At 68.3% G+C, this 57,671-nt stretch carries 50 protein-coding genes, 2 tRNA genes and 2 pseudogenes (2 of these 54 only partly in view); 27 read left to right on the forward strand and 27 right to left on the reverse strand.

Features of this window, described 5'->3' with window-relative positions; genetic code table 11:
- Nucleotides 1-86, forward strand: partial view of a serine/threonine-protein kinase gene (locus QE410_RS16345; protein WP_307333951.1) — the final stretch only. 1,687 nt of this gene lie to the left of the window's left edge; only the last 86 of its 1,773 coding nucleotides appear in the window; the start codon falls outside the window, past its left edge; its stop codon occupies nucleotides 84-86.
- A gap of 31 nt (nucleotides 87-117) precedes the next feature.
- A complete protein-coding gene (gene pknB, locus QE410_RS16350) occupies nucleotides 118-1,818 on the forward strand; it encodes a Stk1 family PASTA domain-containing Ser/Thr kinase (RefSeq protein ID WP_307333953.1) in 1,701 nt (566 codons plus the stop codon).
- Here the strand turns inward: pknB and QE410_RS16355 are convergent.
- The 3 genes from QE410_RS16355 to QE410_RS16365 are packed head-to-tail and all read right to left on the reverse strand — an operon-like array spanning nucleotide 1,790 to nucleotide 3,416.
- Nucleotides 1,790-2,446: an aminodeoxychorismate/anthranilate synthase component II gene (locus QE410_RS16355; RefSeq protein ID WP_307333955.1), complete on the reverse strand. Its 657-nt coding sequence runs from the start codon at nucleotides 2,444-2,446 to the stop codon at nucleotides 1,790-1,792. The two genes, pknB and QE410_RS16355, sit on opposite strands and share 29 nt — an antisense overlap.
- Entirely contained in the window at nucleotides 2,443-2,598 is a 156-nt protein-coding gene (locus QE410_RS16360; RefSeq protein WP_307333957.1) for a hypothetical protein, read from the reverse strand. Before QE410_RS16360 ends, QE410_RS16355 begins: the two co-directional genes overlap by 4 nt.
- Nucleotides 2,598-3,416 (reverse strand): class E sortase, encoded by an 819-nt coding sequence (locus QE410_RS16365; RefSeq protein WP_307333959.1) that lies wholly within the window; start codon nucleotides 3,414-3,416, stop codon nucleotides 2,598-2,600. The genes QE410_RS16360 and QE410_RS16365 overlap by 1 nt, the downstream gene beginning before the upstream one ends.
- Before the next feature lie 54 nt (nucleotides 3,417-3,470).
- Here QE410_RS16365 and QE410_RS16370 point away from each other — a divergent pair, with 54 nt between their 5' ends.
- Nucleotides 3,471-3,710 (forward strand): cell division protein CrgA, encoded by a 240-nt coding sequence (locus QE410_RS16370; RefSeq protein ID WP_307333961.1) that lies wholly within the window; start codon nucleotides 3,471-3,473, stop codon nucleotides 3,708-3,710.
- Nucleotides 3,711-3,761: 51 nt separating this feature from the next.
- Here the strand turns inward: QE410_RS16370 and QE410_RS16375 are convergent, their stop codons facing one another.
- Together QE410_RS16375 and QE410_RS16380 are read right to left on the reverse strand one after the other, a co-directional pair.
- Nucleotides 3,762-4,688, reverse strand: coding sequence for a rhomboid family intramembrane serine protease (locus QE410_RS16375; RefSeq protein WP_307333963.1), 927 nt, complete (start codon nucleotides 4,686-4,688; stop codon nucleotides 3,762-3,764).
- Between the two features lie 18 nt (nucleotides 4,689-4,706).
- On the reverse strand, nucleotides 4,707-5,264 hold the full coding sequence (locus QE410_RS16380) for a peptidylprolyl isomerase (RefSeq protein WP_307333965.1): 558 nt from the start codon (nucleotides 5,262-5,264) through the stop codon (nucleotides 4,707-4,709).
- 100 nt (nucleotides 5,265-5,364) lie between these two features.
- Here QE410_RS16380 and QE410_RS16385 point away from each other — a divergent pair, with 100 nt between their 5' ends.
- Complete coding sequence (locus QE410_RS16385; protein ID WP_307333967.1) at nucleotides 5,365-5,937, forward strand: DNA helicase; 573 nt, start codon at nucleotides 5,365-5,367, stop codon at nucleotides 5,935-5,937.
- Nucleotides 5,934-6,407, forward strand: coding sequence for an aminoacyl-tRNA deacylase (locus QE410_RS16390; RefSeq protein ID WP_307333969.1), 474 nt, complete (start codon nucleotides 5,934-5,936; stop codon nucleotides 6,405-6,407). Before QE410_RS16385 ends, QE410_RS16390 begins: the two co-directional genes overlap by 4 nt.
- A gap of 6 nt (nucleotides 6,408-6,413) precedes the next feature.
- On the opposite strand, the gene QE410_RS16395 is transcribed toward QE410_RS16390, so the two are convergent.
- The 10 genes from QE410_RS16395 to dnaA form a co-directional block, all read right to left on the reverse strand.
- On the reverse strand, nucleotides 6,414-6,842 hold the full coding sequence (locus QE410_RS16395) for an NUDIX hydrolase (protein ID WP_307333971.1): 429 nt from the start codon (nucleotides 6,840-6,842) through the stop codon (nucleotides 6,414-6,416).
- Between the two features lie 93 nt (nucleotides 6,843-6,935).
- Nucleotides 6,936-7,008: transfer RNA gene (locus QE410_RS16400), tRNA-Ala, on the reverse strand.
- Nucleotides 7,009-7,021: 13 nt separating this feature from the next.
- Nucleotides 7,022-7,095, reverse strand: a tRNA-Ile gene (locus tag QE410_RS16405).
- A 65-nt stretch (nucleotides 7,096-7,160) separates the two neighbouring features.
- Nucleotides 7,161-7,562 (reverse strand): DUF3566 domain-containing protein, encoded by a 402-nt coding sequence (locus tag QE410_RS16410; protein ID WP_307333972.1) that lies wholly within the window; start codon nucleotides 7,560-7,562, stop codon nucleotides 7,161-7,163.
- Nucleotides 7,559-10,189: a DNA gyrase subunit A gene (gyrA, locus tag QE410_RS16415; RefSeq protein ID WP_307333974.1), complete on the reverse strand. Its 2,631-nt coding sequence runs from the start codon at nucleotides 10,187-10,189 to the stop codon at nucleotides 7,559-7,561. Before gyrA ends, QE410_RS16410 begins: the two co-directional genes overlap by 4 nt.
- A gap of 54 nt (nucleotides 10,190-10,243) precedes the next feature.
- The gene (gene gyrB, locus QE410_RS16420; protein ID WP_307333976.1) at nucleotides 10,244-12,280 is read right to left on the reverse strand and encodes a DNA topoisomerase (ATP-hydrolyzing) subunit B; all 2,037 of its coding nucleotides are present in this window, start codon (nucleotides 12,278-12,280) and stop codon (nucleotides 10,244-10,246) included.
- Nucleotides 12,281-12,400: 120 nt separating this feature from the next.
- The gene (locus tag QE410_RS16425; protein ID WP_307333978.1) at nucleotides 12,401-12,889 is read right to left on the reverse strand and encodes a DUF721 domain-containing protein; all 489 of its coding nucleotides are present in this window, start codon (nucleotides 12,887-12,889) and stop codon (nucleotides 12,401-12,403) included.
- Complete coding sequence (gene recF / locus QE410_RS16430) at nucleotides 12,882-14,036, reverse strand: DNA replication/repair protein RecF (RefSeq protein ID WP_307333980.1); 1,155 nt, start codon at nucleotides 14,034-14,036, stop codon at nucleotides 12,882-12,884. Before recF ends, QE410_RS16425 begins: the two co-directional genes overlap by 8 nt.
- 46 nt (nucleotides 14,037-14,082) lie before the next feature.
- Nucleotides 14,083-15,234 (reverse strand): DNA polymerase III subunit beta, encoded by a 1,152-nt coding sequence (gene dnaN, locus QE410_RS16435; protein WP_154923817.1) that lies wholly within the window; start codon nucleotides 15,232-15,234, stop codon nucleotides 14,083-14,085.
- Between the two features lie 450 nt (nucleotides 15,235-15,684).
- Nucleotides 15,685-17,112 (reverse strand): chromosomal replication initiator protein DnaA, encoded by a 1,428-nt coding sequence (gene dnaA, locus QE410_RS16440; protein WP_307333983.1) that lies wholly within the window; start codon nucleotides 17,110-17,112, stop codon nucleotides 15,685-15,687.
- Nucleotides 17,113-17,406: 294 nt separating this feature from the next.
- Between dnaA and rpmH the strand changes: the two genes are divergently transcribed.
- The 10 genes from rpmH (at nucleotide 17,407) to QE410_RS16490 (ending at nucleotide 28,857) form a co-directional block, all read left to right on the forward strand.
- Entirely contained in the window at nucleotides 17,407-17,544 is a 138-nt protein-coding gene (gene rpmH, locus QE410_RS16445) for a 50S ribosomal protein L34 (RefSeq protein ID WP_055952712.1), read from the forward strand.
- Between the two features lie 8 nt (nucleotides 17,545-17,552).
- Complete coding sequence (gene rnpA / locus QE410_RS16450) at nucleotides 17,553-17,891, forward strand: ribonuclease P protein component (protein ID WP_307333987.1); 339 nt, start codon at nucleotides 17,553-17,555, stop codon at nucleotides 17,889-17,891.
- The gene (yidD, locus tag QE410_RS16455) at nucleotides 17,888-18,244 is read left to right on the forward strand and encodes a membrane protein insertion efficiency factor YidD (protein ID WP_373459356.1); all 357 of its coding nucleotides are present in this window, start codon (nucleotides 17,888-17,890) and stop codon (nucleotides 18,242-18,244) included. The genes rnpA and yidD overlap by 4 nt, the downstream gene beginning before the upstream one ends.
- Entirely contained in the window at nucleotides 18,244-19,317 is a 1,074-nt protein-coding gene (gene yidC / locus QE410_RS16460; RefSeq protein WP_373459384.1) for a membrane protein insertase YidC, read from the forward strand. The genes yidD and yidC overlap by 1 nt, the downstream gene beginning before the upstream one ends.
- Before the next feature lie 15 nt (nucleotides 19,318-19,332).
- Complete coding sequence (locus tag QE410_RS16465; RefSeq protein ID WP_307333991.1) at nucleotides 19,333-19,836, forward strand: R3H domain-containing nucleic acid-binding protein; 504 nt, start codon at nucleotides 19,333-19,335, stop codon at nucleotides 19,834-19,836.
- 7 nt (nucleotides 19,837-19,843) lie between these two features.
- A complete protein-coding gene (gene rsmG, locus QE410_RS16470) occupies nucleotides 19,844-20,473 on the forward strand; it encodes a 16S rRNA (guanine(527)-N(7))-methyltransferase RsmG (protein WP_307333993.1) in 630 nt (209 codons plus the stop codon).
- A gap of 3,219 nt (nucleotides 20,474-23,692) precedes the next feature.
- Nucleotides 23,693-24,587, forward strand: a protein-coding gene (locus QE410_RS16475) for an IS5 family transposase (protein WP_307327282.1) whose coding sequence is annotated in 2 segments (ribosomal slippage) — nucleotides 23,693-24,043 and nucleotides 24,045-24,587 — 894 coding nt in all. Because the reading frame shifts where the segments join, the coding sequence is not laid out codon by codon here.
- 1,936 nt (nucleotides 24,588-26,523) lie between these two features.
- Nucleotides 26,524-27,450, forward strand: coding sequence for a ParA family protein (locus tag QE410_RS16480; protein ID WP_307333995.1), 927 nt, complete (start codon nucleotides 26,524-26,526; stop codon nucleotides 27,448-27,450).
- On the forward strand, nucleotides 27,450-28,427 hold the full coding sequence (locus QE410_RS16485) for a ParB/RepB/Spo0J family partition protein (RefSeq protein ID WP_307333998.1): 978 nt from the start codon (nucleotides 27,450-27,452) through the stop codon (nucleotides 28,425-28,427). The genes QE410_RS16480 and QE410_RS16485 overlap by 1 nt, the downstream gene beginning before the upstream one ends.
- A gap of 82 nt (nucleotides 28,428-28,509) precedes the next feature.
- Nucleotides 28,510-28,857, forward strand: coding sequence for a tryptophan synthase subunit alpha (locus QE410_RS16490; protein ID WP_307334000.1), 348 nt, complete (start codon nucleotides 28,510-28,512; stop codon nucleotides 28,855-28,857).
- Nucleotides 28,858-29,403: 546 nt separating this feature from the next.
- On the opposite strand, the gene trxA is transcribed toward QE410_RS16490, so the two are convergent.
- The 4 genes from trxA to QE410_RS16510 form a co-directional block, all read right to left on the reverse strand.
- On the reverse strand, nucleotides 29,404-29,727 hold the full coding sequence (gene trxA, locus QE410_RS16495; protein ID WP_058231949.1) for a thioredoxin: 324 nt from the start codon (nucleotides 29,725-29,727) through the stop codon (nucleotides 29,404-29,406).
- A 62-nt stretch (nucleotides 29,728-29,789) separates the two neighbouring features.
- A complete protein-coding gene (gene trxB, locus QE410_RS16500) occupies nucleotides 29,790-30,776 on the reverse strand; it encodes a thioredoxin-disulfide reductase (protein WP_307334003.1) in 987 nt (328 codons plus the stop codon).
- A 73-nt stretch (nucleotides 30,777-30,849) separates the two neighbouring features.
- A complete protein-coding gene (gene murJ / locus QE410_RS16505) occupies nucleotides 30,850-32,445 on the reverse strand; it encodes a murein biosynthesis integral membrane protein MurJ (RefSeq protein WP_307334005.1) in 1,596 nt (531 codons plus the stop codon).
- On the reverse strand, nucleotides 32,442-34,643 hold the full coding sequence (locus QE410_RS16510) for a DUF6049 family protein (protein ID WP_307334007.1): 2,202 nt from the start codon (nucleotides 34,641-34,643) through the stop codon (nucleotides 32,442-32,444). Before QE410_RS16510 ends, murJ begins: the two co-directional genes overlap by 4 nt.
- Before the next feature lie 106 nt (nucleotides 34,644-34,749).
- On the opposite strand from QE410_RS16510, the gene QE410_RS16515 reads away from it, so the two are divergent.
- Nucleotides 34,750-36,261, forward strand: coding sequence for a methyltransferase (locus tag QE410_RS16515; RefSeq protein WP_307334009.1), 1,512 nt, complete (start codon nucleotides 34,750-34,752; stop codon nucleotides 36,259-36,261).
- 164 nt (nucleotides 36,262-36,425) lie between these two features.
- Nucleotides 36,426-37,853 (forward strand): CCA tRNA nucleotidyltransferase, encoded by a 1,428-nt coding sequence (locus tag QE410_RS16520; RefSeq protein WP_307334011.1) that lies wholly within the window; start codon nucleotides 36,426-36,428, stop codon nucleotides 37,851-37,853.
- Nucleotides 37,854-38,019: 166 nt separating this feature from the next.
- On the opposite strand, the gene QE410_RS16525 is transcribed toward QE410_RS16520, so the two are convergent.
- Both QE410_RS16525 and QE410_RS16530 read right to left on the reverse strand, forming a co-directional pair.
- Complete coding sequence (locus QE410_RS16525; protein WP_307334013.1) at nucleotides 38,020-39,141, reverse strand: hypothetical protein; 1,122 nt, start codon at nucleotides 39,139-39,141, stop codon at nucleotides 38,020-38,022.
- A 5-nt stretch (nucleotides 39,142-39,146) separates the two neighbouring features.
- Nucleotides 39,147-39,506, reverse strand: coding sequence for a PadR family transcriptional regulator (locus tag QE410_RS16530; RefSeq protein ID WP_307334015.1), 360 nt, complete (start codon nucleotides 39,504-39,506; stop codon nucleotides 39,147-39,149).
- 148 nt (nucleotides 39,507-39,654) lie between these two features.
- Between QE410_RS16530 and QE410_RS16535 the strand changes: the two genes are divergently transcribed.
- From QE410_RS16535 to QE410_RS16550, 4 genes are all read left to right on the forward strand, one after another.
- Nucleotides 39,655-40,941: a GAF domain-containing protein gene (locus QE410_RS16535; RefSeq protein WP_307334018.1), complete on the forward strand. Its 1,287-nt coding sequence runs from the start codon at nucleotides 39,655-39,657 to the stop codon at nucleotides 40,939-40,941.
- Between the two features lie 183 nt (nucleotides 40,942-41,124).
- Nucleotides 41,125-41,649, forward strand: coding sequence for a hypothetical protein (locus QE410_RS16540; RefSeq protein ID WP_307334020.1), 525 nt, complete (start codon nucleotides 41,125-41,127; stop codon nucleotides 41,647-41,649).
- 553 nt (nucleotides 41,650-42,202) lie between these two features.
- A complete protein-coding gene (locus tag QE410_RS16545) occupies nucleotides 42,203-43,753 on the forward strand; it encodes an aldehyde dehydrogenase family protein (RefSeq protein WP_307334022.1) in 1,551 nt (516 codons plus the stop codon).
- 205 nt (nucleotides 43,754-43,958) lie between these two features.
- On the forward strand, nucleotides 43,959-44,351 hold the full coding sequence (locus QE410_RS16550; protein WP_307334024.1) for a DUF779 domain-containing protein: 393 nt from the start codon (nucleotides 43,959-43,961) through the stop codon (nucleotides 44,349-44,351).
- Between the two features lie 323 nt (nucleotides 44,352-44,674).
- Here the strand turns inward: QE410_RS16550 and QE410_RS16555 are convergent, their stop codons facing one another.
- The 4 genes and pseudogenes from QE410_RS16555 to QE410_RS16570 form a co-directional block, all read right to left on the reverse strand.
- Entirely contained in the window at nucleotides 44,675-45,622 is a 948-nt protein-coding gene (locus QE410_RS16555; RefSeq protein WP_307334026.1) for a hypothetical protein, read from the reverse strand.
- Nucleotides 45,623-45,986: 364 nt separating this feature from the next.
- Nucleotides 45,987-46,198, reverse strand: a pseudogene (locus tag QE410_RS16560) (response regulator transcription factor); the annotation flags it as partial.
- Between the two features lie 3 nt (nucleotides 46,199-46,201).
- Nucleotides 46,202-46,351 (reverse strand): annotated as a pseudogene (locus QE410_RS16565) (ATP-binding cassette domain-containing protein); the annotation flags it as partial.
- A gap of 220 nt (nucleotides 46,352-46,571) precedes the next feature.
- A complete protein-coding gene (locus QE410_RS16570) occupies nucleotides 46,572-47,402 on the reverse strand; it encodes a bifunctional 2-polyprenyl-6-hydroxyphenol methylase/3-demethylubiquinol 3-O-methyltransferase UbiG (protein WP_307334028.1) in 831 nt (276 codons plus the stop codon).
- A gap of 144 nt (nucleotides 47,403-47,546) precedes the next feature.
- On the opposite strand from QE410_RS16570, the gene QE410_RS16575 reads away from it, so the two are divergent.
- Nucleotides 47,547-48,488 carry a RimK family alpha-L-glutamate ligase gene (locus tag QE410_RS16575; RefSeq protein WP_307334030.1) on the forward strand — a complete coding sequence of 314 codons (942 nt, stop codon included), beginning with the start codon at nucleotides 47,547-47,549 and terminating at the stop codon, nucleotides 48,486-48,488.
- Nucleotides 48,481-49,794 (forward strand): O-acetylhomoserine aminocarboxypropyltransferase/cysteine synthase family protein, encoded by a 1,314-nt coding sequence (locus QE410_RS16580; protein ID WP_307334032.1) that lies wholly within the window; start codon nucleotides 48,481-48,483, stop codon nucleotides 49,792-49,794. Before QE410_RS16575 ends, QE410_RS16580 begins: the two co-directional genes overlap by 8 nt.
- Nucleotides 49,795-50,134: 340 nt before the next feature.
- On the opposite strand, the gene QE410_RS16585 is transcribed toward QE410_RS16580, so the two are convergent.
- Nucleotides 50,135-51,196 (reverse strand): LLM class flavin-dependent oxidoreductase, encoded by a 1,062-nt coding sequence (locus tag QE410_RS16585; protein WP_307334034.1) that lies wholly within the window; start codon nucleotides 51,194-51,196, stop codon nucleotides 50,135-50,137.
- Nucleotides 51,197-51,595: 399 nt separating this feature from the next.
- On the opposite strand from QE410_RS16585, the gene QE410_RS16590 reads away from it, so the two are divergent.
- Both QE410_RS16590 and QE410_RS16595 read left to right on the forward strand, forming a co-directional pair.
- Nucleotides 51,596-54,496: a M14 family zinc carboxypeptidase gene (locus QE410_RS16590; RefSeq protein ID WP_307334036.1), complete on the forward strand. Its 2,901-nt coding sequence runs from the start codon at nucleotides 51,596-51,598 to the stop codon at nucleotides 54,494-54,496.
- 59 nt (nucleotides 54,497-54,555) lie between these two features.
- Complete coding sequence (locus QE410_RS16595; RefSeq protein ID WP_307334038.1) at nucleotides 54,556-55,158, forward strand: hypothetical protein; 603 nt, start codon at nucleotides 54,556-54,558, stop codon at nucleotides 55,156-55,158.
- 126 nt (nucleotides 55,159-55,284) lie between these two features.
- Here the strand turns inward: QE410_RS16595 and QE410_RS16600 are convergent, their stop codons facing one another.
- Nucleotides 55,285-56,391, reverse strand: a complete 1,107-nt coding sequence (locus tag QE410_RS16600) for a hypothetical protein (RefSeq protein WP_307334040.1) — start codon at nucleotides 56,389-56,391, stop codon at nucleotides 55,285-55,287.
- Nucleotides 56,392-56,809: 418 nt separating this feature from the next.
- Here QE410_RS16600 and rpsF point away from each other — a divergent pair, with 418 nt between their 5' ends.
- Nucleotides 56,810-57,202 (forward strand): 30S ribosomal protein S6, encoded by a 393-nt coding sequence (gene rpsF, locus QE410_RS16605; protein WP_013584644.1) that lies wholly within the window; start codon nucleotides 56,810-56,812, stop codon nucleotides 57,200-57,202.
- 5 nt (nucleotides 57,203-57,207) lie between these two features.
- On the forward strand, nucleotides 57,208-57,671 hold the 5' portion of the coding sequence (locus tag QE410_RS16610) for a single-stranded DNA-binding protein (protein WP_307334042.1). Its footprint extends 55 nt past the window's final position; only the first 464 of its 519 coding nucleotides appear in the window; it begins with the start codon at nucleotides 57,208-57,210; its stop codon lies beyond the right edge, outside the window.

Consider the following 57,671-nt stretch of genomic DNA (forward strand, 5'->3'; position numbering starts at 1 on the left):
CGGGCGAGGCGTCGGCGTCGATCACGGGCGGCAATCCCACGCCTTCGCCCTCGCCCTCGCCGACGGCCACGCCCGCGTCCAACTAACCGACTTATCCTCACGCCAGGAGCTTCATTCGTGACCACTGAGACGCGCGTCCTCTCCGGGCGCTACCGCGTCGACGACCTCATCGGTCGCGGCGGGATGGCGAGCGTCTACCGCGGCTACGACCAGACGCTCGGTCGCACGGTGGCCATCAAGATCCTCCGGGCCGATCTCGCCGGAGACGCGGCGTTCCGCACGCGCTTCCGGCTCGAGGCGCAGGCGGCCTCGCGCATGGCGCATCCCACCATCGTGCGCGTGTTCGACGCGGGCGAAGACGCCGAGGCCGGCGTCGACGGCGTCGAGCGTCCCGTCCCCTACATCGTGATGGAGCTCGTTCACGGGCGCCTGCTGAAAGACGTCATCGCGCAGGGCAACGTGCCCACCGACGACGCTCTGCGCTACGTCGACGGCATCCTCGAAGCCCTCGAGTACTCGCACCGCGCGGGAGTGGTGCACCGCGACATCAAGCCCGGCAATGTCATGATCACCGACTCCGGCCGTGTGAAGGTCATGGATTTCGGCATCGCCCGTGCGGTGTCCGATTCGTCGTCGACGGTCGCCGAGACCACCGCGATCGTCGGCACCGCGGCGTACTTCTCGCCCGAGCAGGCCAAGGGTGAGTCGGTCGACGCCCGCGCCGACCTGTATTCCACCGGTGTCGTGTTGTACGAGCTCCTCACCGGGCGCCCGCCTTTCCGGGGAGACACCCCCGTCGCCGTCGCCTACCAGCACGTCAGCGAGGCACCGCTCCCGCCGAGTGAGATCAACGAGTCCATTCCGCGCGCACTGGATGCCATCGTGCTCCGCGCGCTGGCGAAAGATCCTTTCCAGCGCCCGCAGGATGCCGCCGGCTTCCGTGAGGCGCTCGATGAGACGATCGACGGAAAGGCGCCCACCAAACGTCAGATGTCGGCGCTGTCGAACGAGCTCTACGGGCCCAACCCTCGCCAAGCGGCCGAGACGGCCCGCTCCCTGCGCCAGCTCAGCACCGACACGACGATGCGCCGTACGCAGGCGGGTCCTCCGGTGGCCTGGATCTGGGCGGGCGTCAGCGTTCTAGCGGTCCTGCTGGTCGCCGTTCTCATCTGGGTGATGCAGATCCAACCGGCTGCCGAGGTCCCGTCCACGGCGCTTTCGGTCCCCAACGTCGTCGACATGTCGTACGACCGCGCCGTCGAGACGCTGACCGAACAGCAGCTGGTCACGGCACGCGTGAACGAGTCCGACGAGACCATCGCCGCCGGCAACGTGGTGAGCACCGTCCCCGAGGCGGGCACGAGCGTGGCGGCCGGCCAGAAGGTCACCCTCTACGTCTCGACGGGCCCCGACACCGCCACCGTGCCCACCCTCGAGGGGATCAACGAGAACGAGGCGCGCTCCGCCATCGAGGGAGCCGGCCTGTCGGTCGGATCACTGCGCCGGCAGAACGATCCCGCCCTGGCCGAGGGGACGGTGATCTCGGCCAACCTCGAGTCCGGGACCGCGGTCGCGAAGGGAACGACGGTCAATCTCGTCATCGCGAGCGGCAAGGTCGTGATCGTCGACTACACCGGGTACACGCTCCAAGCCGCGCAGCGCGAGCTGACGTCGGACGAGAAGCAGCTGACGGTCAAGACCGAAGAAGATCCCGGATGCCGCGCGGCTACGCCGCCCACAGTCGCCACCCAATCGCTGGCCCCGGGCGAGGTGCCCGTGCACAGCGAGATCACCCTGAAGGTGTGCTCGGGTTCTTGACCCCGCGTGGGTGAAGGCTGCGGCCGCGCTCGGCGGCACCGGCGAGGCCGGCGTCCTCGAGCCACCGACCGAGCAAGAGGTGTCCCCCTTCGGTGAGCACACTCTCGGGATGGAACTGCACGCCCTCGATCGGTGCGCTGCGATGCCGCAGCCCCATGACCACGCCGCCCTCGGTGTGCGCCGTGACCTCGAGCGCGTCGGGAAGGGATTCCGGCTCCACGGCGAGCGAGTGATATCGCGTCGCCACGAAGCCGTCGGGCAGATCGCAGAACACTCCCGCACCCTCATGGCGGATGACGCTGGTGATGCCGTGCAGCAGCTCCGGCGCGTGTCCGACCCTCGCTCCGAAGGCGGTGGCGATGGCCTGATGTCCGAGGCACACGCCGAGGACGGGCACGCCCTCCGTGTGCGCGGAGAGCACCACCTCGACGGAATGCCCGGCGTCGTCGGGGTGCCCGGGGCCCGGCGAGATGAGGATCGCATCGGCATCCCGAACGATCCGGTCCGGCAGCCCGGGTTCGTCAGCCCGTGTGAGAACGGTCTCGGCACCCAGATCGCGCAGGTATCCGGCGAGGGTGTGCACGAAGCTGTCGCGGTTGTCGACGACCGCGACGCGCCACGCCCTCACTCGACCGTGACCTCCTGGGGATAGACCATGTCGCTCACCCAGGGGAAGACGTAGAAGAAGAGTCCGTACAGCACCGCTGCGAGCAGCACGAGGACGATGAACAGGCGCACCCACCACGGACCGGGCAGGACTCGCCAGAGGGCTCCGTACATCAGGCGGCTCCGGTGGTGAGAGACAACGGGGGACCGGCGTCGGTGCGCGGCGTGAACGACTCGAAGACCCCGTAGGCGATCGCGCGCTCCGAGAATCCGTAACGGGGACTGCACGTGGTCATGGTGATGACACGGTCGGTCGCGTCGACCTGGGGCTGCTGCGGGAGCGGCAGCAGGACGTTCACGCCGTCGGGGCGCACGTACTCGAGGTTGCGGAAGCGGTAGGTGAACCAGCCCTCCTGCATCTCGATGACGACGGCGTCACCGACGCGCAGCGACGGAAGATCGGCGAACGGCGCGCCGTGGCTTCCACGGTGGCCGGCGATCGCGAAGTTGCCGACCGCGCCCGGCATCGCGGTGTCGGGGTAGTGCCCGAGACCGATCGGGTCGAGCGTACGTGAAGCGCTCACGCCGCCCGCGACGGTGAAGTGGTAATCGGGTCCGAGACGTGGGATGTAGACCACCCCGAACCGCTCCGCGTCCGCGGGCTGCGCGAGGGACGGGGGGTCGGCCGTGGGCGGCGCGGCAGGCTGACTGGGCGTGCCTTGGGTGGCCGACGCGCTGGGGACCGGCGGCACCGGGTCGGCCGCCCACTGCTCGCTCAGCTCTTTTCCCTGGTCTTTGAACTGCGCCCCGATGATCGCGTCGCCGATCCAGAGCTGCCAGACGACGAACAGCAGCACGAGCACACCGGCCGTGACGAGCAGGTCGCCGAAGACACCGATGATCGACACGCGTCGGCGCGGCGCGCGCGCCGGCACGGGTGTCGACGCGGCGCGCCGGTCACGACGAGTCTGCGGCTGCGTGTCGGTCTGCACGGGAGGAGTCTAGTTCCGAGGGTTCGGCGACACCTGAGCATTAGACTGTGGCGCATGGCTCGAACTGGCAAAGGCGACGACCCCGTCGCTGAACGCAACGACGGTAACTCGGCTCCGAACCCCGTGTGGTTCCTGCCCATCATGATCGGCCTCATGCTGATCGGCTTGGTCTGGGTGCTGGTCTTCTACCTCAGCAATTCCACGTTCCCGATTCCCGGCATCGGCGCCTGGAACCTGGTGATCGGCTTCGGCATCGCCTTCGTCGGCTTCCTCATGACGACCCGGTGGCGCTGACTTACACCCGTGTAATTCATCCCCACCTGTGGACGGGCTTGTGGATAACTCTCACGGAAAAGTGAGGGCAGGGATCGCGAGCAGTGCCATGAGCACCGCGCTCAGCGCGACCAACAGGCCGATCTGCAGCCCCCGCTGCGACGCCAGTCTGGTACGGGCGGAGATCAGACCGACCACGGCCCCGGTGACGAGGCCACCCAGGTGGGCCTGCCACGAGATCCCCACCGCGGTGAGGGATGCCACGAAGTCGCCCGACCCGATGGCGTTGATCGCGGCCAGCACGAACGGCCACGCGAAGTTGATGGCGATGAGGATGCCGATCACGCGGATGTCGGCCCCGATGTGCCGCCCGATGACGAGCAGCGCCCCGAACAGCGCGAAAATCGCACCGGATGCACCGACTGTCCAGACGCCGGGGGCGAGCAGGGTGACGGCGACGGAACCGCCGAGCGCACCCAGCAGATACAACGCGAGGAAGCGGCCCCGGCCGAGCATCGGCTCCAGGCTGCGTCCGATGAACCAGAGGGCGACCATGTTGAGGGCGACATGGAAGAACCCGTCGTGCACGAGCGCCACGGTCAGCAGACGCCACGGCTGAAAGGCTCCGGCCTGGGGGAGCAGGAAGTAGCTGTTGTAGGCCAGGAGGTTCGAGACGATGCGTCCGACCCCGGGGATCAGACCGATGATGTAGACGAGTCCGGTCACCGCGACGATGGTCAACGTGACCCGGGGACGGCCCGAGGCGACCACGGTCATGGAGCGGCCGGCCCAGCGTCGCTCCGCCTTCTTCTGTGCCGGTGTCTGCGCAGCCTGCTGCTGCGCCATGCACTCCGGGCAGATGACGCCGACGGCGGCGGGAGTGCGGCATTCCGAGCACACGGTACGCATGCACCGTTGGCACAGCACGAAGCTCTGCCGGTCGGGATGCCGGTAGCAGAAGTTGTCGCTGTTGCGACGGAACTCCTCAGTGGGGGACACCCGCCGCCGCCCGTGGGGTCAGACCGAGACGACGTCGACCGACTGGAGCACGACGGGCTCGATCGGGCGGTCGCCGGCAGCGGTGGGAACCGACGCGATCGCGTCGACGACGGCCTTGGACGCGTCGTCTGCGACCTCACCGAAGATCGTGTGCTTGCCCTGCAGCCACGGGGTGGGGTCGGTGGTGATGAAGAACTGCGAGCCGTTCGTTCCCTCGGCCTGACCGGTGATGGCGTTGCGACGGAGCCCGGCGTTGGCCATGGCCAGCTTGTAGGGCGCGGTGAAGTCGAGCTCAGGGCTGATCTCGTCGTTGAAGTTGTAACCGGGACCGCCGATGCCCTGACCGAGGGGGTCGCCTCCCTGAATCATGAAGTTCGGGATGATGCGGTGGAAGATGACGTCTTTGTACAGCGGACCCTCACCCTTGGCGCCAGTAGCCGGGTTCGTCCACTCCTGCGATCCATCGGAGAGCCCGATGAAATTGCGGACCGTCCGGGGAGCGTGGTCTCCGAACAGGTTGACGACGATGTCGCCGTGGTTGGTGTGCAGGGTCGCGACGGCAGTGTGGTTGGCCATGGGTACATTCTCTCAGAGTTATCTGCAAGGGTCGGCGGCGCCGGCGGGCCGTTCTGGCAAGATGAACGGACGTACATCCCATCGACAGGGAGGATGAGCCGTGGGCCTCAGCCGCAAGAGCAAGAAGGAACTGCGCAAGCTCCAGAAGCACGCCGCGAAGGTGTGGGAGTCGCAGCAGGTGCTGCTGGGCGAGAGCGGGAAGGTCGCTCGCGAAGCCGGCCACCAGCTCGGTCGCTTCAGCCGCGAAGATCTCGTCCCCGCCGTGCACGACGGCTACAGCAAGTACGCCGCGCCGTACGTCGACAAGGGCGTGAAGTACAGCAACCACTTCCTCAGCCACAAGGTCGTCCCGGCCGCCGGTGCGGTCGTCGGCGGCGCGCTGTCGGTGTGGGACGCCGCGGGCGACACCCGTGACCGCCTCGCCAAGGGCAAGGGCTTCGAGCTCGACACCCAGAAGTACGCCAAGCGCGCCGAGAAGTACGGCAAGCAGGCGTCGAAGCGTCTCGCTAAGAAGCTCCCGTCGCAGCACGACGGCATCGGTGCCGGTGGCGTGATCGCCATCGTCCTCGGCGTCGTGGCAGCCGCCGGTGTCGCCTACGCGGCGTGGCAGACGCTGCGGGCCGACGACGAGCTGTGGGTGGCCGACGACCCGCTGCGCGCGCCGGACGCGTGAGCGACCCCACCATCAGAGTCCGAGAGGCCGCGCGCGAGCGCGGCCTCTCTGTCGATGTGCGCGAGCGCCCCGCGGCGTCGAGCCTTGACGAGGCGGCGCAGGTGCTCGGCATCGCACCGGCATCCATCGTGAAGACCCTCGTGGTCAAGCGGTCTGACGACACGTACCTGTTCGCACTCGTGCCCGGTGATCGTGCGATCTCGTGGCCCAAGCTGCGCGCCGTGGTCGGCGTCAACAAGCTGCGCCTGCCCGAACCCGAGCTCGCTCTCGCGGCCACGGGATACGAGCGTGGCACCATCGTTCCGATCGGCAGTAAGACCGCCTGGCCCGTGTACGCCGACGAACGCATCGTGGGTACCAGGATCGCCATGGGCGCCGGCGCGCACGGCTACAGTCTCTTCGTCGACGCGGACGACCTGATCTCCGCCTATGACGCCGTCGTGGCGGACATCACCGCAGACCGCGCCTGACGGGCGTCACGGTCGCAGATCCGCCATGCGCAGGGCGATGTCGACGAGCTGCACACGACGCACCTTCCGCGCTGCCGGGAGGGTGAACCATTCGGCCCGGTCGGTCGACCCATCGGTCTCGTTGCGGAGGCGGCCGCCGACGATCCGCGCGCGGTAGACGATCCGCAGCGTGTGCAACGGTCCCGACGAGTCGTCGGAGAGACGCGCCTCGGCCGGGATGACCCGCGAATGGATGCCGAGCAGGTCACCGACCGTGACCCGAAACCCGGTCTCTTCCCGCACTTCACGACGGACGGCGTGGACGGGGTCTTCTCCCGCTTCGAGACCGCCTCCGGGGAGCGTCCAGGCGGCTCGCCGCCCGTCGATCCAGTGGGCGAGCAGCACGCGATCGTCGTCGTCGGTGATGACGGCGTACGCGGCCACCCGCATGTCCATGCCCAGACTCTAGCGAAGCCGTGCTCTCGCCGCCCCGGAGCGCATCGCACAGACGAGAAGAGCCGGCCCGAAGGCCGGCTCTTCTCGATGTTGTGGAGCCTAGGAGATTCGAACTCCTGACATCCTGCTTGCAAAGCAGGCGCTCTACCAGCTGAGCTAAGGCCCCGCGAGGGAAGGGGTGGGGCTACCAGGACTTGAACCTGGGACCTCTTCATTATCAGTGAAGCGCTCTAACCGCCTGAGCTATAGCCCCGTCTCGCTGACGTGATGTCAACCTCGAAGACTTTACCGGAATCCTGAGGTTTTCACGAATCGAGGTCAGTTGGAGGTGAAACCGACCAGCAGGCCGCCCGTCACCTTGACCGCGAGGTTGTAGATCCCGGCCATCACGGCACCGAGAACGGTGACCACGACGAGGTTCAGGATCGCGATGATCGCCGCGAACGCCATGACCTGCGGCAGGCCGACGTACTGCGACAGGGTGGCGCTTCCGTCGGTGAAGCTCGTGAAGAACTCGTCCAGACGGGGCAGCAGTGTCGCCGCGACCACCAGATACAGAAGGAAGTACGACACGACCGTGACGATGGCCAGGGCCACGGCCGCCAGGAACGACAGCTTCACGGCCGACCAGAAGTCGATGTAGACCAGGCGCAGTCGCACCTGCTTGGCCGGGGTCTTGTGCGTCGACTTCTTCGCCAGCTTGTCAGCTACCGTGCTCATGCGTCAGTACTTTCCTCGGTGGTCTCGGGGGCGGAGTCATCGGCCTCGACCGCGGGGGATGCGGTGGGCTCCGTGGTCGTCTCCGTCGTCTCGGCCAGGTTCCGCTCGGCGTTGCGGGCAATCGCGATGATGCGATCGTCGCCACCGGCGCGGGCGAATACGACACCCATCGTGTCTCGTCCCTTGGCGGGCACCTCGGCCACGGAGGAGCGTACCACCTTGCCACTGGCAAGAACCACGAGAACCTCGTCGCCCTCCGACACCATCATTCCGCCGGCGAGGACACCGCGATCCTCGGTCAGCCGGGCCACCTTGATGCCCAGTCCGCCGCGGTTCTGCATGCGGTATTCGGTGACGGCGGTCCGCTTGGCGTAGCCGCCCTCGGTCACGACGAAGACGAATTCGTCATCCTTGGCGACGGATGCCGAGAGCAGGCTGTCTCCCTCGCGGAAATCCATGCCCTTCACTCCCGACGTGGATCGGCCCATCGGTCGCAGCGCGCTGTCGGTGGCGGAGAAGCGCAGCGACATGCCGAGACGACTGATCAGGAGGATGTCATCGCCCTCGTCCACGAGGAGCGCGCTCACCAGTTCGTCGGCGGCGCCCGGCTCGCTCTCGTCGCCGTCGTCCGCCGCCTGACCACGGAGCTTGATGGCGATGACGCCGCCCTGCCGGTTGGTGTCGTACTCGGAGAGGCGCGTCTTCTTCACCAGACCGCCACGGGTGGCGAGCACGAGGTACGTCGATACGCCGTAGTCGCGGATGTCGAGGATCTGCGCGATCTCCTCATCGGGCTGGAGCGCAAGGAGGTTGGCGACGTGCTGGCCCTTCGCATCGCGCCCCGCCTCGGGGACCTCATAGGCCTTCGAGCGGTAGACCCGACCCTTGTTCGTGAAGAACAGCAGCCAGTGGTGCGTGGTGGTGACGAAGAAGTGCTCCACGACGTCGTCGGCGCGCAGCTGCGCACCCTTCACGCCCTTGCCGCCGCGGTGCTGCGAGCGGTAGTTGTCGCTGCGCGTGCGCTTGATGTAACCGTCGCGGGTGACCGTGACGACCATCTCCTCCTCGGCGATGAGGTCTTCGATCGAGACGTCGCCGTCGAAGCCGTGCAGGATCTCAGTGCGGCGGTCGTCGCCGAAGCGGTCGGTGATCGCCGTGAGCTCGTCGCGGATGATGGTGCGCTGGCGGCCGGGGGTGGCCAGGATGTCGTTGTAGTCGGCGATGCGGGCTTCGAGCTCGGTCGCCTCGTCGACGATCTTCTGCCGCTCGAGCGCCGCGAGACGGCGCAGCTGCATGTCGAGGATGGCCTGCGCCTGGATGTCGTCGATGTCGAGGAGCTTCTGCAGACCCTCGTTGGCATCCTGAGCCGTCGGCGACCGGCGGATGAGCGCGATGACCTCATCGAGGGCGTCGAGCGCCTTGAGGTAGCCGCGCAGGATGTGCATGCGCTCTTCGGCCTTGCGCAGGCGATACCGCGTGCGGCGGACGATGACCTCGATCTGGTGATCGATCCACAGGCTGATGAAGCCGTCGAGCGACAGCGTGCGCGGAACGCCGTCGACGATCGCCAGCATGTTGGCGCCGAAGTTCTCTTGCAGCTGCGTGTGCTTGTAGAGGTTGTTCAGCACGACCTTCGCCACCGCGTCGCGCTTGAGCACGACGACGAGACGCTGACCGGTGCGACCGGAGCTTTCGTCGCGGATGTCGGCGACGCCCGTGATCTTGCCCTCGCGGGCCAGATCGCCAATCTTGACCGCGACGTTGTCGGGGTTCACCTGATACGGCAGCTCGGTGATCACCAGGCACGTTCGACCCTGAATCTCCTCGATGTTGACCACGGCGCGCATCGTGATCGAGCCGCGACCGGTGCGATAGGCGTCTTTGATGCCGCGGGTGCCGAGGATCTGCGCGCGCGTGGGGAAATCGGGGCCGGGGATGCGCTCCATGAGCGCTTCGAGCAGCTCCTCCCGCGTGGCATCCGGGTTCTCGAGTGCCCATAGGGCGCCGGCCGAGACCTCCCGCAGGTTGTGCGGCGGGATGTTGGTCGCCATACCGACGGCGATTCCGACCGAACCGTTGACGAGCAGGTTGGGGAACCGCGACGGCAGGACCGTGGGCTCCTGCGTCTGCCCGTCGTAGTTGTCTTGGAAGTCGACGGTCTCTTCTTCGATGTCGCGCACCATCTCGAGCGCGAGCGGAGCCATCTTGGTCTCGGTGTAGCGAGGCGCGGCGGCTCCCTGGTTGCCGGGAGAGCCGAAGTTGCCCTGGCCAAGCGCCAGCGGGTAACGCAGCGACCATGGCTGCACGAGGCGCACGAGGGCGTCGTAGATGGGAGCGTCACCGTGCGGGTGGTAGTGCCCCATGACCTCGCCCACGACGCGCGCGCACTTCGAGAACGACTTGTCGGGGCGGAAGCCGCCGTCGTACATGCCGTAGATGACGCGGCGGTGCACCGGCTTGAGGCCGTCGCGTACGTCGGGCAGGGCGCGCCCGACGATCACGCTCATCGCGTAGTCGAGGTAGCTCCGCTGCATCTCGAGCTGCAGGTCGACCTGGTCGATCTTGCCGTGGTCGTGCGCCGGCTCGCCGCGGACGTCGTCGGGTTCGATCGTGCTGTCGTCAGCCATGTGTTCTCAGTTTCGTAGTGCGTCGTCGTTCGTCGTCGCCGTTGGGCGACGGAATCAGATGTCGAGGAAGCGGACGTCTTTGGCGTTGCGCTGGATGAACGTGCGACGCGATTCGACGTCTTCTCCCATGAGCACGGAGAAGATCTCGTCGGCCGCGGCCGCGTCGTCGATGGTCACCTGCTTCAACGTGCGCGTCTGCGGGTCCATCGTGGTCTCCCACAGCTCGTGGTCGTTCATCTCGCCGAGACCCTTGTAGCGCTGGATGCCGTTGTCTTTCGGGATGCGACGACCCGACGCCTGACCGTCGACGAGCAGCGCATCGCGCTCTCGGTCGCTGTAGGCGTACTCGTGGGGATGGTTCGACCACTTCAGGCGGTACAGCGGGGGCTGCGCAAGATAGACGAAGCCGGCTTCGATGAGTCCGCGCATGTAGCGGAACAGCAGCGTGAGCAGCAGCGTCGTGATGTGCTGGCCGTCGACATCGGCATCGGCCATCAGAACGATCTTGTGGTATCTGGCCTTGGCCATGTCGAAGTCTTCGCCGATGCCCGTGCCGAAGGCCTGGATCATCGCCTGCACTTCTTTGTTGCCCAGCGCGCGGTCGAGGCGCGCACGCTCGACGTTGAGGATCTTGCCGCGCAAGGCCAGGATCGCCTGGGTGTGCGGGTCACGCCCCTGCACGGCGGAACCGCCGGCCGAGTCACCCTCGACGAGGAAGATCTCGCTGATCGAGGGGTCTTTCGACGTGCAGTCCTTCAGCTTGTCGGGCATGGCCGCCGACTCGAAGACGCTCTTGCGGCGGGCGGTCTCGCGCGCCTTGCGGGCGGCCAGACGAGCGGTCGCGGCGTCGATCGCCTTCCGAATGATGTTCTTGGCCTGGCCCGGGTTGCGGTCGAACCAATCGCCGAGCTTGTCGCCGACGACCTTCTGCACGAATGCGCGGGCCTCGGTGTTGCCCAGTTTCGTCTTGGTCTGTCCCTCGAACTGCGGCTCCGAGAGCTTGACGGAGATGACCGCGGTGAGACCCTCGCGGATGTCATCACCGGTGAGGTTGTCGTCTTTCTCTTTGAGGAGGTTGTTCGCCCGCGCGTAGCGGTTGACGAGCGTCGTCAGCGCGGCGCGGAAGCCCTCTTCGTGCGTTCCGCCCTCGTGCGTGTTGATCGTGTTGGCGTAGGTGAAGACGTTCTCGGTGTATGCCGTCGTCCACTGCATCGCCAGCTCGAGCGCGATCTTGCGCTCGGTGTCCTCCGACTCGACCTCGATGATCTCGTCGTTGACGACGTCGGCCTTGCGCACGCGATTGAGGTGCTCGACGTAGTCGACCAGCCCGCGCTCGTACAGGAACGAATCGTGGCGGGCCTCGGTGACCTCTTCGCCGGGCTCGCCCTCGGTCACGACCGACTGCGGACGCTCGTCGCGAAGGCTGAGGCGCAGCCCCTTGTTGAGGAAGGCCATCTGCTGGAAGCGCGTGCGCAGTGTGTCGTAGTCGAAGTCGATCGTGTCGAAGATGGTGGCATCCGGCCAGAACGTGATCGACGTTCCCGTCTTCTCGCTCGCCTCGCCCTTCTCGAGCGGAGCGAGCGGCACGCCGCCGTTGCGGAACGACTGGCGCCACACATGCCCCTGGCGCTGCACCTCGACCTCGAGTCGGGTCGACAGAGCGTTCACGACCGACGAGCCCACGCCGTGCAGACCACCCGAGACCGCGTAACCGCCGCCGCCGAACTTGCCTCCGGCGTGCAACACGGTGAGCACGACCTCGACGGTCGACTTGCCCTCGGTGCGGTGCATGTCGACGGGGATGCCACGGCCGTTGTCGATCACGCGGACGGCGCCGTCGCTGAGGATCGTGACGTCGATCGTGTCGCAATAGCCGGCGAGGGCCTCGTCGACGGAGTTGTCGACGATCTCTTGAACGAGGTGGTGCAGACCGCGCTCACCGGTCGAGCCGATGTACATGCCGGGGCGCTTGCGGACGGCCTCGAGCCCCTCGAGCACCTGGATGGCGTCTGCCCCGTACTCGTTGGGAACCTTCGCGGAGGAGTTCGCTTCGGGTTCCTCGGAAACGCTGTCGGGGTTTTCGGACGTCATGAGTACGTGCGCTCCAGAATCGGTTCGTCGGAACCTCCATCTTATCGCGCCGGGCCTCTCGAGACGGTGTGTGCGGCTCAATGCGGGGAGAAATCGCGCCGTACCGTGACCGACCGTGTCCTAGCCGTAGGTATCGCGCGGACCACGGCCTGGAACGGCTCTGGGCCCCCATTTCCAAGAGGGGACGTCGGGTCCGACGAAGCGGATGGCCTCCACCCCCGCTTCGGGGAATCGTCTGATGATCTCCGACAGGATGTGAGCCCTCATGAGCTGCAGCTGCTTGGCCCATGCCGTCGAGTCGGCCTGAACGGTGAGGACGCCGGCATCCAGGGCCACCGGTCGGGTGTGGGCGGCCGTGTCGGACCCCGCCACCTCGTCCCACGTGCGCACGAGGTCTTCCCGCGACAGCTGAGGCTCCCACCCGGCGGACTGCGTGAGGGCCGAGAGCACGTCGCCGAGTCCGCGCGGGTCGCGGCCGGGGCTGAAGGGGGCGTTGTCACCGTCGTCTGTGCGCCGACGACGCTTCTTCTTCCGATACGGCGACGGCTCGAGACCCCGCAGGCGCAGATAGGTCGACATCGTCTCGGGGAGCTCCGGTTCGTCAGTCATCGTGCGGCTCCTCGATGCGCCCCGCCTCGACCCTCACGACGTGTGCACGCAACGCGTCGGGCACGTCTTCTTCGACCGCGGAGGTCACGATGACCTGCTCGTACCCTCCCGCGAGCTCCGCGAGCCGTGCTCGCCGGCCGGCGTCGAGCTCGGCGAAGACGTCGTCGAGGATGAGCACGGGATCACCCAGCCGCGATTCGGCGCGCAAAAGCTCTGCGGATGCCAGCCGCAGGGCCAGTGCGACGGACCACGATTCCCCGTGCGACGCGTACCCCTTCACCGGCAGACCGCGCACCTCGAGAACGAGGTCGTCGCGGTGCGGGCCGACCAGCGTCAACCCGCGCTCGAGCTCCGCCGAGCGTCGGGCGGCGAGTGCCGCGCGGAACTGCTCGGACAGGGGCGCCGACGAACGCCCCGCGGCCGCGGAATCCCCTTCTTCGGGATCTCCACCCCCCACCGACATCGCCCAGGACAACCGTGGTTCGTGATCGGCGCCCGCGATGGCGGCGTAGGCGCGCGCGACGGGCAGGGAGAGATCGGATGCCAACGCCAGCCGCGCCTCGATTACCTCTGTACCGAGGGTGATGAGCTTGTCGTCCCACACGTCGAGAGTGCTGAGCGCGTCCCCTCGCAGCCCTCGGGCCCGGGCCGACTTCAACAGCGCACTGCGTTGACGCAGGACGCGGTCGTAGTCCCCCAGCACGGCAGCCATGCGGGGCGTGCGCTGCACGATCAGCTGATCGGCGAAGCGGCGACGGGCAGAGGGGTCGCCGCGAACGATCTGCAGGTCCTCCGGGGCGAACAGCACGACCTGTGCGTATCGCGGGAGCTCGGATGTGCGCACGTTCACCCCGTTGACCCGGGCCTTGTTCGCACCTTGGCGGTTGAGTTGCAGTTCGAGCAACACGCTGCGCTCACCGTGGGCGAGCCGCGCGCGGACGATCGCGGCATCCGTTCCGTCGCGGACCAGCGGCGCATCGCTGGAGACCCGGTGCGATCCGAGCGTGGCCAGGTAGGCCACCGCTTCGACGAGGTTGGTTTTGCCCTGACCGTTGCGTCCGACGAAGACGTTGGCACCTGCGGAGAGCGAGACGTCGGCGCCCGCGTAATTGCGGAAGTCCTTCAGTCCGAGCTGCTCCACGATCACCGAGTCAGACTACCCGGCACCTCCGACACGGCGGCCGGACGACGACTCAGCGCAGGAGCAGGTTGGGCTGCAGCAGGTACTTGAACGAGCCTTCGCCGCCCTTGTCGACCGAGGTCTGCGGCGTCACCAGCACGGGGCTGAGCTTGTTCGCGTTGTCGCTCGAGGTGAAGGTGATGCGCGTGAACTCGCTGCGCACCGCTCCGAGCGATTCGAGCAGATACTGCGGGTTGAGCCCGAGGGTCACCTCATCGCCCACGAGCGTCGCATCGACGGATTCCGTCGCGCGCGCCTGCTCCGTACCGGAGGCGTCCATCGAGACGCCGTCGGGGCCGAAGGTGAACCGCAGCGGAGCCGAGCGATCGAGCACGAGCGCGACGCGGCGCACGGCTTCGGCGAGTTCGGCGGTGTTCACGACGCTGTGGTGCTCGGTCTGAGCGGGGAACAGTCGACGCACCGGCGGGAAATTTCCCTTGATGAGCAGCGACGTGACCGTCTTGTTGCCCGACGAGAAGGCGATGATCTCGCGGTCGCCCGAACCGGAGAAGGCGATGGAGATGTCGCCGCCGTGCGCAAAGGTCTTGCCGACCTCCTGCAGGGTGCGAGCGGGGACGAGGGCCGATGTGGGCTCATCGGATGCCGCAGCCCCACCATCCCACGGGATCTCGCGCAGTGCGACGCGGTAGCGGTCAGTGGCGACGAGGCTGAGCTGGGTGCCGGTGACTTCGAGCTGCACACCGGTGAGGACGGGCGTGACGTCGTCACGGGAGGCTGCGAAGGCCACCTGCGCGATCGCGGTGGCGAACTCGTCGGCGGGGACGAGACCGGACTCCCCCGTCACCTCGGGGATGGCCGGGTATTCCTGCACGGGCATGGAGGCCAGGGTGAATCGTGCGGAACCGCACGTGAGCAGGATGCCGCCATCATCGTCCACCGCGATCTGGATGGGCGCATTCGGCAGCCGGCTGGCGATGTCGCTGAGGAGTCGGCCGTGGACGAGGATCGTGCCCGGCTCGTCGACCGTCGCTTCGATCGTGGTGCGGGCGGACGCCTCGTAGTCGAAGGCGGCGAGGGTGAGGCCCTGTTCTCCGGCTTCGATCAGTACACCGGCCAGGATCGGCTGCGGGTTGCGCTGGGGCAGGAGCTTGACCACGAACGAGACGGCTTCGCTGAACACATCGCGATTGACGTGGAACTTCACGGGTGCTCCCTTGACGGCGGGTATGGCTTACCCATGCTAGTGCCCCCTTCGGAGCGGGCACGTCGAGCGCTGCCGGCACGGCAAGGTCATCGAATCTCCCTTAACGATGAGTTGGAGTGTTCATCTTGTTAACCGCTGTGGGAACTGTGGATAACTCTCGACACGCGTGTTAACAGCAGGGATGCGGGCGTCTGTTAACTGTGGACGGGTTGCGGAGAGCCTGTGGTGTTAACGCGGCTCGGCCGGAGGGTGTCGAGCCGCTCCTCCACAGCGTTAACGCATCCGTACACAGCCCATCCGCAGGAAATTGGAGTTATCCACAGGTTTTCCACACTGTGTAGAACCGGGTCAAAAACCCTCCGTGTGCGGCCATGTATGCCTGATCAGCGGGCGAAAACGCGAAAAGGGTCCGCTCCATGGAAATGGAGGGACCCTTCGGGAGAACGGCGCTCAGCGCATTCGCCCCAGTTGGCTCGTGATCTCGGAGACCTGGTTGAAGATCGATCGGCGCTCCTTCATGAGGTCGCTGATCTTTTTGTAGGCGTACATGACAGTGGTGTGATCGCGGTTGCCGAACAGCTGCCCGATCTTGGGCAACGACAGGCTGGTGCGCTCACGGCAGAGGTACATCGCGATCTGGCGCGCGGTCGCCACCGCCTGAGAGCGGCTCGAGCCGTACAGGTCGTCGACCGACAGCTTGAAGTACTGGGCCGTCGCCGTGATGATGTCGGTCGGTGAGATGACGTTGGCGTCGTCTTGGTCGATGATGTCGCGCAACACCGTCTGCGCGAGCGACATGTCGAGGGTGGAGCGGTTCAAGCTCGCGAACGCCGATACGCGGATGAGCGCCCCCTCGAGCTCGCGGATGTTCGACGAGACCACCGTGGCGATGTACTCCAGGACGTCGTCGGGAATGAGGAGTCTTTCGCTCTGCGCCTTCTTGCGGAGGATCGCGATGCGGGTCTCGAGGTCGGGGGCCTGGACATCGGTGATCAGACCCCACTCGAAGCGGCTGCGCATGCGGTCCTCGAAGCCGGTCAGCTGTTTCGGGGGCAGGTCGCTGGTGATCACGACCTGCTTGTCGTGGTCGTGAAGCGTGTTGAAGGTGTGGAAGAAGGCTTCCTGCGTTTCGGCTCGACCCTGCAGGAACTGGATGTCGTCGATGAGGAGGATGTCGACGTCGCGATAACGAGCCTGGAAGGCCGAACCGCGGTTGTTCGCGATCGAGTTGATGAAGTCGTTCGTGAACTCCTCGCTCGAGACGTAACGCACGCGGATGCCGGCGTACATGCTCGCCGCGTAGTCGCCGATGGCGTGGAGGAGGTGCGTCTTGCCGAGGCCGGAGTCGCCGTAGATGAACAGGGGGTTGTACGCCTTGGCCGGGGCTTCGGCGACCGCGACTGCTGCGGCGTGTGCGAAGCGGTTGGACTGGCCGATGACGAAGTTGTCGAAGGTGTACTTCGGATTGAGGCGCGTGTCGTTGCGGGACGCGGGGACGATCGGTTCCGGAGTGTGATCGCTGACGGCGGAGTGCACGGTGATCGCGGGAGCCAACGGAGGGCGATCGCCGGCAGGGCCGATCGGCTCGCGGGGGGATTCGACGATGTCGGGATTGACGACGACGCGGAAGGTTCCGATCTCGGGGTCGCTGCCCTGCACCTGCGCCAGCGCTTCGAGGATGGGTGCGCGCATGCGCTTGTTGAACTGCGCCGCGGTGAGGTCGTTGGGAACGTCGAGGTACAGGGTGCCGCCCATGACGCCTTGCGGAACCGCCAGATTCAGGAAGCCGTGCAGCTGCGGGGTGACGCGGTCATCGGTGAGAAGATGGTCCAGCACGGCCGACCAGACAGGTACATCCGGTACTTCGTGCAAAGACATATCCCCTCCGGGATCTAGACGCGACGGGTGATCGACGAGTCGCGCCGAACCTGTGGATAACTTCCGGGGCCACGCTAGTTCGCGGCTCTCGCGGAGCAAAATCCACTGTAAGACCCGGTCGCGTGTCTTTGCCACGCTTGTGGACAACACCTGGGGATAATGAGCGGTCGGCTTCCCGGTTTGAGTTAACGCCGCGCACGACGTAGCCTTAGTCGGTTGACTTATGCCTATACGGCAGTCCCGACCCCGTCCCCGGCAGAAGAGCATCGGGCGACACCACCTCCGGAGTGACCCATGAGCAAGCGCACCTTCCAGCCCAACAACCGCCGCCGCGCCAAGAAGCACGGCTTCCGCGCCCGCATGCGCACGCGTGCCGGCCGCGGCATCCTCTCGGCGCGTCGCGCCAAGGGTCGCACCGAGCTCTCGGCCTGACAGACCCGGTGCTCGCGAAGCCGAACCGACTCACCCGCGGATCGGATTACAAAGCCACCGTCCGACGGGGCTCTCGCTGTGCCGGAGCGCACACCGTGACCTATGTCGGAAGGTCGGCTGACACCGATGCACCGCGGTTCGGCTTCATCGTGAGCCGACAGGTCGGCTCCGCCGTCACCCGCAACACCATTCGCCGCCGCCTCAAGGCGGTGTGCGCCGAGGCGCTCCCGTCGATTCGCGGGGGCGCCTCGATCGTCATCCGTGCACTCCCCTCGGCCGCCACAGCGGACTACGCCACCCTCCGTGCCGACGTGGTGAGATGCCTCGAACGGAAGGCGTCGGCATGAGCACCTCGACGCTGCCGACCTCGGCCACGGGGCACGGCCGGTTCTCGGCCGATGCGATGTGGGCGTCCGTTCCCCTTCTCCCCCGGAACGCGGGGCTCGCTCTCCTGCACGCCTACCGGGCCACCATCTCGCACGTCTACGGCGACGTGTGCAAGTACTACCCCTCGTGCTCCGCCTATTCGGTGGGCGCCGTGCAGCAGCACGGACTCGTGAAGGGCGTCGCGTACACCGCCGCCCGTCTCGCACGGTGTCATCCCTGGGCTCAGGGTGGCATCGACGACGTCCGTCCTCACCGGGCCTTCCGTCACGAACTCACTCGGCACGGATTCGTCGTGCCCGCCCGAAAGGACTGATCGTGCCATTCGATCTCATTGGGACCATCCTCTGGCCGCTGAAATGGGCGGTCGAGCTCGTGCTCGTGGGGTGGCACTCCCTCTTCACCGCGCTCGGCATGCCCCCCGCGGCCGGCCTGACGTGGGTGCTCTCGATCGTCGGCCTGGTGCTCATCGTCCGCGCCGCGCTGATCCCGCTCTTCGTCAAGCAGATCAAGAGCCAGCGCAAGATGATGGAGATCGCTCCGGAACTGCGCAAGGTGCAGGAGAAGTACCGGGGCAAGAAAGACCAACTGTCTCGCGAGGCCATGAGCCGCGAGACCATGGCGCTGTACAAGAAGCACGGCACCACGCCCGTCTCGAGCTGCCTGCCGCTGCTTGTGCAGATGCCGATCTTCTTCGCCCTGTTCAGCGTGCTGAACGACGTCGCGAAGCACGCGACCAACAATCAGGGTGGCGTGGGCCTGCTGACGCCCGAGCTGACGCGTGAGTTCTACGACGCTCGCCTGTTCGACGTGGCATCCATGCACGTCAACCTCGTGACCGCGTGGGGGCAGCCCGACGGTCAGATCACCGTCGCGATCCTGCTGACGCTCGTCGTGCTCATGATCGCGTCGCAGTTCTTCACCCAGCTGCAGATCATCTCGAAGAACCTGTCGCCCGAGGCCAAGACCGGTCAGGCGTATCAGATGCAGAAGATCATGCTCTACATCCTGCCGCTGGCCTTCATCTTCTCGGGTGTGTTCTTCCCGCTCGGTGTCGTCATCTACTGGTTCGTCAGCAACCTGTGGACGATGGTGCAGCAGTTCATCGTCATCCGCGAGATGCCGACTCCCGGTTCGGACGCGGCCAAGGCACGCGAAGAACGTCTCGCCCGTAAGGGCAAGGCGATCGACTCCTCGGGCAAGGTCGTGCCGATGGAGAAGTACCAGGCGGAGCAGCGGCGTCTGCTCGAGGAGGCCGAGCGTGCGCGCGCGGCCGCGCCCAAGCGCCAGCAGCCCGTCGGCAAACAGCGGGCCAAGAAGCAGTCCACCAAGAACACCGGTGCGGCGGGCGGATCCGCCGGCGCTTCCGGTTCCACGCCCGCCTCCTGACCTCCGGAGACAACGATGACGACGTCCGATCAGATCGCCCCCGAGCAGACCGCCGCCACCGAAGAGCAGCTCGAGCAAGAAGGCGACATCGCCGCCGACTATCTCGAGGGGTTGCTCGACATCGCCGACATCGACGGCGATCTCGCCATGGACGTGCGCGCGGGTCGCGCGTACGTGTCTGTCGAGGCCGATGACGTCGAGTCGCTGTCGAGCATCTCGCACCCTGACACGGTGCAGGCGCTCCAGGAGCTCACGCGTCTGGCGGTGCAGAACTCGACCGGTCGGTTCTCGCGCCTCATTCTCGACATCGGCGGTTCCCGCGATGCGCGGCAGCGTCAGCTCGAGACGCTGGTAGACCGCGCCATCGCACGCCTCGACGAGGGCGCCTCCCAGGCGTCGCTGCCGGCGATGTCGAGCTACGAGCGCAAGCTGGTGCATGACATCGCGGCGGATCGCGGCTACACGTCGGAGTCGTTCGGCGAGGGCGCCGACCGGCACACCGTGCTGCGTCGTGGCTGAGAGACGGATGCCGGAACAGCTCGAAGCGGAGCCCGTCGCGGCAGCCCAGCTCTTCGCTGACCGCATCGAGACGGCGCGGCGGTTCACCGCCAATCTCGCCGCTCACGGCGAAGAACGTGGCCTCATCGGTCCGCTGGAGCTCCCGCGGCTATGGACGCGGCACATCCTGAACAGTGCGATCGCGGCCCCGTACTTCGCGGGCTCGGCGGTCGACGTGGGCTCGGGTGCGGGCTTGCCGGGGCTCGTCCTCGCCATCGCCCGACCCGATGTCGAGTGGACGCTGATCGAGCCGATGGAGCGGCGGACCGCGTGGCTCACGGAACAGGTCTCCGACCTCGAACTCGACAATGTCACCGTCGAGCGGATGCGTGGGGAGGAGTGGTCACGGGGGCGCGTGTTCGATGTCGCCACTGCTCGGGCGGTGAGCGCGCTGCGCACGCTATTGCCGTTCACCGCTCCCCTGGTTCGCCCCGGTGGTCGCCTCGTCTTCTTGAAGGGTGCCAACGTCGCCGGTGAGATCGACGCGGCCGCGAAGCAGATCCGTACATACGGCCTGCAGGACGTATCGGTCGAGATCGTCGGTGAAGGGGTGCTCGACGAGCCGACGCGGGTGTTCCTTGCGACGCTGTCTCGGTGACATGGGCATGTGTACATTGAGAACCAGTTCGTCGAACGGAACCGCGAACGGCTGATCGCCGTCTCGACGTTGCGCGTGTCGCGCACTGACGGTCGGGAGGCGCCTGCGATCCGATCTGCCGAACGGTGCCCGCGAATGGCTGATAACCGTCTCGACGTCGTGCTGCGGTCTTGCGTACTGACGGTCGGGAGGCGCCTGCGGTCTGCGGCGACGACGTGCGAACGTGACTTCCCGTTTCAGGATGCCAGCGCTCACTCGCGATATATCTCGATGAGCAGGCGGGTACCGTGGCGTCGCTGGCGCTCTTCTTCGAGTGCCACGCGGACTCTTTCCAGTGGCTCGTCCGTCGACGACCATCGAGAACGGGCCGCCGGGGAGACTTCACGTGCGGAATAGTTTCCTGGTGTCGCGGCGAGACGGAGACACCGACTGCGGTTGCTCAGCCCCACAGTGGCTCGGGGTGGTCCATCGCCTCGGGGGATCTCTGTGACGGTTCGGAGAGGCGGATGGCTCCGGCCAGTACGCGTCCGCTGGGCGGGGACCGGTAGAGCGACACACGGGTGGGAACGAGACGACCTTGCGGGCGCGGCCTCAGAACGTGAGGTGAGCGCGTCGACCAGTCCACAGGTGGACTACGGCGAGGACATACGACGTCAGCGCTCTGGTGAAGCGTAGACGGGCTCAGACACATTCTCGTAGGCAACGCGAGTGTGGACGCTCACAAAGTAGTCGACCACAAAACGTTTCACGTGAAACGGAGGCGGTGGAGTCGCTCTCCCCTCGCGAGCTGATCGGTTGCGGAAGGGAATCAGCGCCCTGCCATATATCGGTGTGGTCATGCACGCTGTCTCCGCGCATGCACGGTCGCACGCGGCGGTAGCTGACCTGGGGGGATTCCGCAGCCTCGTTCCATTCTGCGGGTCAGGAAGTGTCGAGCTGCGCGTGACCCCAAGGCGTTACCGCCTACGGGTTTCGCTTGGTCTAGCGCGGACGATCACGATGGGAAAGGCCACCGCCGGGCTGGGGTTGGAGCGACGCCACGAGTGGCCGGGACCGAAAGTGCGCAGAAGTGCGTCATGTGGCCTCTTGCCTCACGACGTGGCCCCCCGAACCCACGACGAGGCTGGTCGTGGTGACGACGGAGCGATTCCCTTCTGCGACGGGGCTGGTCCTGATGACGACGGGGTGATTCCTCCTGCAACGGGGCTGATGGCGGTCATGACGGGGCGATTCCCCCTGCGACGGGGCTGGTCGCACTCGCGACGGAAATGCTCGCACTTACGAAGTGCCTGGCTGCGCCGTGGGGGGACGCAGCCGGTCACAGTGGCGGTGGGTCTGGTGCGTCCATCGACGGGGCTGGCAGCAGTGGCGCCTGGGTCGCCCGCGTATCAGGCGCTCAGCTGCTCACACCCACCGGACGGCTGCCGGCACGCACCCTTAAATTGGCCGCAGCGACAATCTGGCGGTTTCACCTACGACGGCGCTGGTCGCACCCACGACGCGGATTGTCGCGCTCGCGACAGGCGCTCAGGTCTCCCTCCGGTGCGCGTTGATTGGGCCGACCTCCCGGTGCTACCCGTCGCAGTCCGCGTCCCCTGCGTTCATCTCCGTGTGGGCTCGTCGCGTAGAGTGTGGACGATAAGGCGCGTGGCAGCATCCCGGCCTGACCGTTGGCTGCCGGATCGGGCTCACCACAATCCGTCTCCTGGCTGTTGCTCTCCAACTGGGCAACCTTCCTCGAGACAGATGTTTCACGTGAAACAACGATCGGTCGTTCTTGAAGCGCGACGGCGACGGGGCGCGAGCTGGCTCCTTCCGCAAGATTGCCTTGCAACCCGGAGACTGCGCGTCTCGACAACCGCGTCTCGGACTTGCGTTCCTGCAGCCACCCGGGGCGTCTGTCGTCATCGTGCGTACGGACGAGCGTTCGGTGTCGTCGCTAGTCATCCCCGTGGCGAGCATCGGTGGCGACGCACTCGTCGAGCGGCGCGGTGTTCGATGCGCTGGCGGGGTGCGGCACGGCGACAGCCTCGTCGAGGCCCGCCCCGGCGCGAGGATCAACCTTGTTGAGCAGCGGAAAGGCCGACGATTCGTCCTGTGCGGATTCGCACACAGCACCCATAGGAGGTGGGCGGGATATCCCCTCACCCGTCACCACCGCTGCGTCTCCCCGATGCCATACGGCAGACGTGGTGCTACAGTGGGTCGCGCGCGGGGCGCGCCCCGCTCCCCCACAAACTGCTCCAGTCGGGACCCCCGCAAACCGGCTCACCGTGACGGATCGTGCGGCTCGGCTCTCATCGACGGCCTGCGCGAAGCTTCTCCCATGCGAGTGGGGCGACAAGGCCGATAGGCAGATCGGCCGACATGCGGAGGGTCGGCATCTCGGGACCGCTTCAGCGCACCGGACGCCGCTTGTCTCGCTCCTTGCGACATCGGCACCGCTGCACCTCCACCGCGAAGGGCAAGGGCTTGGGCGCGTGGAGTGGTCGCACTGGACCCCGATTGTGTCGGCGGCCGACTCCATGTTCTGTATGACGGGCTGACCGCAAGAACGGAGGAGGTGGCACCTTGGCGGCGCGACGCGCCTCGTCAACGCCGCGGTGCGCGTGACTGCGGTGCGTGGCATCCGTGAGGTGTGAGACCCAGGCGGCGGCATTGCGCGTTAGACAGACTCCACCGGAAGCGGCTTGCGCTGGTGCGTGGTATTCGATTCCAGGTCGAGGTGCGGGCGATGTCAAGCGGCGCCAATGCGTCACGCGCTCACCTACCGGCGCGTTGCGGGCCGTCACGTCCCTCGGCGCGCTGCATGCTCGTGACCGTTGCTTCACAGGGCACGCGACGCTGAGGAAACGCCCCGGCGTGCTCTAAAGACGAGAGGTCGAGATGGGAGAACACTCTGCTCACCCGAGATATCAGAGGTGCCGGAGCCCCATCAGTCCGTGTTCTAGCCACGGCTGCACGCGCGGGAGGCTAACCGCCCAAAATTCAACACGTAGCGATTGACGAGCGGTACGTCGCTCGGCGTGAGCGCGTGAGGGCCGTTTGCGCGGCACGACGTCCATGCACGAGGGTCGCTACAGCAGTGATGGCGTGGGCGGGATGCGTCGAAGCCTGGTGGCGAGGTGGCAGCAGGGTCGATAAGGCGTGCGGGCTGCCGAGATTCTCACCTAGGGCGTGTCTCCCAAATGGGTGGGGTGAGTCGGTGATGCTAGAGACGTGTCGCGGTTCCAGTTGCTTTCGGATACTCAGTGGGATCTGATCAGCGGGTTCTTGCCCGGTCCGACCGGCCGTAAGGGCCGCCCCTTCTCGGACGCGCGAACGATGGTCGAGGCGATCGCGTATCGCTATCGGACAGGGATCGCGTGGCGGGATCTGCCGGAGGTGTTCGGCCCGTGGCAGACGGTGTGGAAGTGGCACCGTCGGATGGCCGGCGATGGAACCTGGGATCGTGTCCACGCGGCGCTGCTGGCTCGCGCCGACGCGACCGGCAAGCTCGATTGGTCCGTGTCGGTGGACTCCACGATCGCTCGCGCCCATCAGCACGCGACGAACATCACCCGGGTCACGGGGGGCTTCGTCGAACTACAACAATCCGCTGATCGAGCCGCCTGATCACGGGTTCGGCCGCTCCCGAGGCGGACTCTCCACCAAGCTCCACCACCTGGTCGACGGTCGCGGCCTGCCACTGGTGATCGCGGTCACGCCGGGCCAGTCCGGGGACTCGCCCATGCTGATCCCGTTGCTGCAGCAGCTGCGCGTCGCCCGCCCGATCGGTCGCCCCCGCACCCGACCCGACCGGCTCCGAGGCGACAAGGCGTACTCGTCCCGGGCAATCCGACAGCACCTGCGTGACCGCAGCATCCAGGCCGTCATCCCGCAGCCATCGGATCAGATCGGCCACCGCGTCCGACGCGGCTCACACGGCGGACGACCCATCACCTACGACCGCGACGACTACCGAAACCGCAACGTCATCGAACGCCGCTTCGCCACCCTCAAACAATGGCGAGGCCTCGCCACCCGCTACGACAAACTCGCCACCGTCTACCGCTCAGCAGCCGTCCTCAACGCCGTCATCGCCTGGACCCGCCATTTAGGAGACACGCCCTAGTTGTGTCGCGGCGGTGGGTGGATGGGGAAAGCGACGGCCCAGAGACCGAGAGATGCCTGAATGTCTCCCAGCGACTCGCCACGACGTCGCAACCGGGCACGACGGAGCACGACACAACCTCAAGATGTTTCACGTGAAACGTGGCACGCGACCCGTTGGCCGGGACCAATGCTGCGCCCGACGGATGAACCTTTTCACCAACGCCGATGCGAGGCGCGCGACCGACGCCGCTCCTCGGTTGCGGTGCGCTGAGCGATGAGAAGTGGTGCGATCGTGGCAGCGTGCGGCCCGTCGGGCTTCACAGAGGTGCGGGACGGGTGAGCGACCCTGATCAGTAGGTGTCTGCGTCGCGGCCTGTGGCACGTGTGGACGAGCAGTTCTCTCGCCGCATGCTGGGAGGTGCGCGCAACCTGCGAGACATAGCGCGGCATGGTCGGCGAGACGGCGTCGAAAGAAGGTGCACTCTCCCCGCCGAAGGGACGCTGCGCCCCACGCCGTGCCGTCCGCGCGGCGGAGAGAGATGTTTCACGTGAAACGATGCGGTGGCTCGCCGTCTTGCGCGGAGGCGCGGCCGCAGCTCGTGCGCGCGCAGTTCGACGCGATGCGCATGTCAGGCGGGTGAGGGCACGGTCGATGAGTTGCGAACCTCCGCACCGCCAGCGCGGCCGCAGCCCGTGCGGGTGCGGTCTGCTGATGTGCGAGTGCCAGGTGTGTGCCGATGAGCTATGAACGTCGGCACCGGTGGCGCGGCAGTTGGCGACCGTCCTAGCGATGCTGCGAGGGGCGAGACTCGCAGTGCGACTCGCGGAGCTGCGCCGGCGTTGGGGCCGTCTGATCACGCGGTCTTGCGCGGCGAGGAGGTGCGTCGAGGTCGACGAGCATCATGTTTCACGTGAAGCATGACCGCTCCGTTGCTTTGCCAGTGCACGAGGAACGCCCCCGCCACATGCATTCAGGCCTTCATATATGGGACGCAGGAGTCAATGGTCTTCTCGCGTCGCGTCAGCCAGAGGGGCGTTGCGCTGGGCATGTGCTGCGCGGTGCCTGTGTGTGAGTCAAAGCTGTTGCGCCAACTCGATCGATGCAAAGAAGGCGGGTTGATCGGAGCAGTCCTCGCCGGGTGCCCTGGCGATGGGGACGAGCCTCGGCGGTGCGCCCTGCCCCCGCACCTACCTCGGCGACCCAGCCCCACCTGACAAATGCGGTGCGTGCGTGTTCGATTGTCGGGTGGCCCGCCGATCTGATCTAAAGAGCGGCCGTTGTCGGCCTATTGATGTTCAGGCGAAGCGGTGTCCCGCTGCCACTCGCGCGGTGCGCCCATCCGGCATTTCAGCGGCGGGCACTATCGCCGGACGCAGCGGGCCTTCGCTGCGCAGACCGACAGTCGCGTGTGTGGGTTCATGCTCTACACCCCGGAGGAACGACGCCTGAAGAGCGGCGCTCCCCCGCATGCGGAAGGCGAGTACGGCTGCTGTTTCACGTGAAACGTTCCGCCAGATGCGGGCGCAGGGATCGTCGCGACACGATCGACCACCGCGGCGCTGCAACGGGAGGCGACGTGCGCAGCACCCATAGTTCACGCGAAGCGGCATCCACAGACATGTTGTTGGGTGTCCCGATTGAGACCTTAGGTCGCGCCCAGATCCGGTGCGAGCTCGGGCGGTGCGTCGGGAGAACTTGCCTGTGGAGCTAGTGACCGTAAAGGACACTCGCCGCGCTGTGACGATGGGCGGACGGCGCCAGTGAGGGACGCCGGTTGCGCCGCCATGACCTGGCGACCATCTTGTTCACAGCCACCGCTTGGTGAGGAGTGAAGAGTGAACAGTCGGCGCTCATCAACGCCTCCGCCCGGACTGTCGCCTTTCCACGCATCCTCCGTAGGAAGCAGCGATGTCGGGCCCCGCAGGTAGACTGGGCGAGTTCGTGACGGTGAGAGGTGTTTCACGTGAAACAGTCCGGTGAGGCGTCTTCGTCCTTTTCGCTCGATGACTCCCCCATCGCCCGCGAGATCGCTGATTTATCCGCACGACGTCGTGCACTGGAAGCCGCCGATGTGACCCTGTCGGGGCGAACCCGGGTTCTCACCGTCTCCAACCAGAAGGGCGGTGTCGGAAAGACCACGACCGCCGTTAACATCTCGGCCGCGCTCGCATCGGTCGGCGCCCGCGTTCTGGTCATCGACCTCGACCCGCAGGGCAACGCCTCGACCGCACTCGGCGTCAAGCACAATGCCGAGACACCGAGTATCTACGACGTCCTCATCAATGAGGTGCCGCTCGCCGACATCGTCCAGACCAGCCCCGAGTCCCCGAGCCTGCTCTGCGCGCCCAGTACGATCCATCTCGCCGGTGCAGAGATTGAACTCGTCTCTCAGGTGGCGCGAGAGCACCGCCTGCGCGGCGCGCTTCGCGACTACCTCGAGATCGAGGGGAACCACTTCGACTTCGTCATCATCGATTGCCCCCCTTCTCTCGGGCTGCTTACGATCAACGCCTTCACCGCGGCTGACGAGGTCATGATCCCCATTCAGTGCGAGTACTACGCTCTCGAGGGCCTGAGCCAGCTGCTCGGCAGCGTGCAGATGATCCAGAAGCACCTGAATCCCAAACTGCACGTCTCGACCATCCTGCTCACGATGTACGACGGACGAACCCGTCTCGCGCAACAGGTGGCGGAAGAAGTCCGTTCGCACTTCACTCACGAGGTGCTGAGCACCGTAATCCCTCGTTCGGTCCGTGTGTCCGAAGCGCCCAGCTTCGGGCAGACCGTCATCGCCTACGACGGCCAGTCGGCCGGTGCTATCGCATATCGCGAAGCCGCAGTTGAAATCGTCGCTCGCGACACCACCGAAAAGGAATCCTGATGGCAAAGAGGACCGGACTGGGTCGAGGCATCGGCGCGCTCATCCCCACCGCTGAACCGTCGGAGGCACGTCCCGTTGACGTGTTCTTCCCCGGTGGGTCCGCCGCAGCGAGTGACGACGCGGCGACCCAGCCGCGCGGGGCGAAAGAAGGCGATACTGAGCAGCTCGTCGAAATCCCGGGTGCCCGCCTCATCCACATCGACCCGAAATCGATCGTCCCCAACCCGCGCCAGCCGCGTACGCATTTCGACTCCGACGACCTCGCGGAACTCGTCCACTCCGTGCGCGAATTCGGCGTCCTCCAGCCCGTCGTCGTTCGCGACAAGGGTGACGGTACCTATGAACTCATCATGGGTGAACGCCGCACGCGCGCGTCGCGGGAGGCGGGCCTCGACACCATCCCCGCGGTTGTGCGTGAGACCGAGGACGAGTACCTTCTCCGAGACGCGCTACTCGAGAACCTGCACCGATCGCAGCTCAACCCTTTGGAAGAAGCATCCGCCTACCAGCAGCTGCTCGAAGATTTCGGCATCACTCAGGAAGAGCTCGCGACGCGAATCGGGCGCTCGCGCCCGCAGATCAGCAACACGATCCGCCTGCTGAAACTCCCGGTCCCGGTGCAGCAGCGGGTCGCAGCCGGAGTGCTGAGCGCAGGTCACGCTCGCGCCATCCTGTCGCTGGACGACCCGCGCGAGATGCAGAAGCTCGCCGACAAGATCGTGAACGAAGACCTGTCGGTTCGCGCCGCCGAGGCCGCAGCGAAGATGCCGGGCGTCGCCCCCGTGCGGCAGAAGCCCCAGGCAGGCGGCAGGCAGGCCGGGCTCGATCAGATCGCGGAACGGCTGGGCGATCGGTTCGACACCAAGGTCCGGGTATCGCTCAATGCAAAAAAAGGCCAGATCAGTATTGATTTCGCTTCTATTCAAGATCTGAACCGCATTCTGTCGACCCTGGGTGAAGAGGGATACACGGGTTGAACCCGGGCGGTCCGAAGACCATCTCGCCAGCGGCGAACGGAAGTCGGGTCCCGGTGTCGGAGGGTCGACGTACCCTGGAGTGGTGACAGCGAACGACGACACCACGCGCCGCCGCGCCAGCCTCGAGCTGTTGCGCGCCGAGGCGTCCGATGAGCTGGCCGTGCTGATCCACGAGCGTCTGCGCGGCGGCGAGGACCCCTGGGACTTCATGGAAGACCTGCCGAGCGTCGACGAGCTGGTCGTTCTGACTCTCCGCGCCGAGAACATCGCCGAGAACGGCGGGCAGCGGCCGAACCGGTCGCGCAATTACCGCGTGCTTCGACAGATCTCCCTCGACTATCCCCCGCTCACACGCGCCGTGTGGCGCATTCTGGGCGACGAAGAGCCTCACCGGCGGTGGGATGCCAGCGTGCGCCTCGACGCGTCCTGAGCGCGTCCTGAGGCTCTAAAGGGGTCGTCTTGTGGCTCGGCAGCAGCAGCACGGTGCGGGTAGCCCCGGAGATGCACGGGGAATGAGCGAGGCCCGGAGCGCAGCATGGCGCCCATAGCCCTGGGAACGCACCCGAGAACAGCGGCCCGGACCGCCGTACAGCAGGGGTGGCATCAGGGCGCATCCCCAATGAGCGAGGCGCGGAGCGCTACACAGCCCGCGTGGCACGGGGTGACGCACCCGGAACAAGCGAGGCCGGGAGCGTTACACAGCGCGGGTGGCATCCGGTGACGTACCCGGAATGAGCCAGGCCCGGAACGCGACACAGAGCGCATGGCATCCGGCGACGTATCCGGGATAAGCGAGGCGCAGAACGCAGCACAGTGCGGGTGCATCCGGAACAGGCGAGGTGCGGAGCGCAGCGCGGCTCGCATCCAATACGAGCGAGGCCCGCACCGCAGCACCGGGGGATGGCATCTGACGATGGCGCTCGAGAACGGCAGAAGCCCCGAGTCACGGGGACTCGGGGCTTCTGAGAGGAGTGTCTCAACCGATGAACGGCGCGAGGTCCTGCTCGAGCGCGAACTTGGGCTTGGCGCCGATGATCGTCGTCTTGACCTCGCCGCCCTGGAACACCTTCATCGCGGGGATCGAGGTGATCTGGTACTTCATCGCGAGGTCGGGGTTCTCGTCGACGTTGAGCTTGAGGACCGTGATCTTTCCCGCGTTCTCGTTCTGGATCTCGTCGAGCACGGGAGCGACCATGCGACACGGGCCGCACCACTCGGCCCAGAAGTCCACGAGCACGGGGCCGTCAGCCTGCAGGACGTCCTGCTCGAACGTGGCGGAGGTCGTCGCCTTGGCAGTCATTGCATTTCTCCTTAGATGGAAGCGTCAGTAGATGAAAACGCCGGTGTGCCCGGTTCTGTTCCTCAGACGACCGCGGCGTCGGGGAGGCCCTCGATCGGGCTCTCCGATACGGCGGGCTCACCGGCCTCGCCACGCGCGGCGAGGAAGTGCTCGACGTCGAGGGCGGCGACCGTGCCGCTGCCCGCGGCGGTGATCGCCTGACGGTATGTGGGGTCGATCACGTCACCGGCGGCGAAGACACCCTCGACCGAGGTGCGCGACGAACGGCCGTCGACCCAGATGGTGCCCTGGTCGGTCAGCTGCAGCTTGTCGTGCACGAGGTGCGTGCGCGGATCGTTGCCGATGGCGACGAAGAGGCCGTCGAGCGGGAGTTCGCGCGTCGTGTCGTCGACGGTCGAGCGCAGGCGCACGCCGTTGACGGCGTCGTCGCCCAGGATCTCGTCGACGGCGCTGTTCCAGACGAACTCGATCTTCGGGTTCGCGAACGCGCGCTCCTGCATGATCTTCGACGCGCGCAGCGAGTCCTTGCGGTGGATGACGTAGACCTTCGACGCGAACTTGGTGAGGAAGTTCGCCTCTTCCATCGCGGAGTCGCCGCCGCCGACCACGGCGATCGTGCGGTCGCGGAAGAAGAAGCCGTCGCACGTGGCGCACCACGAGACGCCGCGGCCCGAGAGGCGCTCCTCGCCCTCGAGGCCGAGCTTGCGGTAGGCGGAGCCGGTGGCGTAGATGACCGAGACGGCCTCTTCGACCTTGCCGCTGCCGAGGGTGACGGTCTTGACCGGGCCCTCGAGGTCGAGCGAGACGACGTCGTCGTAGAGCACCTGCGCGCCGAAACGCTCGGCCTGAGCCTGCATCTTGGCCATGAGGTCGGGGCCCTGGATGCCGTCAGGGAACCCGGGGAAGTTCTCGACCTCGGTCGTGTTCATGAGGTCGCCGCCGGCTTCGACGGAGCTCGCGACGACGAGGGGCTCGAGGTTGGCTCGGGCGGCGTAGATGGCGGCCGTGTAGCCGGCCGGGCCCGATCCGATGATGATGACGTGACGCACGGTTGCGCCTTCCTCTCGTTGATTCCGTCGGATGAAACCCATGCTAGCCGCGCGGTATTCCGCGGCCGCGGGGCTAGCGCTGGGGGAGGAACCGTCGACCGAGCGCGAGGGCCGGTTCGAGCTCCGGGGTGCGGAACAGGGCCAGGATGCCGATGTACACGGCCAGGACGATGGAGCCGATGATCGCGGCTCCCAGCGCGCCGGCCAGGGGGCTCGACAGTGTCCAACCGGCCTCCGCCCCCAGAAGCACCCACACGCCCCAACCAGCCGCACCGGCTGGGAGCGCCGCGACGCCGAACTTCGCCAGTGTGAGGAGCCACGAGGCGGTGCCGATGCCGCCGAGCCGTCGGTGCAGGAGCACCGTGGCGACGATCACCTGCACGGTGCTGGCCACCGACTGGGTCAGGGCTACTCCCGCCGCCAAGTCACCGCGGTCGAGGACCGCCCCGGCCAGAAGCGCGCCTGCCACGACGAGCACGCATTGCAGCAGCGTGAAGAAGAACGGCGTTCGGGTGTCGTTGTAGGCGTAGAACGTCCGCTGCACGACGAAGAGCACGGCGAGGGGGATCAGGCAGACCAGGAAGCACAGCAGGACCGGCGCCACCGCTTCGGCTTCCTGTCGCGTCTGGGTGAAGATACGGCTCGCGGGCACGGCCGCCACGGCGAGGGCCGCCGTGGAGGCGACGATGAAGAACCCGAGAGTGCGGATGCTGCGCGAGATGTCGGCGCGGACCTCGTCATCGCGTCCGGCGGTCGCGTGCTCGCTCAGCTGCGTGAAGTAAGGAGTGCCGATCGAGAGGACGATGATCGAGTACGGCAGCATGAACAGCAGCCATGCGTTCTGAGACGCGAACATCGCGGGGTCCTCCCCCGATGCCCCCGACAGCACGTTGGATTGCACGATGCCGGCCAGCTGCCCCGCGACGACCATGAGGAAGGTCCATCCCGCCAGTCGACCGATGTGGCGCAGGCCCACGCCCTTCCAGCGGAAGTCGGGACGCAGCGCGAGACCGGCCCGCCGCCAGAAGAACATCAGCACGGCGGCCTGCACGACGATGCCGAGGGTGGCGGTGCCGGCGAGGATCGCGACCATGGTGGGAGTCCACGTTCCGACCTGGGTCTGCGGTCCGAAGAGCACGATGAACGCTCCGAAGCCGGCGACCGAGACCACATTGTTGACGATCGGCGCCCACGTATACGGCCCGAAGACGCGGCGCGCATTGAGGATCTCGCCGAGGAGCGCGTACAGACCGTAGAAGAAGATCTGCGGCAGACACCAGTAGGCGAAGGCCGTCGACAACGCGAGCTGATCAGCGGTGAACTCGCTCGCGTACACGCGCACGAGCAGGGGAGCCGCGATCGAGGCGAGCACCGCCGCGGCGATCAACCCGACGGTCCCGAGCGTGAAGAGCTTCGAGATGAAGGCCTGCCCGCCGTCGGCGTGAGCCGCCGCCTTGACGATCTGAGGCACGACGACGGCCGTCAGCAGACCGGTCGAGATGATCGCGTAGATGTTGTTGGGCAATTGGTTGGCGACAGCGAAGGCGTCGCCGGCGCCACCGATCGTTCCGATGGCGGCGACGAGCACAATGCCGCGCAGCAGCCCGCTCACGCGCGACACGATCGTGCCCGCCCCGATGAGCACGCTGGCCCGTCCGATACTGCTCACGGGCGTGTCTCCTGCTCGGTGGGGGGTGAGGCGATGGCGTCTTCGGTGTCGGCTTCGGCGGGGCCGCGACCGTCGGCATCCGGATCCTTGACGCCGATGCCGTCGGTGGGGGTCTCGGCATCCGGGGTCGACGGCGGCTGCTCTTCGGCCCTTGTGCGCCGACGACGAGCAACCGTGCGCACGACGCCGAGGCTCAGGAAGCCGACCACGAGCGCGACGATCACGATGAGGCCGATGCTCTCCCACTCGGCTCGCACTTCGACATCGACCCGCTGAGGCGTACCGACCGGCTGATCGGTGGGGCTGTAGAGCTGGAGGTCGACGCCGACCTCGCCGTTGGCGATCCGGGCTTCGACGGGCACTTCGACACGGGTGTTCGCGGCGGCTTGCGCCTCGATGGTCGTGTGGTCCTGCACCCGCAGGCGCGCATCGTCGGGGCGGACGGCGAGAACGACGGTCACGGGCCAGGGCAGGTCGTTGCGCACCCAGGGACGCAGCGGCGCGCTGGAGCTGACCAGGCGGAAGTCGGAGGAGAGGATGCCGACGGAATCGAGCGTGGTCTGCGTGCCGGCGCGATGGTCGGCGACGGCCTTGCGGGCGGCATCCCCCGCCCACGAGACGCTGATGACCTGCAGGAGCTCGGCGCGTTCGCGACCGGTCAGCAGATCCGGCTCGTCGAGGATCGTGGCGAACCGGTCGACGGCCTGTTCATCGGTCATCAGATCGCCCACCTCGGCGACCCGTGCGGAGTCGACGGTGGGTGAGGCGAGCGAGATCTCGGATGCCGGACGGCTCGTCACCTCGGCGAAGGTCGAGGTCGTGAATCCCGGCGCGGTCGAGAGCAGGCCGAGCGTGGCGCGCAGGCTCACGCGCGAGCGGTCGGTTCCGCGGTCGAGCACCGCGAGCACGGGCTGATCGCCCGCGGTCGCCCGCGCGATCGCCAGATATGCCTGCGCGGCGGCGAGGGAGGCGCTGCGGCGGGTCGTGTCGTTCTGTCCGGCGGCGTCGGCGAGCACACGCGACACCTCGGCGTCGTACACCGGGGTCGACACTCCCCCGACAGCACCGGCAGTGGGGCGCGACCCCGTGACGCTCGCGGAGGCCACGAGCACGCGCGCCGGCTCCTCGGCCGTGCCCAGGGCACCCAGTGACGCGACCGTCTCGGGCCCGGCGGAACCCGTGGCCGGCCAGAACACGTTCGGCGTCGCCGTGCCGATGTCGAGCAGCGCGGACAGCGAGGGGAAGCTCGGTTGCCCGGGGCTGGCCGAAGGGCTCGGTTCGGGGCTCGTGACCGCCGCTGCCGGGCGCGCGAAATCAGCCTCCGACATGTAGGACTGCAGCGAGGTCGGGCCCATGGGCGCCGTCAGGCCCGCCTGCAGTTGGGCGGCGACGTCGGAGTCTCCGAACTGCAGGGCGAAGCGGTCGTTCGACAGCGCGAGCAGTCGCTGCAACCAGGCGACCGCCGTCGGGGGGGCCGCCGACCCGAGCACCCGGATGGCCGCGGGGATGGCGGGATCGACGGCGAGGGTGGCGGTCGTTCCGTCGACCGCGTCGAGCTGCGCCGAGAGGGCGCCGTCGACCGCGGTGAGCTCGGCCAGTTCGTTGCCGGTGAGCAGGCCGCGCGTCATCGGCGCCGCCGTGATGGGGACGACGAGCGCGATCGGGGTCGCAGCGCCGTCGGACGGCACCACGACGACACTGGATGCCGTCAGGGTCCCCGCGGTGACCTGCACCGGGTAGACCCCGGCTCCGCGCCCGTTCAGAGCGGGATCGGTCGCCGCGACGGTCAACGTGGTGGAGGTCTGCGCGCCGGAGGCGGTGGCATCCACTGCCCCGGTCGCGACCTGCTGCATCGTCTGTCCCGCCGTATCGCCGTCGAGCCACCGGTCGAGGGCGCCGTCGTCGGGAAGCGGCGCCGTGCCGATGGAGAGGGCGAGGGGCGTGGTCGCCGCGGCCGAAGAGCCCGCCGTCAGCGTCACCACGACCGAGAGGGAGTCGCCGGGGCGCAGGATGCCGTTCGCCGCGGGCGCGGCCGAGAGCGCGGCCGCCTGCACCGACGGCGAAGGGCCGGCGGTCGCGGCGACCGCGGCCGACGGCAGCATCACGCCGAATGCGAGGGCCGCTGCGGCGAGGGTCGCCAGGAGCCGGCGCGCGAAGGGGCGCCGCAGCACGGGTGAGCCCGAAGGCGGGGAAGTCACGGTCATACGAACGTCGGTGGTACAAGGGGGCCTTGCATCGCGACGAGTCTAGGCCTGCGTCGCTCTGCGCCCGCCGATAGCCTCGCGCAGACGGTTGAATGGACCGGTGCTCCCCGAACCCGAACCCCGCCTCTGCCACGCGCTCGCCGACGACTTCCGCAGCGCGGGGTACACGAGCGCCGAGCTCCGCGACGCGTGGGGAGAGCAAGCCGACGACGCCCTGGCTCGCGGCCTGCGCGGCCCCGCGGAGCGCGCCCTCGCCGACCGGGGCGACCCCCTCGCGGTGCTGGGGAGGTTGTGGGGTCTGGGGCTCGCGGTCTCCCGTGGTGAGCTCTCGTCGGCCCTTCCCGCGTTGGGTGTCGACGGAGCCGTCGACCTCGGCCTCGTGCGCGTCGAGGGCGACGACGTGCGCCCCGCCGTGCTCGTGCGGCCGCAGGCGTTCGCCGACGAGGCCGGCGATGTCGAGTGGTGGATCGCGAGCGACCTCGACGAGGCGGCGCTGCAGGGGCCGCTGCCGGAGGATCACGTGCTCGGGGTGGGCGGAGCCTCGCAGACCCTGGCCCGTCTGCAGCTCACCCGCCGTGGTGGCACCGCCCTCGACATCGGCACCGGTTGCGGCATTCAGGCCCTGCGCCTGCGCAGACTCGTCGATCACGTCGTTGCGACCGACATCTCGGAGCGGGCGCTGCGCTTCACCCGGCTCAACGCCCTGCTGAACGGCGTCGACGGGATCGAGACGCGGCACGGCTCGCTGTTCGAGCCGGTCGCGGGCGAGACGTTCGACCGGGTGGCATCCAATCCGCCGTTCGTGATCACGCCGCGCGTCGAAGGGGTGCCGGCCTACGAGTACCGCGACGGCGGTCTCGAGGGCGACGCCCTGGTGGCCGCGGTGATCTCGGGCGTCGGGGCGCACCTCTCCCCCGGCGGTGTCGCGCAGTCGCTCGGCAACTGGGAGTACCGTGAGGGCGAGTCGGGGCTCGACCGCGTGCGCTCGTGGGTCGGAGGTGCCCTGGACGCGTGGATCATCGAGCGCGAGGTGCTGGATCCGCTCGCGTACGCGGAGCTGTGGGTGCGCGACGGCGGCACCGTTGCCGGCACGCCCGCCTACGCGCGGCTCATCGACGCGTGGCTGGAGGACTTCTCCCGCCGGGGCGTCACAGGTGTCGGCTTCGGGTACGTGCTGCTGCGCAAGCCCCTGGCTGGCGGTCCCACCCTCGCGCGGTACGAGCACGTCGCGGGAGGCGGGGAGGCCGGGTTCGGACCGCACCTGGCCGCCTGCCTCGCCGCCCACGACCGCGCGGCGCTGCTCGACGACGACGGTCTCGCGGCCAGCGTGCTGCAGGTCGCGCCCGACGTGACCGAGGCGCGACACCATCGCCCCGGCGAGGAGGATCCGTCGGTCATCGAGCTGCACCAGGGCGGCGGTTTCGCGCGGCGCATCGAGGTCGATCCGGCGCTCGCGGCGCTCGTGGGCGCGTGCGACGGCGACCTGGCCGTGGGACCGCTCATCGACGCGATCGCGCAGTTGATGGAAGTGGATGCCGCGCACCTGCGCGCCGACCTGCTCCCCCGCGTGCGTGAGTTGCTGGTGACGGGGTTCCTGGGGTTCGCGGACTGAGATCGGGTCGCGGTGGCGAGCATCCCGGGGCCGCAGCCGTGACACCCGGGTGCGGGGCGCGGAGGCCGAGGCGCCTCGCCCCCTCGGGGTTTCCGCGCGTGGCATCCGATGTTCGGAGCACCCGACGAAAGTCGCTGTCGGCGCCCCCGGATAGGCTCGAAGGCATGCTGAACATGGCCGAGGGTCTTGCGCGCCTCGAGGAGCTCGCCGCGCACCCCGTCGTCGCCACCGTCGCCCGCGCGTTCGCCGAAGCGGGGCGTGATCTGGCGATCGTCGGCGGTCCCGTCCGCGATGCGCTGCTGGGCCGCACGACCCACGACTTCGACTTCACGACCGACGCGCGCCCCGACGAGATCCTTGCGCTGGTGAAGCCGATCTCGTCGGTGCAATGGGACGTGGGTCGCGCCTTCGGCACCATCGGTGCGCGCGTGAAGGGCGAGCAGGTCGAGATCACGACGTTCCGCGCCGACAGCTACGACGGTGTGACGCGTAAGCCCACCGTCGAGTTCGGCGACACGCTCGAGGCCGACCTCAGCCGTCGCGACTTCACCGTCAACGCCATGGCGCTGCGCGTGCCCGCGCGCACGCTCGTCGACCCCACCGGCGGCGTCGAAGATCTCGTCGCCGGGCGGCTGCGCACTCCCATCGACCCGGCCATCAGCTTCGGCGACGACCCGCTGCGCATGCTGCGCGCTGCGCGCTTCTCGTCGCAGCTCGACTTCGCGGTCGACCCCGAGACCCTCGACGCCATCGCGCAGCTGCGCGGATCGCTCGGTATCGTCAGCCCCGAGCGGGTGCAGGCCGAGCTCGTGCGCCTGCTGCAGACCGACGACCCGATCCGCGGCATCCGCGTGCTCGTCGAGACCGGCCTGATGGAGGAGTTCCTGCCCGAAGTGCCCGCTCTGCGGCTCGAGGTCGACGAGCACCACCACCACAAAGACGTCTACGAGCACTCGCTCACCGTGCTGCGGCAGGCGATCGCGCTCGAGAAGAGCCGTCACCCGGATGCCGCGCCCGATGTGCCGCTGCGCCTGGCCGCGTTGCTGCACGACATCGGCAAGCCCGCCACGCGGCGTTTCGAAGACGGCGGCGGCGTCACGTTCCACCACCACGACATCAAGGGCGCGCGCATGGCGCGCAAGCGCCTGCAGGCCCTGCGTTTCGACGCGGCGACTACCACGGTCGTCGCGCGCCTGGTCGAGCTGCACCTGCGATTCTTCGGCTACGCCGAGGGCGCCTGGACGGATGCCGCGGTGCGCCGCTATGTGCGCGACGCGGGCGACGAACTGGAGCGCCTGCACATCCTCACCCGCGCCGATGTGACCACGCGCAACAAGCGCAAAGCGCAGCGCCTGGCATCCGCCTACGACGACATCGAGGCCCGCATCGAGGCCCTGCGCGAGCAGGAGGAGATCGATTCGATCCGCCCCGAACTCGACGGCAACCGCATCCAGGAGGTGCTGGGACTCAAGCCCGGCCGCGAGGTGGGCGAGGCCTACCGCTTCCTGCTCGACCTGCGCCTCGACGAGGGCGTGGTCGGCGAAGCGGAGGCCGAGAGGCGCCTGCGGGCGTGGTGGGCGGCACGGGGCTGACGTCGGCGCACTCGCGAGGGCGGTACGCGTTCGGGGCGTGAGACGGCCCCCACGCCGCATCACGCCCCGAACGGGTCTCACTCCGCCTGCTCCTCCGCTGAACCCGCGGCCAGCGCGGCCGTCACGAGGTGGGTGAGGTCGATGCTCACGATGCGGGGTTCCTCGCTCACGGGGTCACCGACCCGTCGGGAGTCGGTGCGGCGGTCTCGGCCGCAGAAGGCGTCGGCGTCGGGGTTGCGGGGCCTCCCGCGGCGGCATCCGTCGAGGGGGCGCGTGACGGCGCGACGTCGGTGGGCAGGGGCTGGACTCGTTCGAAGGGGAAGGATGTCTGCGCGGCCTTGGTGAGGTCGTCCATCTCGTTCCACGTGACCTGCCCGGCGGGGATCTCTCGTAGCGGGAAGACGTTCCACGCATCGTTACCGCCGGGGATGACGTAGGGCACCGGCACCGAGCCTCCTCCGCCGTAGAAGTAGGAGTCGTACCGTTGCGGTCCGTTGTCCCGACCGACCGTCGTGAGCGGATCGCCGTCTTGATCGAACAGCTGCACCGTGGGGATCGGATTGCCCTCCGCATCGAAGGCGTAGATGTTCCGGATCCGCTCACCGTCAGCCGAGAGCCCCGGGGTGTAGGGGTTTACCGCCGAGATGTTGTTGGAGGCGTCCCACACCGTCGACTGCAGGCTCCCCATGAGCGAGACGAGCGTGAAAGGGGTGAGCAGCACCACGACGACGCTGATACCCGTGCGGATACCGCGAACGATGCGGTTCGGCGCCCAGCGCCCGCGGCCCCACTGCACGCTGACGAGGAGCAGACCGCTCATCAGCACGATCCCGGGGAACTGCACGGCGCCGATCAGATGTGCGAGCGGCCCCGTCATCCACGCATAGCCCGACCAGAGGAACGGGGCGATGAACAGGTACAGCACGACCGCGCGCAGGATCCACCAGAGCGGTCGGAGGGATGCCAGCAGGTCGAGCACCCACACAGCGGCGGGGTTCTTCCGCACGGCCGCACCCGTCTCGCGCCAGCCGTCGCGCATGATCTGCAGGACGGGGATCCGCTTGCCGCCGACCTGCTGACGGCGCTCCGGAAGCCCCGCGGCCGCGCGCAGTTCGGCGGCGTAGGTCGTGGCATCCGGAAGCTCGAAGGCATCGCCCGCTTCGGCGGCCTGGTCGGCCAGATCGGCCTCGAGACCGTCGAGCAGGTCGTCGACCTCGTCGGCCGGGAGGTCGTCGAGGTGCGCGCGCACCGCGGCGGCGAAGACGCGGATGTCATCGCGAACGGGCATGGTGATCATCGTGCGTCTCCGATCGTGCGCAGCTTCTTCGGGTGGGTGGTGTCGTCGAGCAGGGTCGTCATGGCCGCCGAGAAGTGCGACCAGCTCGCGCGCTGCGCGTCGAGCAGCTCGCGGCCCTGCGGGTTGATGGCGTAGTACTTGCGGTGCGGTCCCCCATCGCTGGGCACGACGTAGCTCGACAGCGCGCCCGCCGAATACAGCCGCCGGAGCGTTCCGTACACCGATGCGTCGCCGACCTCGCCGAGCCCCGCATCGCGCAGTCGTCGCACGATGTCGTACCCGTACCCGTCGTCGTGCTGCACGACCGCGAGCACGGCGGCATCCAGCACCCCTTTCAACAGCTGCGTCGTATCCACGCGGCCCCCTTCGCTTGTCTGCCTCGGACAGTACCACGCAGTGCGCGGTAGTGTGGAGAGCGAGGATGCGGCGCGTCATCGGCCCTCCCGCCCGAGCCGGTGCGGACGTACACTGGAGCCCTCCTCCGTCACCGCCGATGGGAGTGCCGTGCCCTCTCCGTGGTCGCGACCGTCCGTCTCCCCCGAGACCTCGGGGTTGCTCATCGCGCGTGCGCACGACGAATTGATCGCCGGCAACGACGACCGGCGGCTGGATGACGTGCGCCCCCTCGTGAAGGACTCGTGGCGGAGGTCGCTGGCATCCCTCGTCGGACCCGAGGGACTCCCCTCGCTCGACCTCGCGAGCGAGGAGCTCGAGGCGTATCGCCGCGCGCATCCGCTGGCGGGTGTGATGGACATGATCCGCGCGCTGCTGCTTCCCGGCACGGCCGAGGAGTCGGGCGTCGTCGTTGCGGTCGGTGATGCGGCGGGGCGGTTGCTGTGGGTCGAGGGCGACCGGCACATCCGTGCGCTGACCGGCGACATGGGCTTCGTCGCGGGAGCGAACTGGGCCGAGGATGCCGTGGGCACATCCGCCCCCGGCACGGCTCTGACCCTCGACCGCTCGGTGCAGATCCGCGGCGCCGAACACTTCAACCGCCTCGTGCAGCCATGGTCGTGCACCGCGGCGCCCGTGCACGACCCCGAGTCGCGCCGGCTCCTGGGCGTCATCGACGTCACGGGAGGACCCGAGGCCGTGACACCCCAGGCGCAATTGCTGGTGGATGCCACGGCTCGCGCGATCGAGAGCGAGATCCTCGTCGGGCGACTGCGTGCGCAGCAGGCTCCGCCCCCGAAGCGGTCGGCGCCCTCGCGGGCGGTGCTGCGGGTGCTCGCGCGGGACCGGGCCGTGCTGGAAGCCGGGGGCGCGACGGCCGAACTCAGCGCCCGGCATGCGGAGATCCTCCTGCTGCTCGCCGTGCATCGCGAGGGGCTCTCGGCCGAGGCGCTGAGTGAAGCGGTCTACGGCCACGCGGCGGTGGAGACGCTTCGACCCGAGATGGTGCGCCTGCGCCGCGCGCTGGTGCCGGTCGCGCCGCGATTGGTCCCGGCATCCCGGCCGTACCGTCTGCCCGACGGACTCGAGACCGACGCGCAGCACGTGCTGTCGCTGCTCGACCGCGGGGCGCACCGAGTGGCGCTCGCGGCCTACGCGGGGCCCGTGCTGCCCGAATCCGACGCGCCGGGGGTGGCCGAGGTGCGCGAGTCGGTGCGCTCCGCCCTGCGTGAGGCCCTCATCGCCGAGGCGGGGATCGATGTGCTGCTCGCGTATGCCGACACCGCCGACGCCCGCGACGACGAAGAGGTGCTGCGGCTGTGCCTGAGCATGCTGCCCGCCCGGTCGCCGAAGCGAGCGGGGATCGTCGCGCGGTTGGAGCGGCTCGAGCGGGCGTGAGCGTCTCGAGCGTCTGGAGCGTCTCGGGCGTCTCGAGCCGGAGTAGATGCGGCGCGGGTACGCGGGTTCGCGGCGACTCGAGGGGTGACAGTCGGGGCGCGGGCGCTTCGCGGGCCGGGGCACGACCGGCCGCGACGCGCCGCATCGAGTGCCGATGTCGGAGGCCCTCGTTACGCTGAACATATGGACGAAAAAGCGCTCGACATCTTCTCGGCAGCTCGTGCCCGTCGCGACGTGGGGCGCATTCGCGAGGCTCTCGCCGAGGTGAAGGCGGGCGACATCGCCCGGGTCGTCGTCCGCTCCCCGCGCTACGGTCTGTACGCGCTCGAGGGCACGGTACGCATCGGCGTCGGTGGGCAGCCGCTCGTCGGCGACGTGATCCTGGCGACGAGTTCCGAGATCCAGCGCATCGACCTGGGCATCGACCCGCCGCAGCCCGCGCTCGACGCCGATGTCGTCGACCCGTCGACGCTCCCGCACGGCACCCCCGTGCGCGTGACCTTTCTCACGCCCACGCACCAGACCTTCGCGCTCACCGGTCCCATCACCGCCGGCAACGACCGGTTCCTCCTCGTCGGCAGCTGGATCGTCGCCGACGATAGCGCCATCGCCCCGCGCGTGCAGAGCATCGAACGCCTCGACGACGTCGACCTGCACGAGGTCAACGTGCCGCCGCTGCGGTCGGTTCTCGCCGACGCCGACGCGTAGTCCGCGGCGTCGCGTCGTCGCGGCGCCTGGCCGTCGTGCGTTCGTTGCGCCGGGACGTCGCGGCGCCCTGGGTTGCTGGACGGTCGCGGTCGCAAGTCCGTCGCGCCGGGTCGTCGCGGCGCCCTGCGATGTATGTCCGTTGCGCCGAGTCGGTGGCCCGGACGGCCGCGCGTCTCGTCTGAACCTTCCCCTCGTTGAGGACGCACCCGTTCGCCGAGGACGCACCCGTTCGCCGAGGACGCACCCGCTTGATGCCAATCGCGTGCGGCGTCGACGAACGAATGCGTCTTCGCCGCACACCCGCACCGCGTACCACCCGGGCACCGCACCGCGCACTACCCGGGCACCGCGCACCGCCCAGCCGCACCGTGCGCTACCCGCGCACCTGCCCTGTGCACCGCAGCCGCACACCGCGCACCGAATACCCGCTCCACCCCCACTCCGCACACCGCCCCGCCTGCGGTGCAACCCGATGCAACCTCCCGCGGCGTACCGTCGGCGCATCGCCGCCCCGAGCCTGCGCGGCGACTCATGACCGTCGAAGGAGACACGCATGACCATCGTCGAAGAAGGCGTCTCGAGCGTCTATGCCGCACCCGGCACCCGCGGATCCGTCGCCGAGTACCGCTCGCGGTACGGGCATTACATCGGCGGCGAGTGGGTCGAGCCGCACAGCGGCGAATACTTCGAGAACATCACCCCCGTCACCGGCAAGCCCTTCTGCGAGGTCGCGCGCGGCGATGCGCACGACATCGACCGAGCAGTGGATGCCGCGTGGAAGGCGTTCGCGACGTGGAAGAAGACCACGCCCGCCGAGCGCAGCGTCATCCTGAACAAGATCGCCGACCGCATCGAGCAGAACCTCGAGAAGATCGCCGTGGCCGAGACGTGGGAGAACGGCAAGCCGGTGCGCGAGACGCTCGCGGCCGACATCCCACTGACCGTCGATCACTTCCGCTACTTCGCCGGTGTGCTGCGCGCGCAGGAGGGCTCGCTCAGCCAGCTCGACGAGAACACCGTCGCCTACCACTTCAACGAGCCGCTCGGTGTGGTCGGGCAGATCATCCCGTGGAACTTCCCCATTCTCATGGCGGCATGGAAGCTCGCGCCGGCCCTCGCCGCGGGCAACTGCGTCGTGATCAAGCCGGCCGAGCAGACTCCGGCATCCCTGCTGTTCCTGTTCGACATCATCGGCGACCTGCTGCCCGCGGGTGTGGTCAACATCGTCAACGGCTTCGGCATCGAGGCGGGCGCGCCGCTCGCGCAGCACAAGCGCATCCGCAAGATCGCCTTCACCGGCGAGACCACGACCGGCCGCCTGATCATGCAGTACGCGTCGCAGAACCTCATTCCGGTGACGCTCGAACTCGGCGGCAAGAGCCCCAACGTGTTCTTCGAAGACGTGGCGCTGCGCAGCGACGACGCGTACTACGACAAGGCGCTCGAGGGCTTCACGATGTTCGCGCTCAACCAGGGCGAGGTGTGCACGTGTCCGTCGCGGTCGCTGATCCAGCGGTCGATCTACGATCAGTTCCTCGGTGACGGACTCGAGCGCGTCAAGAAGGTGCGCCAGGGCAACCCGCTCGACCCCGAGACGATGATCGGCGCGCAGGCCTCGAACGACCAGCTCGAGAAGATCCTGTCGTACATCGACATCGGCAAGCAGGGTGGTGCGAAGCTGCTCACCGGCGGCGAGCGGGTCGACCTCGGCGGCGACCTGTCGGGCGGCTACTACGTCGCACCGACCGTGTTCGAAGGCACGAACGACATGCGCATCTTCCAGGAGGAGATCTTCGGCCCCGTGCTGTCGGTCACCTCGTTCGACGACTTCGACGACGCCATCTCGATCGCCAACGACACTCTCTACGGCCTCGGCGCCGGCGTCTGGAGCCGCAGCGGAGACACCGCCTACCGCGCCGGCCGTGCGATCGAGGCCGGTCGCGTGTGGACGAACACCTACCACCAGTACCCGGCGCACGCAGCCTTCGGCGGATACAAGCAGTCGGGCATCGGCCGCGAGAACCACCTCAAGATGCTCGATCACTACCAGCAGACGAAGAATCTGCTCGTGTCGTATGCCGATGGAGCCATGGGCTTCTTCTGAGCGGCCGTGTCGGGGTCGTGGCGGCGACCTCGACCGCGTGACCCCCGGGTTCGTTCCGGGGGTCACAACCCTTTCCGTCGGTGCCGCTTCGGGGACTTCCCGTTCGTGCGGCGCTGCGGCTGTCGGGCGGACCCTTGTCCCACTTCTGGCGGGTTGCCCGACCCGCAGCCGACACATGTTGGGACATGAACCAAAGGAGTGGGACATGACGACTCGGCTCTCCCGCGTAGACGTGACGGATGCCGCGGCCGCGCTGCTGCGTGACCTGACAGGGAAGCACGGCCCGCTGATGTTCCATCAGTCCGGTGGCTGCTGCGACGGCAGCTCGCCCATGTGTTACCCGGTCGGCATGTTCCTCACCGGTCCGAGCGACGTGCACCTCGGCGACATCGAGGTCGGTCTCGACGACCCGATTAGGGTCTTCATGTCGGAGTCGCAGTTCGAGTACTGGAAGTTCACGCACCTGACCATCGACGTCGTCCCCGGCCGTGGAGCCGGGTTCTCCGTCGAGGGGCCGACGGGGATGCGATTCCTTATTCGGTCGCGGATGCTCACGGAGGAAGAAGGGGTGGCGTTCGGGGTGACCTCTGCCCCATGAGACTTATGGGGAGCGCCCCGGACTGATCCGGGGCGCTCCCTGCGTCACTTCTGTTCGTCACCGATCCGTGGGTTTTGTCGTCGGCCCCGGTTTCTCGACGTCGCGGTCACTACGAAACTCAGAGCGATGACCGAAGGTGCGAGGACCGCGTCCGGAGCGAGAGCGGCGACCGTCACGCCGGCGACACAGACGGCGCTGGCCGAGGCCCACATGGCACGCGAGTCACCCGGCTGCATCCCGAGGCCTACGCCCGCTCCCGCCACCGAAGACAACACCGTGACCACGAGCGGGATCCGAATGAACTCGAGAAGCTCGTGCACGGCTCAACAGTGGGTGTGGGAGATCGCGCCGGGGAGCGGAGCGACCACGAGGTGCAGGCAGCCCTTCGGCCGGCGGTTGTTCGCTGTAGCTGCTTGCACCTGCAAGTACCCTGCCCAAATCCCACACGCGTACGCGACGCGCTGATTCTTCGCGAGTGCGGCGCAGAATGCAGAAGCCGAACCATAGTCCTTGATGCTCGCCGTCTCCGATCGGCTGAGGGTGAGACCCCACGCGGCGTTGCGCCAGCCCCAGGTGGGGTCGGCGACGATCGGGTAGACCGTGTCGGCGCTCGGGGTGACGATCTGCACCAATCGATCGCCCTGCACCTCGTAGTGCGTGGAGACCGGCGCACCCGCCGCGTCCGTCGCCCACGCCGCATCGACCGGGACGAAGGCGCCCTCCCGTCCGTCCTGGACGAAACCGGCGTTGCCGGAGGAGTCGATGACGGCCCGGAACCCCTCCATGCCGAATGCGGCCTCGTGCGTGGCGTCACGGTCCGGGATCACCGTCTGCACGCGGGTGTCCCCGGACTCTAGGGTCTGCACCGCGACGCTCGCGTCGCTGCTGCTCGGGTACACGACGGTTCCGTCTCCCGCCGCTTCCGCCGCGTCGAGGTCGAGCCCGTCGGGCAGGGTGATGCTCGCCGAGATCTGCCTTCCGGCGACATCGGCCCTCACCTCGATCGGCCGCTCGGGGTCGAGGGGGATCGTCGTCGTCGCGTCGGCGGTGGACGTCTCGAAGGCGGTGCCCGTCGAGCTGGCGTCGACCGGTTGTGCGCTGTCGGGAGCCGCTTCGGCCACGAGGGCCGCGACCGCGGTCGGGTCGGTCGTGTCGACGTTGTCTTCAGCGGAGGCGGGCACCGCCGAGAAGGCGACGACACAGCACGCGATGGTGGCGACGGTCAGCTTCGGCAGGAGTCCGAGCCGGGCGCGCGCGGGTGGGGTTCTCATCACTTTCACCTTTCTGTGACCACGGAGGACGTCACCGGCGCGACATCGCGCCGATGATGAGTGATCGCATAGAGGAGCATAGAAAACTGAGCATGTATACATTCTATCTCGCCGAAAACTTCATCACCGCGCGTCGATGTCGGCCGAAGGGGTGACAACGCAAATTCACCCAGAGGGTGACTCAGGGAGCAGTTCGTCCTCGCCGCGGACTCACGGCGCGATGCGTGAACTGAGGAGCGGGCTCGAACATGCGCACCTGAATGAGCTTTCCTTCACCGCATCACCACGTTTGGGGGAATGTGGCGGTAGCCGACCGATCGTCGGGTGTGGCTTCGGATCACTGCGGAGCCCCACCTCGCGCGGCCTACAGCCACCCCCGCTCCGCCGCGACCCGCACGGCATCCGCCCGACTTCTTCCTCCGGTGTTCCCGATGGCGCTCGACAGGCAATTCTTCACCGTCCCCTCGGAGAGGTGGACCGTCCGCGCGATATCGGCGATCGAACCGCCGTCGCGCGCTGCCGCGAGCACGTCCGTCTTCGCTCCGTCAGCGGGGAGTCGCCCTGTGCGAGCGGTTCGGGCGTCTTGCCGGCGCCGTTCGGACCGAGGAACGCCACGATCTCGCCGGGGCGAATGGTGAGGTCGACGCCGCGGACGGCGTGGACGGAGCCGAAGCCCTTGACGACGCCCCGCGCGTCGATCGCGGCGGGGTCGGTGGTGGAGGAGGTCATGTCTCCATGCCGGCGACGACGACGCCTGCGGGCCTCGGACCCTGGTCACCTCTTGGGGGTGACGTTCGTCATGGGAGGGACCTCGACGCGCTCGAATGCCGAGGACCTGTGCTCATCGTGGCGGTCGCACCGCTGGCGACGCCACTTTTTAAGATCGCCGTCTCTCACCGTCCTGCGGAGTTGTGCTGGCCGCAGCACAGACGTGCTGTTCTCGCGCTCCTCAGGCCGGCTTCACCGCGCGGATCGTGTAGCTCAACGGCATGACCGAGGGCTGTTCCGTCAGCGCGTACTCGCCGTCGGGGCGCTGGGTCATGCGGCCGGGAAGCGCCTCCCACGGCACGCTGTCGTGCTCGACGAGCGCGTCGAGGCGCAGGCCGCGGTCGAGCAGGGCGGTGACGATCTCGCCGAGACCGCGATTCCACTCGTACGTGCGCGTCGCGGTGATCGGTGCCGCGACCTCGACGTAGGTGTTCTCGTCGTCCCACTCCAGTGGTGTGGTCTGCTCGAAGTAGGGGAACGCCAGGGTCAGACCAGGGAGGGTCTCGTTCATCGACCACAGCACGGGATGTCCCTCTCGGATGTGCAGCGTGCCCCCCGGCGCCAGCAGGTCGGCCACGACACCCGCCCAGTCGGTGATCGACGGCAGCCAGCACAGCGCGCCGATGCCGGTGTAGACGAGGTCGAACGTCCCGCGGGGCAGGACGTTCGCGGCATCCCGCACATCCGCCTGCACGAAGTCGACCTCGGCACCGGCCTCGGCGGCCAGACGGCGGGCTTCGGCGACGGCGTTCTCGGAGAAGTCGAGGCCGGTCACGCGGGCGCCCAGACGCCCGAGCGACAGGGTGTCGGTGCCGATGTGGCATTGCAGATGCACCGTGCGCAGGCCCGCGATGTCGCCGAGGAGGGGCAGGTCGAAGCGCACGACGTCCGACAGGGCCTCCGCGTCGGTAACGTACCGCTGCACGCCGTAGCCCGAGCCGTCGCGGGCCGCGTGCAGGGTGGCACGCTGATCCCAGTTGGCGCGGTTGGCGTCGATGTAGTCGGAGGTCATGGCATCCCTTCCCGCTGGCAGAGCCTTGCCACATTACAGATTGCGGATGCCGCGCGCCCCCTGCCGAGTTTCGTTCACGGATGCCGTGACCTCGCGTGACGAGCTGTTCATCGCGATGTCGGAGGGGCGCGTTAGCCTGGCGGAATGTCGGGCAAGGTCTATGTCATCCACGAGAATCCCCAGTGGATTCCGCCGTTCGCTGCGGCGTTCGAAGCCGAGGGGGTGCCGTTCGAAGAGTGGCTGCTCACCGACGGCTCGATCGATCTCGCGGTCGAGCCGCCCGACGGCGTCTTCTGGTCGCGCCTGAGCGCCTCCGCACACACGCGCGATCACGCCTCCAGCAAGGAGTTCGGTCGCGCCGTGCTGCGATGGCTCGCCTCGTGGGGGCGCACGGTGATCAACGGCGCCGACGTGCTCGAGCTCGAGGTCAGCAAGGTCGCTCAGCACGCAGCCCTTCGCCACGCGGGCATCGAGGTTCCGCGCACGCTCGCCGTCTTCGGCACGCACGACCTCGCCGCCTCCGCCGAGCGCTTCGGCGCGCCGTTCATCAGCAAGCACAACCAGGGCGGCAAGGGCCTGGGCGTGCGGCGGTGGGACTCGGTCGACGCCTTCGCCGAGTGGGTCGACAGCGCCGACTTCGAGCCGTCGCCCGACGGCATCACGCTGCTGCAAGAGCTGCTGGTCGGCCGCGACTCCTCGATCACCCGGGCCGAGTTCGTCGCGGGCGATTTCGTCTATGCCGTTCGGGTCGACACCAGCGCGGGCAGTTTCGAGCTGTGCCCCGCCGAGGCGTGCGCGATCCCCGGCGCCGACGGGGTCGAGCCCGAGCCCCTCTTCCGCCTGCGCGACGACGTCGACCCGGCGCTGCTCGACCGCTATCTCGCCTTCCTCGCGGCCGAGGGCGTGGGCATCGCCGGCATCGAGTTCATCGAGACGCGCGACGGCCGTACGGTGACCTACGACGTCAACACGAACACGAATTACAACCCCGACGTCGAGGCATCCGCCCCCCGCTCGGGCCCGCGCGAGATCGCGCGCTGGCTCGGCTCGCTCCTCCCGCGCGAAGTGGAGACCCTCCGTGGCTGAGCCGGGCGTGCCGCACACCGACTGGGAGGGCTTCGGCTTCGCCACGCGTCAGGTGCACGCCGGCGAGCAAGAAGACCTGACTCACGGCTCGCGCATCACCCCCGTGCATCTGTCGGCGGCCTACCGGTTCGCGTCCTTCCAAGAGGCGACCGATCGCTTCGCCGGTGCCGACCTCGGCCACCTCTACTCGCGCAACGCCAACCCGACCAACCAGGTCGCCGAACGCCGACTCGCGTCGCTCGAAGGCGGCTCGGGCGCCATCGTCGTCGGATCGGGGCAGGCGGCCATCACCGTGTCGCTGCTGGCGCTGGCCGGTTCCGGCGAGCACATCGTCTCGACCGCGAGCATCTACAGCGGCACACGCGTGCTGTTCGACCGCACCTTCGCGCGCATGGGCGTCACCGTCGAGTACGTGTGGGACCCGACCGACGAGGCCGAGTGGGACGCCCTGATCCGGCCCGAGACGAAGGCGATCTTCACCGAGACGCTCCCCAACCCCAAGAACGACATCGTCGACATCCCCGCCGTCGCGCGCATCGCGAAGCGCCACGGCATCCCCCTCGTCGTCGACAACACGATCGCGACGCCCTTCCTGGTCCGCCCCATCGAGCAGGGCGCCGACATCGTCGTGCACTCCGCGACGAAGTTCCTCTCGGGCCACGGCGCCAACCTCGCCGGCGCGGTGGTCGACGGCGGAACGTTCGACTGGGTGGCATCCAACCGCCCCTACCCCGCCCTCACCGACACCCCGATCGCCACGCACGCCTCATTCGTCGAGGCGTTCGGACCCCGCGCGTTCGAGCTGTCGCTGCGGTTCGGCATCGCCAACGACACCGGCCCCGCGCTCTCGCCGCTCAACGGCTTCCTGCTGCAACAGGGCATGGAGACGCTGTCGGTGCGCATGCGGCAGCATCTCGCCAGCGCCCGCACGATCGCCGAGTGGCTCGAACAGCACGACGCCGTCGAGAGCGTCGACTACGCCGGACTCCCCTCGCACCCGCAGCACCACCTCGCGCTGCGCGATTACGGCGGGCTGTCGGGCTCGGTATTCTCGTTCACCGTGCGCGGCGGACGCGATGACGCCGAACGCTTCTTCGATGCGCTGCGCCTGTTCAGCCGCATGACGAACATCGGCGACACCCGCTCGATGGCACTGCACCCGGCGACCACGACCCACATCGGCTTCACGCAAGAGACCCGCGATCGCCTCGGCATCAGCGACGGCCTCGTGCGCCTGTCGATCGGACTCGAGGATGCCGAAGACCTGATCGCCGACCTCGATCAGGCCCTCCGCGCGGCGGTGTAGCCCCCGCGTCAGGATCTCGCGCTTCCGGCGTGCGGTCGGAGCGCCCTTACGGCGGAGGTCCCTGAGCCTGTCGAAGGGTCCGGGCGCGCTACCGGGCCCGGTGGCTGCGACGGGCTCAGCCACCTGGCGTGCGCGTCGAGTGGTGGCGCCCGGTGGCTTCGACGGGCTCAGTCACCTGGCGTGCGCGGCGCGCGTCGAGTGGTGGCGTCCGGTGGCTTCGTCGGGCTCAGCCACCTGGCGTGCGCGGCGCGGGTCGAGTGGTGGGGTCCGGTGGCTGCGACGGGCCCGGCGGCTGCGACGGGCCCAGAGGCCACTCGCGCCGGCGCCGCAGCCCCCGGACTCAGGCGTCGCGCAATGCCTCCAGGCGCCGCACGCGCGGAATGACCTCGGCCGCGAAGCGCCGCAGCTCGGGCAGGTGCGGCGAGAACTGCAGCAGCAGCGTCGAGACGCCGACGTTCGCGAACGCGACGATGCGCTCGGCCACCTGGTCGGGCGTGCCGACGAGGTTGGGTCGCAGACCCCGGTTCGACACCGAGTACTCCTTCAGGTCGACCTGGGTGTCGAGCTTCGACTTGCTCACGAAGTCCTGGTACGAGCCGTAGGCCGCTCCCCCGCGCACGTCGGTGATGCGGTCGATCTCGGCCTGAGCCTCTTCTTCGGTGTCGCGCACGATCGCGTACGCGGCCATGCCGAACGCCTCGAACGGCGTCGCGCCGGCCTCCGTGCGACGACGGCGCATGTCGGCGACCTTCGTCTCGAGCTCCTCGAGGGTGCCGCCGTGGGTCAGGTACGCGTCCGCGAAGCGAGTGATGGCGGTGCGACCCGCCTCGCTCTCGCCGCCGGCGTACAGACGCGGCTGTACCTGCGGCTTCGGCTCGGTGTACGTGCCCTCGGTGCGGTAATACTCCCCCTCGTAGGCGAAGGGCGTCTGCGACCACAGGCCGCGCAGCACCTCCACCCACTCGATGGTGCGCGCGTACCGGTCATCATGGACGCTGAAGAGTCCCTCGTACTGCTTGGCTTCCTCGGCCCACCATGCCGACACGACGTTGAGCGTGAAGCGGCCGCCGCTGATCTCATCGATCGTGGCCGCCTGCTTCGCGGTGTGGAACGGGTTGTGAAACCCGGGACGCACGGCCGTCATCAACTCCAGCGACGACGTCACCGCCGCCAGCCCCGCGGTCACCGCCCACGCATCGAGAGACGGGGCCTCGACGCCCTTGATGTCGTTGAGGTTGAGCTCGGGGATGAGCGTCAGGTCGAAGCCGCCCTCCTCGGCGGCCCGGGCGATCTCGGCGATGTGGGCGAACGACACCGGAGTGTGCTCGTCGTCGACGTTGCGGAGCCAGCCGCCGAAGATCGGGGTCCAATAGCCGAAACGCACACGTTGGGGGGAGGTCATGGCATCCATCCTCCCGTCTGCCCGAAGGAGCGGTGTCGACGGTGACACCGGAGGTCACAACGGCTGTGCCGACGCGCGCACGCAGGGCCACCGTCTCCGCCAGCGGGCTGGGCGCGCACGACGGCGACGCACAAGCTCAGCGATTCGCACAAGCTCAGTTGCCGAGCGGCGGATGCCACGGAGGTTGCGCACATCACGGAGATTGCGCGCGCGGTAACCCGTGTCCCGACCCGGCCGCCGAACGCAGCGTTCTCCGGCCGCGGTAACACGGTGGTGAGCCCGCGTCACTGCTCGGTAACACGGCATCCATAGGTTTCTTTCAGGTTCGGCCAACCGAATCGCCCCCCCTTGCCGCGCGTGATGCTCCACGGCGCGCGGCACGCAACCCATGGAGACCCCGTGCAGAGACGCATCCTCGCGGGCACTGTCGTCTACGGCTTCGCCGCGACAACCGTGTTCGCCGCCCTCCCGGCCTCGGCCGCGATGGTTCCGCCTTCGCTCAACATCGTGCGGCCCGTGTCGCCGCTGATCGACATGCCCACCAGCTACCCGGTGCAGCCCGAGCTGAAGGTGTTCCCCGACCTCCCCGAAGACGCCTCCATCGCGCGCGGCGTGCGGCCCTACGACGAGATCGCGCCGTTCCTCAACACGCTGATGGACACCAGCGACCGCGTGTCGACGCAGGTCGTCGGCACCTCGGCACAGGGTCGCGACATCTACCTCGTCACCGTCACCACCCCTGAGACCACCGCCGAGACGGCGCAGCAGGCCGACTGGCGCGACCTCATCAAGGCCGACCCGACCGCCGCCGCCGCAGACGCGGCGCTCGAGAGCGGGTACAAGGTGCCGATGTGGTTCAACGGCAACATCCACGGCAACGAGTGGGAGGGCACCGACGCCACCCTCAACTACATCGAAGACCTCGCGACGTCGACCGACCCGGCGACGACCAAGATGCTCAGTGACCACCGCGTGTACTTCACGGTCACGAACAACCCCGACGGCCGGGCCCTCGGACAGCGCGGAACCGCCAACGGCTACGACCCGAACCGCGACTTCATCACGGGCGCGACAGCCGAGGCATCCATCGTCCGCGACCTCGCGAGCATCATCCAGCCGACCTACTTCATCGACCTGCACGGCTACACCAGCGTGCTGCAGGTCGAGCCCTGCGGCCCGCCGCACGGTGAGAACTACGAATACGACCTCTTCGTGCCCCACGCCTACGCCACGGCCCTGGAGATCGAGGATGCCGTGACCGCGGCGAACATCCCCGGCAACACGTACTACGACCCGGCGACCGACAGCGTGACCGAGACCAACACCGGTTTCATCAACATCCCTTACCGCGATCAGCGGTCGGGCTGGGACGACTGGCCCCCGATCTTCGCGCCGCAGTACGTGGCGTACCAGGGCGCCATCACCAACACCGTGGAGCTGCCGCTCGGCCGCTCGGGCGATCAGCCTGCGCGCGCGAAGGTGAACATCGAGGTCGCCGAGGTCGTCATCGACACCGTCGTGGACTACGTCGACGAGCACAGCGACGCCCTGCTCGAGAACCAGATCGAGATCTTCCGCCGCGGCGAGGCCGGCGAGCCCAGCCGCGTGATCCCCGCCGATGTCGCTCCGGAGGACCTCGCACCCGGCGTGCCGACGGAGTGGACCGACATCTGGGACGAGACCGACATCTACAACGCCGACTTCCCGCGCGCTTACGTCATTCCCGTGGGTGACGGTCAGCGTTCGGACTCCGACGCGCAGACGCTCGTGCAGCAGCTGCTCGTCAACGGCATCCGGGTCGAACGGCTGACGCAGGCCGCTCGTGTCGACGGGGTGGACTACCCGGCCGGCTCGTTCTACGTCGACATGCATCAGCCGCTGCGCGGACTCGCGAACGTGCTGCTCGCCGACGGATCCGACATCTCCGACCGCGTGCCCGACATGTACGACATCTCCGCGTGGAGCCTCTCGCTGCTGTGGGGCGCCGACGTCGCACGCATCGGTGAGACGACGGATGCCGCGCCGACCACCGCCGTCGAGGCCGTCACCGAGGCGCCGCTGACCGGGTCCGTTCCCACCGGGGCGGGTTCGCTGGCGTTCGAGCCGCGCGGCGTGGCCGACTGGCAGGCCGTCAACGGGCTGCTCGCCTACGGGATCCCTCTGTCACAGCTGTCCGACGGCACGATCGTGCTCGGTTCCGGAGCGACGGCCCGCGCGGCCGCCGAGCTGGCGGCGGACCTGTTCGGCGTCGACTTCGAGCTCGTCACCGGCGCACAGGACGGCACCGAGCTGCGCAGCGTGCGCATCGGATACGTCGGCGACGCGGGAGACCGCGACGCCCTGACCGAGCTCGGCTTTACGGGGCTCGTGCCGGTCACGGCCACCGCGCTCGTCGCGGGCGAGGTCGACCTGTCGAGCGTCGACGTGCTCTACGTCGGCACCGGTCTCAGCTTCACCGCGGAGCAGCAGGCCGGAGCCGACCGGGTGAAGGCGTTCATCGCGGCCGGCAAGCCCGTCGTCGGGCGCGGCGCGGGCGGTGCGGCGTTCGTCAGCACGTTCGTCACGCCGCTTACCGCGGTGTCCGGTAACCGCACGACCAACGGCATCGCGCGGGTGGAAACCCCCGCCGACGGCGTGCTGGGCGACTACCCGCAGGACACCGCCTTCGGCTACCCGTTCGCGTGGTTCCCCAACCCCGCGGCTGGTGTGACCGTCGAGCAGCGATACGCCTCCGCCGATACGTTCGTGGCGGGTCACTGGCCCGACCGGGTCGGCCAGTCGATCCAGGATGCCGCGGGCCAGGCGTCGGCGGTCTCGCTCACCGGTCCGTCCGGAACGCGTGCCTTCGTGTTCGGCACGTCGCCGACCTTCCGCGCGCACCCGGTCGGTGCCTTCAGCGACATCGCCCGCGCGGTGTTCTGGGCGGTGGACGAGTCCGCTGACGTCGAGCCGACGCCCACGCCGACCCCGACGCCCGAGCCCACGGTGGAGCCGACGGTCGCGCCGACGGCCGAGCCGACGGTCGCGCCGACGCCGGAGCCCACGGTGACGCCGACGGCTGAGCCGACGCCCGGCCCGACGGGTGAGCCGACGCCCGGCCCGACGGTCGCGCCGACGCCCCAGCCCACGCTGGCACCGACGGCGTCGGCGACGGCGGTACCCGCCACGGGGTCGGGCTCGCTCGCGCGGACCGGCGCTGACGACGTCTCGTCGCTGGGCTGGCTCGCCCTCTCCGCCGGCATGGTCGGTGTCGGCTTGATCGTGATCGGCCGCACGCGCTCGACCACCTCGACGCGCTGACCCCGCTCCGGGGAGGGGCACCCGCCCCTCCCCGGAGTCCCCACTCTGGAGCTCCACCCATGACCCACCCCGAAGACCCCTCGCGAGAGCCGGATGCCACGGCCTCCGGCTCGGCATCCCCTCTCCGTCGGCGTCGTGCGGCGCTCGCCGTCGGTTCGGCACTCGTTCTCGGTGGCATCGCGCTGGCGATCTGGGCGGTGACCGCGACGGGCTCGTCCGCTCCGCAGGTCGCGGCGCCGTCGACCGCCGCGTCTGCCTCGAGCCCGGGAACGGCAGGCGCCTCCCCGGCCGAGCCGCCGGCGACGTCCGCGTCCGAGGCCTCCGCTCCCCCGGCGGCATCCGCTCCCCCGGCTGCCTCCGCAGAAGACCCGGTCATCTCAGCTTTCGCCGTCGAACCGGCTGTCGCGGCGTGCCCCGACGACCGGGCCGGCACCGTGCCGTTGACGTTCTCGTGGACCAGTGAGGGCGCCGACCGCGCCTGGATGGGCGTCGGAACCAGCGACGCCTCGGTGCAGCCCGCGGCGGAGGTCGACCTGACCAGCGCCGGCTTCTCGGGCCTCACCTTCGCGTGCAGCGACGCCGATCAGGTGTTCACGCTGACGGTGCAGGGCGCGGGCGGCACGGTCAGCGAGACGATCGCGATCAGCCGCGAACTCGACTGAGCCTTCCCCCGCACCCGTCGCCGGGCAAGGGGCCTGTCGCAGCGACCGGCTCGGTGTGCTGACCGGACCCCTCGTCGGGGCCCAGGATCCTCCTCGGCCGGAGGAGACCTGCAGGCGCCCGCCGCGTCAGCTCGCGATGTCGAACACGATCGTCAGCAGCCACCACCCGCCGATCGCGACGGCGACCACCACGGTCACCCACGAGAAGCCGCGGCGGAGCCTGCGCCCGCCCCTCGCGACACCCACCGGCGGGGGAGTGAGCAGCGCGCTCGGCTGCGCGGGGAGACCGGATGCCACGGCCCCCGCCGTCGGCGCCTCGGTCAGGCGCTCGTCGCGCCACCGCGCCCACTGGGCGAGCTTGTCGTCGAGGGCGGCCGCGGTGGTGAAGAGCCACTGCCACGTCGCGGGATCGAGGGTGGACAGGTCGCGCCGCGAGTAGAGGAACAGCCAGTCGTCGATGATCTCGACGTCGAGGGCGGCCGCATTGTCGATGAACCGCGCCATCACGTCGGGGGTGAAGAGGTAGAGGGCGTCGCGTTCGTACCCTTCGGGGCAGTACAGCGCGAAGTACTCGTCGAAGTCGCCCTCCAGGCTGAGGCGTTGGTTGCGGCCGAAGGTGACCGGCAGATTGGAGCCGCCGAACAGGCCGTTGTTGCCCACGGCATCCAGCACGATGTGGGGGAGTGGCGTGTCGAGCCGGAGCGCGGCGTACCCCCAGCGGTGCGTCTGCTTGTTCTTGCCCGAGCCGGTCTCGTAGGTGAAGTTGGCCACCTCGAAGAATCGCGGCTGCGGGCGCCGCATGAGGTCGTGGGTTTCGCGATCGCGGCCGAGGCCGAAGATCATGCCCGGCAGCTCAGGATTCATGTAGCCCGGATGCCAGGTCATGCCGTTCGCGCGAGCGAAACGGTCGAATCGGTAGCGACGGACGGCTGCGCCCCTGAAACCGCGGATGACCGCCACCGCGACCACCGCCACGATGGCACCGATCACCAGGAAGGGCACGGCGACGACGGCGTTGCCGCCGCTGTCGGAGACGATCGAGACGATCAGCGAGAAGATGATCGGCACGACCACGAGCGCGAACGCGGCGCCGATGACCGCCAGGATGACGATCGACAGCGTGCGGCCTCGCAGGGTGCCGCGGGCGCGCAGCTCGGCGGTGAATGCGCGCACGGCCGACGTGTCGACGGGCTCGGTCAGCGGCGCAGTGTCGATCTGCGTTGGTGTCGTCATGTGTCGCCTCCCCGCCTTCGACCGTAGCGGGGGCGTCCGACATCGGGCAGTGCGGCGGCCGTCGCCGAGGATTCCACGAGTTTTGGGGCGGTATCCGCGCGTCGGGGCGGATAACTCACGCCCCAAACCGCAGATACCGCCCCAAACCCGAAGGCGGGCCCTCGACCGGCGCGCCGACGGGGATGACGGCGTCTGACCGGCCCCCGACGGGAGGACGGCGTCCGCTCGGCGCGCGGCATCCCACCACCGGCCGGGCCGCCGGGCCGCCGCCCGCGATCCCGCCGGCCCGCGGCATCCGTTAGACTACGAAGGTTGTCCGGCGACGCCCATGCGCGTGTGAGCCCGTGACGACGTGCAACACACCCTCCTGCTGCCGGGAAATGCCCGTCAGCCGTTCTAGTCCGAAGGAGGTGGGTTAGTGACGCACCAGTACGAACTCATGGTCATCTTCGATCCCGAGGTCGACGAGCGCCAGGTCGCTCCGAAGCTCGACGGATTCCTCAAGGTCATCACGGCCGATGGAGGAACCATCGACAAGGTCGACATCTGGGGCCGCCGTCGCCTGGCCTACGAGATCCGCAAGAAGAACGAGGGCATCTACGCCGTCGTCAACTTCGTCGCGACCAGCGAGGCCACGAACGAGCTCGACCGTCAGCTGAAGCTGAACGAGCAGATCATGCGCACCAAGGTTCTGCGCGCCGAAGAAGCGATCGCCCAGGTCGCCGCCGAGGCCAAGCGCTCCGAAGAGAAGGCCGCCCGCAAGGCCGCCGCTCCCCGCAAGGTCGAGTCCGCCGAGAAGGCTGCGAAGTAACGACGATGGCCGGCGAAACCGTCATCACCGTCGTGGGGAACCTCACCGCTGACCCCGAGCTGCGTTACACGCAGAACGGGCTTCCGGTGGCGAACTTCACCATCGCGTCGACCCCCCGCACGTTCGACCGTCAGGCGAACGAGTGGAAGGACGGCGAGGCGCTCTTCCTGCGCGCCTCGGTGTGGCGCGAATTCGCCGAGCACGTCGCCGGTTCGCTGACGAAGGGCAGCCGTGTCATCGCGACCGGTCGCCTGAAGCAGCGTTCGTACCAGGACCGCGAGGGCAACAACCGCACCTCCATCGAACTCGAAGTCGATGAGATCGGCCCCTCGCTCCGCTACGCGACCGCCCAGGTCACCCGTGCCGCCGGTGGCGGCGGTGGTGGTGGCGGCGGCCAGCGCCCGCAGGTGCAGCAGTCGAACGACGAGCCGTGGTCGACCCCCGGCTCGAGCAACGGCGGCGGCAACAG

This window comes from Microbacterium sp. SORGH_AS_1204, assembly GCF_030818935.1.
Lineage (GTDB): Bacteria > Actinomycetota > Actinomycetes > Actinomycetales > Microbacteriaceae > Microbacterium.

Bases quoted from the DNA above. Each gene is read 5' to 3' on its own strand.
- QE410_RS16380 (WP_307333965.1), bottom strand. From the start codon at position 5,264: ATGGCCAACCACACTGCCGTCGCGACCCTGCACACCAACCACGGCGAC.
- gyrA (WP_307333974.1), bottom strand. From the start codon at position 10,189: ATGGCTGACGACAGCACGATCGAACCCGACGACGTCCGCGGCGAGCCG.
- QE410_RS16595 (WP_307334038.1), top strand. From the start codon at position 54,556: ATGACCCACCCCGAAGACCCCTCGCGAGAGCCGGATGCCACGGCCTCC.
- QE410_RS16425 (WP_307333978.1), bottom strand. From the start codon at position 12,889: ATGACTGACGAACCGGAGCTCCCCGAGACGATGTCGACCTATCTGCGC.
- QE410_RS16600 (WP_307334040.1), bottom strand. From the start codon at position 56,391: ATGACGACACCAACGCAGATCGACACTGCGCCGCTGACCGAGCCCGTC.
- rsmG (WP_307333993.1), top strand. From the start codon at position 19,844: ATGCCGGAACAGCTCGAAGCGGAGCCCGTCGCGGCAGCCCAGCTCTTC.
- QE410_RS16525 (WP_307334013.1), bottom strand. From the start codon at position 39,141: ATGCCCGTTCGCGATGACATCCGCGTCTTCGCCGCCGCGGTGCGCGCG.
- QE410_RS16555 (WP_307334026.1), bottom strand. From the start codon at position 45,622: ATGAGAACCCCACCCGCGCGCGCCCGGCTCGGACTCCTGCCGAAGCTG.
- QE410_RS16410 (WP_307333972.1), bottom strand. From the start codon at position 7,562: ATGAGCACGGTAGCTGACAAGCTGGCGAAGAAGTCGACGCACAAGACC.
- trxA (WP_058231949.1), bottom strand. From the start codon at position 29,727: ATGACTGCCAAGGCGACGACCTCCGCCACGTTCGAGCAGGACGTCCTG.
- QE410_RS16395 (WP_307333971.1), bottom strand. From the start codon at position 6,842: ATGGACATGCGGGTGGCCGCGTACGCCGTCATCACCGACGACGACGAT.
- QE410_RS16485 (WP_307333998.1), top strand. From the start codon at position 27,450: ATGGCAAAGAGGACCGGACTGGGTCGAGGCATCGGCGCGCTCATCCCC.
- QE410_RS16465 (WP_307333991.1), top strand. From the start codon at position 19,333: ATGACGACGTCCGATCAGATCGCCCCCGAGCAGACCGCCGCCACCGAA.
- QE410_RS16370 (WP_307333961.1), top strand. From the start codon at position 3,471: ATGGCTCGAACTGGCAAAGGCGACGACCCCGTCGCTGAACGCAACGAC.
- yidD (WP_373459356.1), top strand. From the start codon at position 17,888: ATGAGCACCTCGACGCTGCCGACCTCGGCCACGGGGCACGGCCGGTTC.
- QE410_RS16360 (WP_307333957.1), bottom strand. From the start codon at position 2,598: ATGTACGGAGCCCTCTGGCGAGTCCTGCCCGGTCCGTGGTGGGTGCGC.
- dnaA (WP_307333983.1), bottom strand. From the start codon at position 17,112: ATGTCTTTGCACGAAGTACCGGATGTACCTGTCTGGTCGGCCGTGCTG.
- gyrB (WP_307333976.1), bottom strand. From the start codon at position 12,280: ATGACGTCCGAAAACCCCGACAGCGTTTCCGAGGAACCCGAAGCGAAC.
- QE410_RS16545 (WP_307334022.1), top strand. From the start codon at position 42,203: ATGACCATCGTCGAAGAAGGCGTCTCGAGCGTCTATGCCGCACCCGGC.
- QE410_RS16540 (WP_307334020.1), top strand. From the start codon at position 41,125: ATGGACGAAAAAGCGCTCGACATCTTCTCGGCAGCTCGTGCCCGTCGC.
- QE410_RS16570 (WP_307334028.1), bottom strand. From the start codon at position 47,402: ATGACCTCCGACTACATCGACGCCAACCGCGCCAACTGGGATCAGCGT.
- QE410_RS16585 (WP_307334034.1), bottom strand. From the start codon at position 51,196: ATGACCTCCCCCCAACGTGTGCGTTTCGGCTATTGGACCCCGATCTTC.
- rpmH (WP_055952712.1), top strand. From the start codon at position 17,407: ATGAGCAAGCGCACCTTCCAGCCCAACAACCGCCGCCGCGCCAAGAAG.
- QE410_RS16550 (WP_307334024.1), top strand. From the start codon at position 43,959: ATGACGACTCGGCTCTCCCGCGTAGACGTGACGGATGCCGCGGCCGCG.
- QE410_RS16520 (WP_307334011.1), top strand. From the start codon at position 36,426: ATGCTGAACATGGCCGAGGGTCTTGCGCGCCTCGAGGAGCTCGCCGCG.
- QE410_RS16575 (WP_307334030.1), top strand. From the start codon at position 47,547: ATGTCGGGCAAGGTCTATGTCATCCACGAGAATCCCCAGTGGATTCCG.